Genomic DNA, 55,795 nt, shown 5'->3' with positions numbered 1-55,795 from the left:
GGGTGGATATCGAACTGCGCCGTTCGATGTGGACGTTCCTCACCGAACTGAACCAGAAAGGCATCACCATCATCCTCACCACCCACTACCTGGAAGAGGCTGAGCAGTTGTGCCGCAACATCGGGATCATCGACCACGGCACCATCGTCGAGAACACCAGCATGCGTCAGCTACTCGGTCAGCTGCATGTGGAAACCTTCCTGCTGGACCTGAAGAACGGTCTGAGTGTCGCGCCGCAAGTGGCGGGTTATCCGGCGCGTTTGCTGGACGGCCATACCCTGGAAGTCCAGGTCGACAAGTCCATGGGCATCACTGCGCTGTTCGGCCAACTGGCCCTGCAGAACATCGAAGTGCTGAGCCTGCGCAATAAAACCAATCGCCTTGAGGAGCTGTTCGTGTCCCTGGTGGAGAAAAATCTGTCGAAGGTGGCGGTATGAGTTCCGAGCTGCGCCCCAACCTCGTTGCCCTCAACACCATCGTTTACCGGGAAGTCAGACGCTTCACCCGGATCTGGCCGCAGACCCTGCTGCCACCGGCGATCACCATGGTTCTGTACTTCGTGATCTTCGGTAACCTGATCGGCCGGCAGATCGGCGACATGGGTGGCTTCACCTACATGGAGTACATCGTGCCGGGGCTGATCATGATGTCGGTGATCACCAACTCCTACGGCAACGTGGTGTCGAGCTTCTTCGGCAGCAAGTTCCAGCGCTCCATCGAAGAGCTGATGGTGTCGCCGGTGTCGCCGCACACGATCCTGATCGGTTACACCATTGGTGGCGTCCTGCGCGGCCTGATGGTGGGTGTGATTGTGACGATCCTGTCGCTGTTCTTCACCCATTTGCAGGTACACCATCTTGGTGTGACGGTGCTGGTGGTGGTGCTGACGGCGACGATCTTCTCGCTGCTGGGCTTCATCAACGCGGTGTTTGCGCGCAACTTCGATGACATCTCGATCATCCCGACCTTTGTGCTGACCCCGCTGACCTACCTGGGCGGCGTGTTCTATTCGATCACCTTGCTGCCGCCGTTCTGGCAGACCGTGTCGCTGGCCAACCCGGTGCTGCACATGGTCAACGCCTTCCGTTACGGCATCCTCGGTGTGTCGGACATTCGCATCGGCATCGCGATCACCTTCATGCTGGTGGCGACGGTGGTGCTGTATATCGGTTGTTCGCGGTTGCTGGTGAGCGGGCGCGGCATGCGCACCTGATCCCTTCAATGCTGCAATGAAAAACGGCCTCCCACATTGGAGGCCGTTTTGCATTCACGCCTGACGTCTTTTCTTGCGCCGCGCCCATTGCCGGGCCACCCACCAGCGCCAGTACATCATCACCAGACAATAGGCGAGGGCACCCAGTGCCAGCCCGACCACCACCGAACCCAGCAGAAACGGTTGCCACAAGGTCGAGAGCTCACCGCTGATCCATTCCCAGGTCAATTCGTCGGGTAGTGTGCGGGCGGGCACGTCCATCAGCCACGCACCAGCCTGATACGTGCAAAAGAATACCGCCGGCATGGTGATCGGATTGGTCAGCCAGACCAGACTGACGGCAATCGGCATGTTGCCGCGCACCATGATCGCGAGGACGGCGGCCACCAGCATCTGCGCGGGAATCGGCAGGAACGCGGCGAACAGGCCAACGGCCATGGCCCGGGCCACCGAGTGTCGGTTGAGGTGCCAGAGGTTCGGGTCATGCAGCAACGTTCCGAGAAAGCGTAAGGATTTGTGTTCCCTGATGCTCGTCGGGTCGGGCATGTAACGTTTGAATAAGCGCCGGGGCATAAGGCTTCTCGGTCGGTTAAGGCGGCAAGTATGTCTGGATTCTATGAACCGCCCATTCAGACTTTGTGACAATTGATAACGACGCGCGTGCCCCGCAACCGCTATGCCTGAAGGTGGGACTCTCAAGGACGGGCTTATGCGCACAGGGATGATGGCGCTGGCGGTCGGTCTGCTGGCACCGGTTTTTTTGCCGGCCTTGCCGCCGGTCGGGTTATTGCTGGTGTTGCCGTGGGTGGCGCTAATGCTGCTGCCGTTTCGCAGCTATCCACTGGCGTTTTTGCTGCTTGGATTTACATGGGCGGGTTTCAACGCGCAGATGGCGTTGAATGACCGGCTGCCTTCCCGGCTGGATGGCGAAACGCGCTGGGTGGAAGGACGGGTCGTCGGCTTGCCGCAGAATGCCGAGGGCGTCGTGCGCTTCGAACTGGCCGATGCGCGCTCGCGTCACGAGAAACTGCCGTCGCTGATGCGTCTGGCGTGGTACGCCGGGCCGGAGGTCAAAAGTGGCGAACGCTGGCGACTGGCGGTCAAGCTCAAGCGTCCCGGCGGCCTGCTCAATCCGGATGCGTTCGATTATGAAGCCTGGCTGCTGGCGCAGCGCATCGGCGCCACCGGGACGGTGAAGGATGGCGAGCGCCTGGCGCCGGCGCAGTGGGCCTGGCGTGACAGCATTCGCCAGCGCCTGCTTGCAGTGGATGCTCAGGGGCGTAACGGAGCCTTGGCCGCGTTGGTACTCGGCGATGGTTCGGGGCTCAGTCGCGAAGACTGGCAGACTTTGCAGGACACCGGCACCGTGCACTTGCTGGTGATTTCCGGTCAGCATATCGGGCTGTTGGCGGCGTTGATGTATGCGCTGGTCGCCGGACTGGCAAGGGTCGGGATCTGGCCGTTGTGTTGGCCTTGGCTGCCCTGGGCGTGCGGTCTGGCATTCACGACGGCGCTGGGTTACGGCCTGCTGGCCGGATTCGACGTGCCGGTGCGGCGGGCCTGCGTGATGGTTGCGCTGGTGCTGTTGTGGCGTTTGCGCTTTCGGCACCTCGGTGCGTGGTGGCCGTTGCTGCTGGCCTTCAATGGTGTGCTGTTGATGGATCCGCTGGCCAGTCTGCGTCCGGGGTTGTGGCTGTCCTTTATCGCGGTCGCCGTGCTGATCTTCACCTTCGGCAGCCGTCTGGGCCCGTGGCGCTGGTGGCAGACCTGGACGCGTGCGCAGTGGCTGATCGCAATCGGCTTGTGCCCGGTGCTGGTGGCGTTGAGTCTGCCGATCAGTTTCAGCGGGCCACTGGCCAATCTGCTGGCGGTGCCGTGGGTCAGTTTCGCGGTGCTGCCGCCGGCGTTGCTGGGGACATTGCTGTTGCCGATTCCCTATGTCGGGGAAGGGCTGCTGTGGCTGGCCGGCGGACTGATCGATGGATTGTTCCGGGCGCTGGCCCTGATTGCCGGGCGCTGGCCGGCGTGGGTTGCACAATCGATGCCGGGCTGGATCGTGGCGCTGGGTTGCATCGGTGCAGTTCTGTTATTGCTGCCCCGAGGCGTTCCCCTGCGTCCCTTGGGCTGGCCGTTGCTGCTGGTGCTGGCATTTTCGCCTCGAGAACGCCTGACCGAAGGCGTAGCGGATGTGTGGCAACTGGATGTCGGCCAGGGTCTGGCAATTCTGATCCGCACCCGGCATCACACCTTGCTGTACGACAGCGGCCCGCGTTTCGGCGACTTCGACCTCGGCGAGCGAGTGGTGCTGCCGGCCTTGCGCAAACTGGGGGTGGAACACCTCGACCTGATGCTGCTCAGCCATGCCGATGCCGATCACGCGGGTGGCGCACTCGCCGTAGCGAAAGGATTGCCGGTCAGCCGGGTCATCAGCGGCGATCCGCCGGGGCTGGCCGAAGAGCTGAATGCGGAGGCCTGTGAAAGTGGTCGGCAATGGCAGTGGGACGGCGTTGCCTTTCATCTATGGCAATGGGCCGACGCCCACGACAGTAATCAGCGTTCCTGCGTGTTGCAGATCGAAGCCAACGGCGAACGATTGCTGCTGACCGGCGACATCGACAGCGCTGCCGAACGGGACCTGCTCAACAGCGCGCTGGCAGTTCATACCCAGTGGCTGCAAGCTCCGCACCATGGCAGCCGCAGTTCCTCATCGATGGCCTTGCTCAAGGCTTTGCAGCCCCACGCCGTGCTGATTTCCCGAGGGCAGGGCAATTCGTTCGGTCATCCACACCCGACGGTCATCGCCCGTTACCGCAAACAGGGCATACACATCCATGACAGCGCCGAGCAGGGCGCCATTCATCTGCAACTGGGGCGGTTTCAGCCGGCCCGGTCGTTGCGTCAACAACGTCGCTTCTGGCGCGACCCGCCGTTGCCGGGGGCGGAGTACCGTTGAGCACGGTCGTCGGGGCGACGGGTCTTTATCGCGAACCGGTATGGTAAAGTGGCGCACTTTTTCGAGGGGGCTGTCACTGTGTGGGAATTGGTCAAATCCGGCGGCTGGATGATGTTGCCGATCATTCTGAGTTCCATCGCCGCCATGGCGATCGTAGCCGAGCGCCTGTGGACCCTGCGCGCCAGTCGCGTCACCCCTGAGCATCTGCTGGGTCAGGTCTGGGTCTGGATCAAGGACAAGCAGCTCAACAAGGAAAAACTCAAGGAATTGCGCGCCAACTCGCCGCTGGGTGAAATCCTCGCCGCGGGCCTGGCCAACTCCAAGCATGGTCGCGAGATCATGAAGGAGTGCATTGAAGAAGCGGCCGCCCGGGTCATCCACGAGCTGGAACGCTACGTCAACGCGCTGGGCACCATCGCCGCCATGTCGCCGCTGCTCGGTCTGCTGGGCACGGTGCTGGGCATGATCGATATTTTCAGCGCCTTCACCGGCTCGGGAATGACCACCAATGCTGCGGTGCTGGCCGGCGGTATTTCCAAGGCGCTGATCACCACCGCTGCGGGCCTGATGGTCGGTATTCCGGCAGTGTTCTTCCACCGTTTCCTGCAACGCCGCATCGATGAACTGGTGGTGGGCATGGAACAGGAAGCGATCAAACTGGTGGAAGTGGTGCAGGGCGACCGTGACGTCGATCTGGCCGGGGAAAAAGCGTGAAATTCCGTCGCAAACCCCGGGAAACCATCGACATCAACCTCGCGTCGCTGATCGACGTGGTGTTCATCCTGTTGCTGTTTTTCGTCGTGACCACCACCTTCACCCGCGAAACCCAGCTGCGCGTCGATCTGCCGGAAGCGGTCAGCGGCTCGCCGGCGGAGGATCAGCAGGTCAAGCAACTGGACGTGGCCATCAGCGCCGAAGGCGTGTTCTCGGTGAACAACAAGATTCTGCCGAAAAACGATCTGGCGACCCTGATGGAAGCCATGCAGAAAGAAGCCAACGGCGACACCAACATGCCGTTGTCGATCAGTGCTGACGGCAAGACTCAGCACCAATCCGTGATCACCGCCATGGACGCGGCCGGCAAGCTCGGTTTCAGCCATCTGCGCATGACCACGGTCGAGGCGGCGCCCAAATCCTGATGGCCATGTCCGATCGTCTGCTCGCCGCGTGGTATCAGGGGCACCCGGCCCTGACGCTGTTGCGGCCGCTGGAGTGGCTGTACCGCCGCGTCGTGGCCGGCAAGCGTCAGCGTTTTCTCGACGGCGAGGGTGAGATCTATCAATCCCCGGTGCCGGTGATCGTGGTCGGCAACATCACCGTCGGCGGCACCGGCAAGACGCCGATGATCCTGTGGCTGATCGAGCATTGCCGACGCCACGGGCTGCGGGTCGGCGTGGTCAGTCGCGGTTACGGCGCCAAACCGGCGCAACTGCCATGGCGGGTCGAAGCTGACCAGACTGCCGACATCGCCGGTGACGAACCCTTGCTGATCGTGCAGCGCACCGGCGTACCGCTGATGATCGACCCCGATCGCAGCGCCGCCGTCAGAGCCCTGCTGGACAGCGAGCCGCTGGACCTGATCCTGTCCGATGACGGCATGCAGCATTACCGCCTCGCGCGGGATCTGGAACTGGTGCTGATCGACGCCGCCCGTGGCCTTGGCAATCAGCGCTGCCTGCCCGCCGGCCCCCTGCGCGAGCCGGCCGAGCGCCTGCAAAGCGTTGACGGTGTGCTGTTCAATGGCGCCCTTGAGGATCGCGACGGCGGATTCGCTTTCCGTCTCAAACCGTCGGCGCTGGTCAATTTGCGCAGCGGCGAACGCCGGTCGCTCGATCATTTCCCGCCCGGTCAGGCCGTGCATGCGGTGGCCGGGATCGGCAACCCGCAACGTTTCTTCAATACCCTCGAAGCGCTAGACTGGCGGCCTGTGCCCCACGCGTTTGCCGATCACGCCGAATACAGCGTGCAGGCCTTGAGTTTCACGCCGTCATTGCCAGTGGTGATGACTGAAAAGGACGCGGTGAAGTGCCGTGCCTTCGCTGCCGACGACTGGTGGTACCTGGCGGTCGATGCCGTGCCGTCACCGGCCTTCGTGGCCTGGTTCGACACACAGTTGATGCGCCTGTTGCCGGATCGTCTTTTGCCTTAATCCGTTTTTATCCAGGGAATGTTCATGGACACCAAACTGCTCGACATCCTCGCCTGCCCGATCTGCAAAGGCCCGCTCAAGCTCAGCGCCGACAAGACCGAACTGATCAGCAAGGGCGCCGGCCTGGCGTACCCGATCCGCGACGGCATCCCGGTCATGCTGGAAAGCGAAGCCCGCACCCTGACCACCGACGAGCGTCTGGATAAATGACCACCGCCTTCACCGTTGTCATCCCGTCGCGATATGCCTCGACTCGCTTGCCGGGCAAGCCGCTGCTGGATATCGCCGGCAAGCCGATGATCCAGCACGTCTGGGAACAGGCGAGCAAAAGCAGCGCCAGCCGTGTGGTCGTGGCCACCGACGATGCGCGCATTGTCGAGGCCTGCAAGGCCTTCGGCGCCGAAGTGGTGCTGACCCGTGAAGATCACAACTCCGGCACTGATCGTCTGGCCGAAGTGGCCGCGAAGTTGGGTCTGGAGCCGGATGCCATCGTGGTCAACGTGCAGGGTGACGAACCGCTGATCCCGCCGAGCGTGATCGATCAGGTCGCCGACAACCTCGCGGCCCACACCGAAGCGCGCATGGCCACCCTGGCCGAGCCGATCGAGGACGTCGAAACCCTGTTCAACCCGAACGTGGTCAAGGTCGTCAGCGACCTCAACGGTCTGGCGCTGACCTTCAGTCGAGCGACCCTGCCATGGGCCCGCGATGCGTTCGCCAAGAGCCGCGACGTGCTGCCGGAAGGCGTGCCGTATCGTCGCCACATCGGCATTTATGCCTACCGCGCAGGCTTCCTTCAGGATTTCGTGAGCTGGGGGCCGTGCTGGCTGGAAAACACCGAATCCCTCGAACAACTGCGTGCCCTGTGGCACGGCGTGCGGATTCACGTGGCTGACGCGTTGATCGCGCCGCCGACCGGGGTCGACACCGCCGAAGATCTCGAGCGCGTCCGTCGCCTGCTGGAGGCCTGATGCGCGTTCTGTTCGTGTGCCTGGGCAATATCTGCCGTTCGCCCACCGCCGAAGGTGTGTTGCGCCACAAGTTGCGTGAAGCGGGACTGGCGGATCAGGTCGAAGTGGCCTCCGCCGGCACCGGCGACTGGCACGTCGGCAATCCGCCGGACAAGCGCAGCCAGGCTGCGGCCAAACTGCGTGGTTATGACCTGTCGGCGCAACGCGCCCAGCAGGTCAGCCGCGCCGATTTCGCCAGCTACGACCTGATCCTCGCCATGGACAACAGCAACCTGCGCAACCTCAAGGCCTTGCAACCGTCCACCGGCAAGGCCGAGCTGGATCTGTTCCTGCGCCGCTATGAAGGCGAAGTCGATGAAGTACCGGATCCGTATTACGACGGCGATCAGGGTTTCGAGCAGGTGCTGGATCTGATCGAACGTGCCTGCGATCAGCTGTTGATCGAAGTGAAGGGGCGGTTATGAGTTTGCAGGTGCAACCGCAGGTTTCCCTGAAACCCTTCAATACCTTCGGCGTCGACGTTCGCGCGCAGCTGTTTGCCGAAGCCCACAGTGACGCCGATGTGCGCGAAGCCCTGGCTTACGCGACTTCCCACGATGTGCCGTTGCTGGTGATCGGTGGCGGCAGCAACCTGTTGCTCACGGCGGACATCCCGGCGCTGGTGCTGCGCATGGCCACTCGTGGCATCCGCGTCATCAGCGACGACGGCAACCGCGTGGTGATCGAAGCCGAAGCTGGGGAGCCATGGCACCCGTTCGTGCAGCACACGCTGGCGCAGGGTTTTTCCGGGCTGGAGAATCTCAGTCTGATCCCCGGCACCGTTGGCGCCGCACCGATGCAGAACATCGGTGCCTACGGTGTCGAGATCAAGGATGTGTTCGCCGGCCTGACGGCGCTGGATCGCCAGACCGGCGAGCTGCGCGACTTCAGTCTGGAAGAGTGCAACTTCGCCTACCGCGACAGCGTGTTCAAGCAGCAGCCGGGTCGTTGGCTGATCCTGCGGGTGCGAGTTGCACTGGATCGAGTCGCGCATCTGCACCTGGAATACGGCCCGGTGCGTCAGCGCCTGTCCGAGCAGGGTATCGAGCAGCCGACGCCGACGGATGTCAGCCGGGCCATTTGCAGCATTCGCAGCGAAAAACTGCCGGACCCGGCGGTGCTCGGCAATGCCGGCAGCTTCTTCAAGAACCCGCTGGTGTCGGCGGCCGTGGTCGCACAGATCAAGGCGCAGCATCCAGATCTGGTGGCCTACGCGCAACCGGACGGGCAGATGAAACTGGCGGCCGGCTGGTTGATCGAGCGTGCCGGCTGGAAAGGTTTCCGTGAGGCCGATGCCGGCGTGCATAAATTGCAGGCGCTGGTGCTGGTCAACTACGGCACGGCGACCGGGCTGCAATTACTCGATCTGGCCCAGCGCATCCAGAAAGACATTGCAGAACGTTTCAATGTCGAGCTGGAAATGGAGCCCAACAGGTATTGAGGCTACGCTTTCAAGGCTGAACCCAAAGCCCTGCACTTATTTAAAAAGTGCAGGGCTTTTTTGTTAATCGCGGGTTAACGTAGCCAGCTAACGATACCAGTCATTTGCTCCACCAAAGGCCCGGTGCAGACGTTCCCGTCCGTACAAGAGAGCCTGATTAGCCTGAGCCGATCTGCGCGAACCACTACCGTCCCTGCGGTGGCAGATGGCTCGACCCCATAACCTCCAAGAATATGCGGGCGTGCCCATGATTACCCTGAAACTCAATGGTCAAGATCATCCACTCGATGTCACCGAGGACATGCCGCTGCTGTGGGCGATCCGCGACGTCGCCGGTTACAACGGCACCAAGTTCGGCTGCGGCATGGGCCTGTGCGGTGCGTGCACCATTCATATCGACGGCGCGCCGGCGCGCAGTTGCATCACCCCGATCGGTTCGGTGGTCGGGCAGAGCGTGACCACCATCGACAACCTTCACGCCGATCCGGTCGGTCAGATCGTCCAGCAAGCCTGGCTCGACACGGCTGTGGCCCAATGCGGTTACTGCCAGGGCGGGCAGATCATGTCCGCCACCGCGTTGCTCAAGACCAACCCGAACCCGAGCGATGAGCAGATTGAAGAGGCGATGGTCGGCAACATCTGCCGCTGCGGCACCTACAACCGGATCAAGACCGCGATCCGTCAGGCCTCCACTCACCTGAAGGAGGCCAAGGCATGAGCCGTCTACCGAACGATTTCGCCCTGAGCAACCTGAGTCGCCGGGGCTTCCTCAAGGGCGTCGGCGCCACGGGTGCGCTGGTGCTGGCGGCGAGCTGGGGCTGGCAGGATGCGCTGGCCGAAGACAAGCCAAAGCAGTTTGGCGCCGACGGCATGCCGAACGGCTGGATCGATGATCCGAAGGTCTACGTCAGCATTGCCGCTGACGGCACGGTGACCGTGGTCTGCAACCGTTCGGAAATGGGCCAGGGTGTGCGCACCAGCCTGACCATGGTGGTCGCCGATGAGCTGGAAGCCGACTGGGCGCACGTCAAGGTTCAGCAGGCGCCGGGTGATGAGGTGCGCTTCGGCAACCAGGACACCGACGGCTCGCGCAGCATGCGTCACTGGTACGAACCGATGCGCCGTTGCGGCGCTGCCGCGCGGACCATGCTGGAGCAGGCCGCCGCCGCGCAGTGGAAGGTGCCGGTCGGCGAATGCCGCGCACAACTGCATAAAGTCATTCACACGCCGTCCGGGCGCGAGTTGGGTTACGGTGAGCTGGCCGCTGCGGCGAGTGCGCTGACAGTGCCGGCCCGTGACAGTCTGCGGCTCAAGCAGCCGTCGGAATTCCGCTACATCGGCAAGGAAGGCACCAAAGCCATCGACGGTGCCGACATCGTCAATGGTAGGGCGGTTTACGGGGCCGACGTGCATTTCGACGGCATGCTGTTCGCGGTCATTGCGCGTCCGGCGGTGTACGGCGGCAAGGTCAAGTCGGTCGACGACAGCGCCGCGCTGAAAGTGCCGGGCGTGCTCAAAGTCATCCAGATCGAACCCCGACCATTGCCTTCGGAATTCCAGCCGTTGGGTGGTGTGGCCGTGGTGGCCAGCAACACCTGGGCGGCATTGAAAGGTCGTGAAGCGCTGAAGATCGAGTGGGACGATGGCCCGAACGCCACTTATGACTCGGTCGCCTATCGCAAGGAGATCGAAGCCGCTTCGCTGAAACCGGGCAAAGTGGTACGCAATACCGGCGACATCGACAAGGCCATCGGCAGTGCCGCCAGCACTCTGGAAGCCTCCTATTACTTGCCGCATCTGGCCCAGGCACCGATGGAGCCGATGGTTGCCATCGCCCGTTACAAGGATGGCACCTGCGAGGCGTGGGCACCGAGCCAGGCGCCGCAGGTTACCCGCGAGCGGATCGCCGAACGCCTGGGGCTGCCATTCGATAACGTCACCTTTAACGTGACACTGCTCGGCGGTGGTTTCGGCCGCAAGTCCAAACCGGACTTCGTCGTTGAGGCTGCCGTGCTCGCCAAGGAATTTCCTGGCAAAGCAGTGCGCGTGCAATGGACCCGGGAAGACGACATCCACAACTCGTATTTCCACACTGTGTCCGCCGAATACCTCAAGGCCGGTGTGGGCAAGGACGGCTTGCCGTCCGCCTGGCTGCACCGCACGGTAGCGCCGAGCATCACTGCGCTGTTTGCGCCGGGCATGAATCACGAAGCTGCGTTCGAGCTGGGCATGGGCTTTACCAACATGGCCTACGCAATTCCCAACGTGCGCCTGGAAAACCCTGAGGCCACGGTGCACACGCGGGTGGGCTGGTATCGCTCGGTGTCGAACATTCCCCATGGTTTTGCGATTCAGAGCTTCGTCGACGAACTGGCGCACAAGGCCAAGGAAGATCCGCTCAAGTATCAGATCAAGTTGCTCTGCCCGGATCGGCAGATCGACCCGCGTACGCTCAGTGAAGAATGGAACTACGGCGAATCTCCCGAGCGTTATCCGATCGACACCGGGCGCATGCGCACCGTGCTCGAAACCGCGGCCAAGGCGGCGGGTTGGGGGCGTCAATTGCCCAAGGGTCGTGGTCTCGGATTGGCGGTGCATTACAGCTTCGTCACCTACGTGGCGGCGGTGATCGAAGTCGAGGTCAAGGACGACGGCACGCTGATCGTGCACAAGGCCGATATCGCTGTGGATTGCGGCCCGCAGATCAACCCCGAGCGGATCCGTTCGCAGTTCGAAGGCGCCTGCGTGATGGGCCTGGGCAATGCCGTGTGGGGTGAAATCAGCTTCAAGGACGGCAAGGTGCAACAGGACAACTTCCATATGTATGAGGTGGCGCGCATGTCGCTGGCGCCGAAGGAAGTCGCGGTGCATCTGGTGACGCCGCCGGGTGAGGTGCCATTGGGCGGTGTCGGTGAGCCGGGCGTGCCGCCGATTGCGCCGGCGCTGTGCAACGCGATCTTCGCCGCCACCGGTCAGCGCATCCGTAACCTGCCGGTGCGTTACCAGTTGCAGGGCTGGCAGAAGGCGCAAGCGTGATGGACAGCGCCGATCTGAATGTCCTGCGCAGTGTGCTCGAATGGCGTCGCGCCGGGCAGCGAGTGATGTTGTTCAGCGTGGTGCAGACCTGGGGCACCGCTCCCCGGGCGCCCGGCGCAATGCTCGCGTTGCGCGAAGATGGCGTGGTGATCGGTTCGGTGTCCGGAGGTTGCGTCGAGGACGATCTGATCGCCCGGCTGCACGACGGACGGATTCCCGCCGACGGGCCGCCGGTGCATTTGATCACCTACGGCGTGACGCAGGAAGAGGCGGCGCGTTTCGGCCTGCCGTGCGGCGGCACTCTGCGCCTGACCGAGGAGCGAGTCGGCGATCCGGCGTGGGTCGCCGAGTTGCTGGATCGCTGCGAAGCCCACGAAATCGTCGCGCGCGAGCTGAACATCGGCACTGGCGAGGTGGTGCTGCGACCGGCCGGCAAGACTGACACCTTGAGCTTCGACGGCCAGACCCTGCGCGCCATCTATGGCCCACGCTGGCGCCTGCTGTTGATCGGCGCCGGGCAGTTGTCGCGGTATGTGGCCGAGATGGCGCGGTTGCTGGATTTCGAAGTGCTGATCTGTGATCCGCGCACCGAATTCGTCTACGGCTGGGAAGAACAGCATGGGCGCTTTGTGTCCGGTATGCCGGATGAAGCGGTGCTGAACATCCAGACCGATGAACGCACGGCGATTGTCGCGCTGACTCATGATCCACGGCTGGACGACATGGCGCTGCTCACGGCGCTCGATTCCAAAGCGTTCTATGTCGGTGCGCTCGGCTCGCGGGTCAATAGCCGCAAACGTCGGGAAAATCTGGCTGAGCTAGGCTTGTCGGAAGCGGCCATCGCCCGTTTGCACGGGCCGATCGGTTTGCATATTGGCAGCCATTCCCCGGCGGAAATCGCCTTGTCGCTGTTGGCCGAAATCGTCGCGATCAAGAATGGTGTCGAGCTCAAGCAGAAGAAAACAGTGGAGAGTGTATGAGCCGATCCATCGGAGTGATTGTGCTGGCGGCGGGCGAGGGCAGCCGCTTTCGCGAAGTGGCGGGTGCCGACAAGGACAAGCTGCTGGCCGATTGCACCGGGCGTGATGGCGCGGTGCGTTCGGTGATCGAGCAGGTGCTGGTGAGCCTGCCGGCGAGCCTCGACCAGCGAGTGCTGGTGACGACCGAGGCGCGCCCGCAGGCAATGCGCATGGCGCAGGCTTATGGGTGTGACATTGTCTCGATCGAATCCACGGGAATGGGCGACAGCATCGCGGCGGGTGTGGCGGCTTGCCCGGATGCCGATGGCTGGCTGATTGTGCTGGGCGACATGCCGTTCATCCTGCCGTCGAGCATGGAACGGGTCGTGGCGGCGATTGCCGAGGATGCGGTCAGCGTACCGACGTTGAACGGTGACTATGGGCATCCGGTCGGGTTTGGTCGATCTTTCGCAGCGGGACTGATGTCTTTGTCCGGTGACCGCGGCGCCAGACCGCTGTTTGCCCAAGGACGAGTGATTGAAGTCGCGGTGGATGATCCGGGTGTGTTGTGGGATATCGACGTGCCGGATGCGCTGGTTTTCCCGCCATCCTGATAAAACCTTGAGGCATAAAAAAGCCCCGCCTGGATCACCAGGCGGGGCTTTTTATTGGCTTTTGGAATCAGACGAGAGGTTTAGGCTCGTGTTCTTTTTCCTGGGCCTCTTCGTGTTGCTCGACCGCTTCCTGAACGGAGCGTGGTGCTTCGGCAATCACGGCTTCAACGGCAGCTTCTTCAGCGACCGGGGCAGGAGCTGCCTCAACCACTTCGGCAACCACTGGCTCGGCAGCGACTGGAGCAGCAGCGGCAGCCAGTTCGGCTTCCTTCTGCAGACGCTCTTCTTCACGCTTGCGACGACGCACTTCACGCGGGTCGTTTGGTGCGCGGCCGCTTGGGGTCAGGGCGCTGACCGGCGCGACAACTGGAGACGCTTCAACTACCGGGGCAGGTGCTTCGGCGACAACTGGCGCTTCAACCACAGGGGCTTCAACGACCGGTGCCGGTTCGGCAACCACTACTGGCTCGGCAGTCTTGGCTTCTTCAACAACAGGTGCTTCAACCACTGGCGCTGGTGTTTCTGCGACAGCTGGCTCGGCGACCCAGTTGAATGCGGTCTGTTCTTCGCGAACTTCACGCACGGTTTCGGTCACGGTTTCAGCGACGGTTTCGACAACCGACTCTTCAACTACGGCTGGTGCTTGGAAGGTCACCGCTGGTTCGGCAGCCGCTTCAACCTGAGGCTGAGCTTCGCGAGCCGGAGCCACTTCGACTTCCGGAGCGGCAGCTACTTCTACCGGAGTGGTTGCTTCAACAACCGGCGCTTCTACTGGAGCAGTTTCCAGTGTTGCAGCGGTAGCGCGTTCAGCTTGCTCGTGGGCCTGAGCTTCAGCCGGAGCGCTGATCGCGGTGCTGGCAACCGCAGCGGTAACAGCCAGACCAGCAGCCAGATCGGAAGTGCTTGGCGCCTGGGCGTTTTCGCCGGACTCGGATTCTTCCGAACCTTCGATCACGTTGCCATTGGCATCACGCTGACGCTCGCGACGGTTGCTGCGACGACGCTGACCACGGGAGCGGCGGCGTGGACGATCGCCTTCGGCGTTCTCCGAACCGTCTTCCGGCAGTTGCTCTTCGTTGGTGGTGATTTCTTCTTCAGCGACGGCAGCAGCGGCCTGCTCGGCACGCGGTTGACGCTCTTCACGCGGAGGACGTGGCGCACGTTCTTCACGCGGCTGACGGGCCGGACGCTCTTCAGCGGTGGCGGCGGCAGCAACGGCCGGAGCGGCATCCAGAGGTTCGCGCAGTTCACGTACGCGTTCTTCACGCTCGCCACGCGGCTTGCGATCTTCACGTGGAGCACGTGGTGCACGTTCTTCACGAGGGGCGCGTGGTGCGCGTTCTTCGCGGGCTACCGGTGCTTCGTCACGGGATTCGCGCGGCTCGCGGACTTCACGTGGTTCGCGCGGCTGACGCTCTTCACGCGGCTCACGTGGGGCGCGCTCTTCACGCGGTGCACGTTCTTCGCGCGGCTTGCGTTCTTCATCGCGGCGACCGTTACGGTTGCGGCTTTGCTGACGACCGTTGCGACGCTCCTCGTTGCGGGCCGGACGCTCGGCGGCAGGTTTTTCAACCACGACCGGAGCAACAGGCTCTTCTTTAGTGGCGAACAGGCTGACCAGCGACTTCACCAGGCCTTTGAACAGGCTTGGCTCTGGCGCGGCAACCGGAGCAGGTGCCGGGGCCGGAGCGGCGACTTCGGTCGGAACCGGAGCGTTGGCGCGGGCCGGAGCGGTCTTGACGGCGGCTTCCTGGCGCACCAGGGTGCGGGTCGCGGCGGCTGGCTGAACGTCTTCGACGTCGGCGGCAGCGGCAGCGATTTCGTAGCTGGACTGGTTGGTCGCGGCTTCCGGGCTGTCGTCACGCAGACGCTGAACTTCGAAATGCGGGGTTTCGAGGTGATCGTTCGGCAGAATGACGATGCGGGCGCGGGTGCGCAGTTCGATCTTGGTGATCGAGTTGCGTTTTTCGTTGAGCAGGAACGCGGCCACCGGGATCGGCACTTGAGCGCGAACTTCGGCGGTGCGATCTTTCAGGGCTTCTTCTTCGATCAGGCGCAGGATCGCCAGGGACAGCGATTCGACGTCACGGATGATGCCGGTGCCGCTGCAGCGCGGGCAGACGATGCCGCTGCTTTCGCCGAGCGAAGGACGCAGGCGCTGACGGGACATTTCCAGCAGGCCGAAGCGCGAGATGCGACCGATCTGCACGCGGGCGCGGTCGGCTTCCAGGCATTCGCGGACTTTCTCTTCCACGGCGCGCTGGTTCTTGGCAGGGGTCATGTCGATGAAGTCGATGACGATCAGGCCGCCGATGTCGCGCAGGCGCAACTGACGGGCGATTTCTTCGGCGGCTTCAAGGTTGGTCTGCAGGGCGGTTTCTTCGATGTCGCTGCCTTTGGTGGCGCGCGCCGAGTTGATGTCGATGGACACCAGGGCTTCGGTCGGATCGATGACGATGGAGCCGCCGGACGGCAGTTCAACGACGCGCTGGAAAGCGGTCTCGATCTGGCTTTCGATCTGGAAACGGTTGAACAGCGGAACGCTGTCTTCGTACAGCTTGATCTTGCTGGCGTACTGCGGCATCACCTGGCGAATGAAGGTCAGGGCTTCGTCCTGGGCTTCAACGCTGTCGATCAGCACTTCGCCGATGTCCTGGCGCAGGTAATCGCGGATGGCGCGGATGATCACGTTGCTTTCCTGGTAAATCAGGAATGGCGCGGAACGATCCAGCGAGGCTTCTTTGATGGCGGTCCAGAGTTGCAGCAGGTAATCGAGGTCCCACTGCATTTCTTCGCTGCTGCGGCCCAGGCCTGCAGTGCGCACGATCAGACCCATGTCGGCTGGAGCGACCAGACCGTTCAGCGCTTCACGCAGTTCGTTGCGCTCTTCGCCTTCGATGCGACGGGAGATGCCGCCGGCACGCGGGTTGTTCGGCATCAGAACGAGGTAACGACCGGCCAGGCTGATGAAGGTGGTCAGGGCTGCGCCCTTGTTGCCACGCTCTTCTTTTTCGACCTGAACGATGACTTCCTGGCCTTCGCTCAGGACGTCCTTGATGTTGACGCGGCCTTCAGGGGCTTTCTTGAAGTATTCGCGGGAGATTTCTTTGAGGGGCAGGAAGCCGTGGCGCTCGGAGCCGAAATCGACAAAGGCAGCCTCAAGGCTTGGTTCGATGCGAGTGATGCGGCCTTTATAGATGTTGGCCTTTTTCTGCTCGCGTGCACCGGATTCGATGTCCAGGTCGTAGAGGCGCTGGCCATCTACCAGTGCAACACGCAACTCTTCGGGTTGAGTTGCGTTAATCAGCATTCTTTTCATGTAGTACCGTCGGTTTCCGGGCTGCCGGAAACGGCGTTCGGCACACACGACTTCTCACGGTCGGTGTCAGGTGCGTCGGGAGTGGTTGGCCATTCCCGTGTCCAGCGATGTCCGGCCAATTGGGCCGTTATCGCGACGTACGCGTCCTGCTTGCTGTGGCTACTTAAGCACTCAGTCAGGAGGAGGAATCAACCGGTGGCTGTGGACGAGATGAAGCGTCTTGATAAAACCTGTTGCTACACAGTCCAGCGGTTGTGCATCTCCACCCTACACGTATCCCTGATAATTCGGGTGCTGCCGCGCGCAGAATCCGCAGCGGGTTGGCATTTACCGTGAGCTCCGAAAGGGGAGGTCACGCATCATGGCTAATTCAGGCGGTGTTTCCGGAGTCTTCGCTCGGGGTCATCCGCGGCTGACTGCACTTTGTGAACTGGCCGTGAATATGGCTCGCGTGGCGAGTCAAAACTCTGCTTTGCGGCGTGATTCAGGCCTCATGTCACCTGCGCTTGTTACAGCTGCAAACTCCACCGTTACGTAGCAAAAGCCCCGTAGGACGGCCTCGCGTCCTGGTGAATTGCGTTGGTCAGGGCCGGTTTTTGACCGTGGTTCCGCTGTCCAGGCCGCTTTTGGCGGCGTTCGCGACTATAGCAGCAATGATTAAGTGCTTCAATTCCATAAAAATTGTTATCATCGGCGCCATGACGACTACTGCCCCTTCGACTCCAGGCGTTCAATTGCTTGAGGTCTCGCCGGAATATGCCGGCCAACGAATCGACAATTTCCTCCTCGCCCGGCTCAAAGGCGTGCCCAAGACCTTGATTTACCGCATTTTGCGCAAAGGCGAAGTGCGTGTGAACAAAGGTCGGATCAAGCCCGAATACAAGCTGCAGGCCGGCGACATCGTGCGCGTGCCGCCTGTTCGTGTGCCTGAGCGTGACGAGCCGGTGCCTTTGGCCCAAGGCCTGTTGCAGCGCCTGGAAGCCTCGATTGTCTACGAAGACAAGGCCCTGATCGTGATCAACAAGCCCGCCGGCATTGCGGTTCACGGTGGCAGCGGCCTGAATTACGGCGTTATCGAAGCCTTTCGTCAGTTGCGCCCCGATGCCAAGGAGCTGGAACTGGTTCACCGTCTCGATCGCGACACCTCCGGCCTGCTGATGATCGCCAAGAAGCGCAGCATGTTGCGCCACTTGCATGCCGCGTTGCGCGGTGACGGTGTCGACAAGCGTTACATGGCACTGGTTCGCGGCAATTGGGCGACCTCGATCAAGCAAGTCCGTGCGGCGCTCGGCAAGAGCAATCTGCGCTCCGGGGAGCGCATGGTCGAGGTCGACGAGGAGGAGGGCAAGGAGTCTGTGACCGTGTTCAAGGTCCTGCGTCGCTTTGGCGATTTTGCCACTTTGATCGAAGCCAAGCCGATCACCGGTCGCACGCACCAGATCCGCGTCCATACGTTGCACGCCGGGCACTGCATTGCTGGTGACACCAAATACGGCGATGACGGTTTCAGTAAGGAAATTCGTGATCTGGGCGGCAAGCGCCTGTTTCTGCACGCCTACATGCTGACCGTGCCGCTGCCCGATGGCGGTGAACTCAAGTTGCAGGCGCCGGTCGATGAAATGTGGGCCAAGACTGTGGAGCGATTGAGTGCGCCCATCTGATTACAAACTGCTGATTTTCGATTGGGACGGCACCCTGGCCGATTCCATTCATCGGATTGTCGAGGCAATGCACTCGGCGTCCGGGCGTTCAGGTTTCGAGCTGCGTGATGACTTTGCCGTCAAGGGCATCATCGGTCTGGGTTTGCCCGAGGCGATCCGCACCTTGTATCCGGAAATCAGCGATGCCGAGATGACCTTGTTCCGCGAGTATTACGCCGATCACTACATCGCTGCAGAAGCCGTGCCTTCGCCGTTGTTCGAAGGTGTAGTCGAGTCGATGGCGTCCTTTCGCGAGCAGGGCTATCACCTGGCTGTCGCGACCGGCAAGAATCGTCGCGGTCTGGATCGGGTGCTCAAGGCCAATGGCTGGGAAGATTATTTCGATATCACCCGCGCTGCCGATGAAACTGCGAGCAAGCCGCACCCTCTGATGCTGGAGCAGATACTCGCTCACTGCGGTGTGCGTGCCGAACAGGCGTTGATGGTCGGCGATTCGTCCTTCGACCTGCTGATGGCGCGCAATGCGGGGATGGATTCGGTGGCGGTCAGTTATGGCGCGCAATCGATCGAATCACTGCAGCAGTTCGAGCCGCGACTGTCGATCGACCATTTTTCCGAATTGCACGCCTGGCTGGGGAAGCAGGCTTAATACGTTTTTGCTGGGGTGGATGGCATGACCGACGAATGGAAAGCACCGGCCAAGGCAACTGCCGACGACGGTGACGCGAAAAGCTGGAAGCTGCTGGAAAAGACCCTGCTGGCCGGTGTGCAAGAGCAGCGTCGTTCACGACGCTGGGGTATCTTCTTCAAACTGCTGACGTTTGTTTATCTGTTTGTTGCGCTGATCCTGTTCACGCCGTTGATGGACATGGAAAAAAGCGCAACTCGTGGCCCGAACTACACCGCGCTGATCGACGTCACCGGCATGATTGCCGACAAAGAGCCGGCCAGTGCCGACAACATTGTCGGCAGTCTGCGGGCGGCGTTCGAAGACAAGAAGGTCAAAGGCGTAATCCTGCGCATCAACAGCCCGGGCGGCAGTCCGGTGCAGTCGGGTTATGTGTATGACGAGATCAAGCGTTTGCGCGGCCTGCATCCTGACACCAAGCTGTACGCGGTGATTTCCGATCTTGGCGCTTCCGGTGCCTATTATATTGCCAGTGCGGCGGATCAGATCTATGCCGACAAGGCCAGTCTGGTGGGCTCTATTGGTGTGACGGCGGCCGGTTACGGGTTTGTCGGCACGATGGAGAAGCTTGGCGTCGAGCGTCGCACCTACACCTCCGGCGAGCACAAGGCGTTCCTCGATCCGTTCCAGCCGCAGAAGCCGGAAGAGACGGCGTTCTGGCAAAGTGTGCTGGATACCACGCACAAGCAGTTCATCAATAGCGTCAAGCAGGGGCGTGGCGATCGCTTGAAAGACAAAGAGCATCCGGAGCTGTTCTCCGGGCTGGTCTGGTCTGGCGAGCAGGCGCTGCCATTGGGGCTGATCGATGGTCTGGGCAATGCCAGTTCGGTGGCGCGTGACGTGATTGGCGAAAAGGAACTGGTGGACTTCACCGTTCAGGAATCGCCGTTCGACCGCTTCTCGAAGAAGCTCGGTGCCAGCGTTGCCGAGAAACTGGCAATGTGGATGGGTTTTAACGGCCCGTCGTTACGCTGATCGAATGCTGCAAGAAAAACCGGCCTGAGGGCCGGTTTTTTGTGGTTCAGGGAATCTGTACGCCTTCCGTCAATAGCATGTCGATCAGGCGAATCAGTGGCAGGCCGATCAGGCTGGTGGCGTCTGGGCCTTCGGTAGATTGAAACAGGCTCACGCCCAGTCCCTCGGCCTTGAAGCTGCCGGCGCAGTCGTAGGGCTGCTCGGCGCGCAGATAGCGCTCGACGCGGGCCTGATCCAGTACGCGCATGTGCACGGTGAAAGGCACGCAGTCGACTTGGCAGTGGCCCGTCTGGCTGTTGAGCAGGGCCAGGCCGGTGAGGAAGGTCACGCTGGCGCCGCTGGCGGCCATCAGTTGTTCGCGGGCGTTTTCGAAGGTGTGCGGCTTGCCGATGATGCGCTCGCCGAGTACCGCAACCTGATCGGAGCCGATGATCAAGTGAGCGGGGTGGCTGTCGGCCAGGGCGCGGGCTTTCTGTTCGGCGAGGCGTTTGACCAGCTCGATTGCCGACTCGTCCGGGCGATGGCTTTCATCGATATCCGGCGAGCTGCAGACGAACGGCAGGCGCAGGCGGCTGAGCAATTCCCGACGATAGGTCGAGCTTGAAGCGAGTAATAAAGGCAGCATTCGCATCTCCAGAGGCAGGCGACAGATTCTAGCGGAGGCGCGCAAGTGACGGACAGGGCACAATTTCCTTTGACATGGGTGGGTGCATCCCTATAATGCTGCGCCTATGTTGAATGACCCGATTCCACCTCACGTTGACCCGCGCAAATTGGCTGACCGTGGCACCACCCTTCAAGGTGAACTGCTGCTGGCCGATTTGAAGAGACTCTGCGACCCGCTTTCCGACGATGTCGGTACGGTGCAGGCAAAATTCGTTTTTGAACGAGATGAACGTAAATCTGTGGTAATCCACAGCTTTATCGACACCGAAGTCAAAATGGTTTGCCAGCGTTGTCTTGAGCTGGTCACCCTGCCGATCCACAGCGAATGCAGTTACGCTGTTGTGAAGGAGGGTGCGAATACCCAGTCGTTACCGAAAGGTTATGACGTGCTGGAACTGGGCGAAGATCCATTGGATCTGCAGTCACTGATCGAGGAGGAGCTTCTGCTCGCCTTGCCCATTGTGCCTGCTCATCATCCGGAAGAATGCCAGCAGCCGGCGGGAGCAGATGAGCCCGAACCGAGCGAGGACGAGGTAACGCGGTCCAACCCGTTCAGTGTATTGGCGCAGTTAAAGCGTGACCCAAACGTTTAGGAGTTAATCAATTATGGCTGTTCAGCAGAACAAAAAATCCCGCTCTGCCCGTGACATGCGCCGTTCGCACGACGCTCTCGAGGCTAGCACCCTGTCTGTAGAAAAAACCACTGGTGAAGTTCACCTGCGTCACCACGTATCGCCAGAAGGCGTATACCGTGGCCGTAAAGTGATCGACAAGGGCGCTGACGAGTAATCACTTGTCCGCTCAAGTCATCGCGATTGACGCAATGGGCGGGGACTTCGGTCCCCGCAGCATTGTTCAGGCCAGCCTTGCTTGCCTTTCTGCTACGCCCTCGCTGCACCTGACCCTCGTCGGTCAACCCTCCCTTCTTGAAGAACTGATCACCGGCCAATCGGCTGCCGATCGCGCGCGCCTGACGATTGTTCCGGCGTCCGAAGTCATCACCATGGACGAAAAACCTGCTCAGGCCCTGCGTGGCAAGCCGGATTCGTCGATGCGTGTCGCTCTCGAATTGCTGCGTGACGGCAAGGTTCAGGCCTGTGTCAGTGCCGGCAATACCGGTGCCTTGATGGCGCTGTCGCGATTTGTGCTCAAGACCCTGCCGGGGATTGATCGTCCGGCCATGGTCGCCGCGATCCCTACTCAGAAGGGCTATTGCCAGTTGCTTGATCTGGGCGCCAACGTCGATTGCAGTGCCGAGCATCTGTTGCAGTTCGCCGTGATGGGTTCCGTGGCGGCGCAAACGCTGGGTATCGCTCGCCCGCGTGTCGCGCTGCTGAATATCGGCACCGAAGACATCAAGGGCAATCAGCAGGTCAAGCTTGCTGCGACGTTGCTGCAGGCTGCCCGGGGCATCAATTACATCGGCTTCATCGAAGGTGACGGTTTGTATCGCGGCGAGGCGGACGTGGTGGTTTGCGATGGTTTTGTCGGCAATATTCTGCTCAAGTCCAGCGAAGGCCTGGCGACCATGATCGCTGCGCGCATCGAGGCTTTGTTCAAGAAAAACCTCGCCTCCCGCGCTGTCGGCGCTCTGGCGTTGCCATTGATGAAGCGTCTGCAGGCTGATCTGGCACCGGCGCGACATAACGGCGCAAGCTTCCTCGGTTTGCAGGGCATTGTCGTGAAAAGTCACGGTTCGGCCGGGGTTCAGGGATTTCAGAGTGCCATTCAGCGAGCGCTGATCGAGATTCAGGAGAATCTTCCCGAACGCCTGCACGGCCGTCTGGAGGATTTGTTGTCTTAGGCGTTTTCGTCGGACAATGCTTAAATGTGACCGCCCGGTTCAAAGGGCCATCCAACTGTCAGTTTCTTGCGTCCCTCTAGCGGGATGCCATTTTTCCGACGACAAGATCATTAGGGGCTTGTTACATGTCTGCTTCCCTCGCATTCGTCTTTCCAGGACAGGGTTCGCAGTCCCTCGGCATGCTGGCCGAGCTGGGCGCGCAACATCCGTTGATCCTCGAAACTTTCAAAGAAGCATCCGATGCTCTGGGCTACGACCTGTGGGCGCTGACCCAGCAGGGCCCGGAAGAGCTGCTCAATCAAACCGATAAAACCCAACCGGCCATTCTGACCGCTTCGATCGCCCTGTGGCGTCTGTGGCTGGCGGAAGGTGGTGCGCGTCCGGCCTTCGTTGCCGGTCACAGCCTGGGTGAATACAGCGCGCTGGTCGCTGCCGGCAGCCTGAGCCTTGCCGATGCGGTAAAACTCGTTGAGCGCCGTGGCCAGCTGATGCAGGAAGCTGTTCCGGCCGGGCAGGGCGGCATGGCTGCCATCCTAGGCCTGGAAGATGCCGACGTTCTCGCTGCATGTGCCGAAGCGGCGCAAGGCGAAGTGGTCAGCGCGGTGAACTTCAACTCCCCGGGTCAGGTAGTGATCGCCGGTGCCAAGGCGGCCGTTGAGCGCGCCATTGAAGGCTGCAAGGCCCGTGGTGCCAAGCGCGCCATGCCGCTGCCGGTCAGCGTGCCTTCGCACTGCGAGCTGATGCGTCCGGCTGCCGAGCGCTTCGCCGAGTCCATCGCTGCCATCGACTGGCAGGCACCGCAGATCCCTGTGGTACAGAACGTCAGCGCTCAGGTGCCGGCGGATCTGGAAACCCTCAAGCGTGATCTGCTGGAGCAACTCTACAAGCCGGTCCGCTGGGTCGAGTCCGTACAAACCCTGGCCGCCAAAGGTGCGACCAATCTGGTCGAGTGCGGCCCTGGCAAGGTGCTGGCCGGTCTGAACAAACGTTGCGCCGAAGGCGTTTCGACTTCCAACCTCAATACCCCAGACGCTTTTGCTGCTGCTCGCGCAGCGGCTGTCTGAATCAGGAGAAGCTTGCATGAGTCTGCAAGGTAAAGTTGCACTGGTCACCGGCGCAAGCCGTGGCATCGGCCAGGCTATCGCACTGGAACTGGGTCGTCAGGGCGCCATCGTTGTTGGCACCGCGACTTCCGCTTCGGGCGCCGAGCGTATTGCTGCGACCCTGAAGGAAAACGGCATCCAGGGCGCAGGTTTCGAACTGAACGTCACCAGCGACGAATCGGTCACCAAGGTGCTGGCGAGCATCCAGGAGCAGTTCGGTGCTCCGGTAGCGATTCTGGTCAACAATGCCGGCATCACCCGCGATAACCTGATGATGCGCATGAAAGACGACGAGTGGTACGACGTGATCGATACCAACCTGAACAGTCTGTATCGCCTGTCCAAGGGCGTTCTGCGCGGCATGACCAAGGCGCGTTGGGGCCGAATTATCAGTATTGGCTCGGTGGTGGGTGCCATGGGCAACGCTGGCCAAGTAAACTATGCAGCCGCCAAGGCCGGTCTGGAAGGTTTCAGCCGTGCCATGGCGCGTGAAGTCGGTTCGCGTTCGATTACGGTCAACTCGGTAACCCCAGGGTTCATCGACACCGATATGACTCGCGAGCTGCCTGAAGCACAGCGTGAAGCCTTGCAGACGCAGATTCCGCTGGGCCGTCTGGGACAAGCTCAAGAGATCGCGTCCGTGGTCGCTTTTCTTGCATCCGACGGTGCGGCATACGTGACCGGGGCTACAATCCCGGTTAACGGCGGGATGTACATGTAATTCAAATGTGACGGATTGCTTCAAAAAAATGTCATACGAGCTGTCTAAAATCCGTTATAAAGCTGCAATCTATTTATAGGCAGAGGGCCGCAGGGTTTGAGGAGTGAAGCTTTCAGTTGAAAAGCTGAAAAGTCTTTCTATACACTTACCCACTGGCCAGCTGCCTGAATTTGTCCATTAGGAGTGAAAACAAGGTATGAGCACCATCGAAGAGCGCGTCAAGAAAATCGTTGCCGAGCAACTGGGTGTTAAAGAAGAAGAAGTGGTCAACACTGCTTCCTTCGTAGAAGACCTGGGTGCCGACTCCCTTGACACCGTTGAGCTGGTGATGGCTCTGGAAGAGGAATTCGAGACCGAAATCCCTGACGAAGAAGCTGAGAAGATCACTACTGTACAAGCTGCAATCGACTACGTTACTAGCCACCAGGCGTAATAGTTTGTAATCGTTGCTTGCTGTCATGGAAAAACCGCACTGCCATCATGGCGTGCGGTTTTTTCTTTAGGCCTGATGCAAAGTCGTCATTTGAAAAAGGAGAGTGCTGTGTCGCGTAGACGCGTCGTAGTCACCGGTATGGGTATGTTGTCGCCACTGGGCACGGATGTGCCGAGCAGTTGGCAGGGCATTCTGGCTGGCCGCAGTGGCATTGGTCTGATCGAACACACCGACCTTTCTGCCTATTCCACCCGCTTTGGCGGCTCGGTAAAGGGCTTCAATGTCGAGGAATACCTGTCGGTCAAGGAAGCGCGCAAGCTCGACCTGTTCATTCAGTACGGTCTGGCGGCCGGCTTTCAAGCCGTACGCAATGCCGGTCTGGAAGTCACCGATGCCAACCGTGAACGCATTGGCGTGGCCATGGGTTCGGGTATCGGCGGTCTGACCAACATCGAAGAAACCAGCCGCACGCTGCACGAGACTGGCCCGCGCCGGATTTCTCCGTTCTTTGTGCCTGGCTCGATCATCAATATGATTTCCGGTTTCCTGTCCATCCACCTGGGTGCACAGGGGCCTAACTACGCCATCGCCACAGCGTGTACCACCGGTACGCACTGCATCGGCATGGCGGCGCGCAACATCATGTACGACGAAGCCGACGTGATGATTGCCGGCGGTGCCGAAATGGCCGCGTGCGGTCTGGGCATGGGCGGCTTTGGTGCTTCCCGTGCGCTGTCGACCCGCAACGACGAGCCGACCCGCGCCAGCCGTCCGTGGGACAAGGGCCGTGACGGCTTCGTACTGTCCGACGGCGCCGGTGCCCTGGTGCTCGAAGAGCTCGAGCACGCCAAGGCCCGTGGCGCGACCATCTACGCCGAGCTGATCGGTTTCGGCACCAGTGGCGACGCCTTCCACATGACTTCGCCACCCGCCGACGGCGCTGGTGCCGCGCGCTGCATCACCAACGCGCTGCGCGATGCGAAGATCAACGTCGATCAAGTGCAATACATCAACGCCCACGGCACTTCGACCCCGGCCGGTGACCTCGCTGAAGCCAACGCGATCAAGTCGGTGTTCGGTGATCACGCCTACAAGCTGGCGGTCAGCTCCACCAAGTCCATGACCGGTCACCTGCTGGGTGCGGCGGGCGCGGTCGAGGCGATCTTCAGCGTGCTGGCGATCAACAGCCAGGTGGCGCCACCAACCATCAACCTCGATGAGCCGGACGAAGGCTGCGACCTCGATTTCGTGCCGCACACCGCGCGCAACATGGATATCGATGTCGTGCTGTCCAACTCGTTCGGATTTGGCGGCACCAACGGCACGTTGGCGTTCCGTCGGTTCGCCGGCTGATGGACTGCTGGGTCGACGGTCTGCCGGCTGACGCTCTGTCGCTGAAAGATCGCGGCCTGGCTTACGGCGACGGCCTGTTCGAGACCATCGCCGTGCGTAGCGGTCAGCCGTTGCTGCTGGATCGGCATCTGACGCGTCTGGCCGACGGCTGTGCGCGTCTGGCCATCGCAGCCGACATCGAGCGGGTTCGCCATGAGCTGCAATCCTATGCCGCCGCGATGGGCGAGGGCGTGCTCAAACTCATCCTCACCCGAGGCGACGGATTGCGCGGTTATGCGCCGGATCCTTCAGCGCAGGGCCGACGCATTCTGCAAGGCAATCCTCCCGCCGCTTATCCAGCGGCCCACGCCGAGCAGGGCGTTCGCCTGTTTCCGTGTAGCACGCGTTTGTCCAGACAGCCGTTGCTTGCCGGGCTCAAACACCTCAATCGACTGGAACAGGTTATTGCCCGCGCCGAATGGCAGGACAGTGAGCACGCCGAAGGTTTGATGCTCGACCAGGCCGGTCGGGTGATCGAAGGCGTGTTCAGCAATCTGTTCCTGGTGCGTGACGGTGTGCTGATCACGGCGGACCTGAAACGCTGCGGCGTGGCCGGGGTGATGCGCGCAGAAATATTGTTTCAGGCGGAGTCCCTGGGCATCCCCGTGCAAATCACCGACATCCCCCTCGAACAGCTGCAATGGGCCGATGAAGTCTTTGTCTGCAACAGCGTGTATGGCGTCTGGCCGGTACGCGCCTGTGCTGCTCTGAGCTGGCCGGTTGGCCCGCTCACCCGTAAACTGCAAACCATTGCCCGCGCGCTACTGGATGCCTGATTCGTGAGACGTAAACTTTTGCTGCTGCTGGAAACCGGACTGGTTCTGGCAGGGCTGCTGTTGGGCGCCAGCGCCTGGAAGATTCATTCGGCGCTGGAACAGCCCCTGAACATCACGCAGGAAGAACTGCTGGATGTGCCCAAGGGATCCACCCCGACCCGTACTTTTCTTGGACTCGAAGCCGATGGCGTCATCAAGGACGCGTTCTGGCTGCGGGTCTATTGGCGTTTCAACCTTGCCGGCACGCCGATTCACAGCGGTGAATACCGCATGCAGCCGGGCATGACCGTCAACGGCCTGATCGACCTGTGGAAGCGCGGCGATGTGGTTCAGTACAGCCTGACCCTGGTCGAAGGCTGGAATTTCCATCAAGTGCGCGCCGCGCTGGCCAAAGATGAAAAGATCGAGCAGACCCTCAACGGTCTGAGCGACAGTGATGTGATGGCCAAAATCGGTCACAAGGGCCTGTTCCCTGAAGGCCGCTTCTTCCCCGACACCTACCGCTTCGTGCGCGGTGTGACCGATACCGAACTGTTGAAAAAGGCCTTCGACCGCCTCGACGAAGTGCTGGCCAAGGAGTGGGAAAAACGCTCCGCCGACGTGCCTTACACCGAGCCCTATCAGGCGCTGATCATGGCGTCGCTGGTGGAGAAGGAAACCGGCGTGCCTCAGGAACGTGGCCAGATTGCCGGCGTCTTTGTACGTCGCATGGCGCTGGGCATGCAGCTGCAGACCGATCCGACGGTGATCTACGGCCTGGGTGACCGCTACAACGGCAAGCTGACTCGTGCGCATCTCAAGGAAGCCACGCCGTACAACACGTACATGATTCCCGGCCTGCCGCCGACGCCGATCGCCATGGTCGGACGTGAAGCCATTCACGCCGCACTCAACCCGGTGGATGGCACCAGCCTCTACTTTGTTGCCCGTGGCGATGGCAGTCACGTGTTCTCCGATGATCTGGACGCGCACAACAATGCGGTGCGCGAGTACCAGCTTAAGCGGCGCGCGGATTACCGCTCGAGCCCGGCGCCGACGACTGCGCCCGAAACCGCTCCGGCAGCCGAGGAGGCTATACCTGCCGCCTCTCCCGACACTGCACCGGAGTCGTTGCCGCAGCCGCCTGCTCAAGAGCCTGCGCCGACGCCGGAACCGGAAGCCTCCGCTCCCCAAAACACGCAATGACTTTGATTAAGGACTGCCTGTGACTGGCTTGTTTATTACCCTGGAAGGCCCGGAAGGCGCCGGCAAAAGCACCAACCGCGAATACCTCGCCGAGCGCCTGCGCGCCGCCGGTATTGAAGTGGTGCTGACCCGCGAGCCCGGCGGTACGCCGCTGGCCGAGCGCATTCGTGAGGTGTTGCTGGCCCCGGTCGACGAAGTGATGAATCCGGACACCGAGCTGTTGCTGGTGTTCGCCGCCCGTGCCCAGCATCTGGCTGAAGTCATTCGACCGGCACTGGCCCGTGGTGCGGTCGTGCTGTGTGACCGTTTCACCGATTCGACTTACGCCTATCAGGGTGGCGGTCGTGGCTTGTCGCTGGAGCGCATCGCGGCGCTGGAGACTTTCGTGCAGGGCGACTTGCGTCCCGACCTGACGCTGATTTTCGATCTGCCGGTGGAAATCGGTTTGGCCCGCGCCAGTGCTCGTGGACGTCTGGATCGTTTCGAGCTGGAAGGCCGTGAGTTTTTCGAGGCCGTACGCAGTGCTTTCCTCAAGCGCGCCGAAGCCGATCCGGCGCGTTACGTGCGGATCGACGCCGGTCAGCCGTTGGCCAAGGTTCAACAATCGCTGGATACCCTGATTCCGAATTTGCTGGAGCTGAGCCGTGGCTGAGGCCTATCCGTGGCAGGACAGCCTCTGGCAGCAACTGGCCGGTCGCACTCAGCATGCCCACGCGTATCTGCTGCACGGGCCGGCCGGGATCGGCAAGCGCGCGCTGGCCGAGCGACTGATGGCCAGCCTGCTGTGCCAGCGTCCGACGCCTGAAGCCTGCGGCGAGTGCAAATCCTGTCTGCTGCTCAAGGCCGGCAGCCACCCGGACAATTACATCCTCGAACCGGAGGAAGCGGACAAGGCGATCAAGGTCGATCAGGTGCGTGATCTGGTCAGTTTCGTGGTGCAGACCGCACAACTGGGCGGGCGCAAGGTGGTGCTGATCGAACCGGTGGAGTCGATGAACATCAACGCCGCCAACGCCTTGCTCAAGAGCCTTGAGGAGCCGTCCGGCGATACCGTGCTGCTGCTGGTCAGCCACCAGCCGAGCCGGTTGTTGCCGACCATCAAGAGCCGCTGCGTGCAGCAGGCCTGTCCGCTGCCGAGCGAATCCATGAGCCTGCAATGGCTGGCTCAGGCATTGCCGGAATGTTCCGAAGACGAACGGGTCGAACTGTTGACCCTGGCCGCCGGCTCGCCGTTGGCCGCCGTCACGTTGCAGGGGCAGGGCGTGCGTGAACAGCGTTCGCAGGTTGTCGAAGGCGTGAAGAAGCTGCTCAAGCAGCAGCAATCGCCGACGCAACTGGCCGAGGAGTGGAAAAACATTCCGATGCTGCGGCTGTTCGACTGGTTCTGCGACTGGTCGAGCCTGATCCTGCGCTATCAATTGACCCAGGATGAAGCAGGCCTCGGCCTGACCGATATGCGCAAGGTCGTGCAGTACCTGGCGCAGAAAAGTGCTCAGCCTAAAGTGCTGGATATTCAGGACTGGATCCTCGCCCAGCGCCAGAAAGTCCTGAGCAAGGCCAACCTCAATGCGGCGTTGCTGCTGGAAGCGTTGCTGGTGCAATGGGCGAGCTTGCCTGGCCAAAGATAAGAATGTGTACCTAGACTCTGAACATCAGCAGTGGAGGTCAACATGAATGAACCTGTCAGCCCGGGGCCGCGCAACGGCATCCTGTCCCTGACCATCAAGGACAAGTCGGTCCTTTACGCCGCCTACATGCCGTTCATCAAGAACGGTGGCCTGTTCATCCCGACCAACAAGAGCTACAAGTTGGGCGACGAGGTGTTCATGCTGCTGAACCTGATGGACGAGGCGGAGAAGATTCCGGTGGCCGGCAAAGTGGCCTGGATCACCCCCAAAGGCGCCCAGGGTAACCGCGCAGCCGGCGTCGGCGTGCAATTCAACGATGGCGACAACACCGCGCGCAGTCGCATCGAAACTCATCTGGCCGGAGCCCTGAAGTCCGACCGTCCCACTCATACGATGTAAGTTGCAGTCCTTTTTATGCTCGTAGATTCCCATTGTCACCTTGATCGCCTCGACCTCACCGTTCACGACGGTTCCCTGGATGCCGCGCTGGACGCGGCCCGTCAGCGCGGGGTCGGACACTTCCTGTGCATCGGCGTCAGCGCCGACAACGCGGCCGACGTCAAAGCCCTCGCCGAGCGCTACGATGATGTCGATTGCTCAGTCGGCGTACATCCGCTGGATGTGCAGCCGGGCGCGGCGCCGGCGCTGGACTGGCTGCTGCACGAGCTCAATCACCCGAAAGTGGTGGCGATCGGCGAAACCGGTCTGGACTATCACTACGAGCCGGAAGCGGCGGAACTGCAGCAGGAGTCGTTCCGACTGCACCTGCAAGCAGCACAGCAGACTGGCAAACCGGTGATCATCCACACCCGTGGCGCCCGTGCCGATACGCTCGAGCTGCTGCGCGAAGCCGCGCTGCCCCAGGCCGGTGTGTTGCATTGCTTCACCGAAGACTGGGACATGGCCAAGGCGGCGCTGGACATGGGTTATTACATTTCCCTGTCGGGCATCGTCACCTTCCGCAATGCCGATGCGCTGCGCGATGTGGCGAGCAAGGTTCCGGCCGATCGCCTGCTGGTGGAAACCGATTCGCCGTATCTGGCGCCGATCCCGTATCGCGGCAAACCGAACCTGCCGCAATACGTGCGGGAAGTGGCAGAGTTTCTGGCGATGCTGCGCGGCGAGAACTACGAGCGCTTTGCCGAGCAGACCACCGAGAACTTCAAGCGACTGTTTCCGCTGGCGCATGTAAAAGCCTGAATCGCAGGCAAAAAAAACCCGGGTTCTGGGGGGTGAATCCGGGTTAAGACCATTAGGAGTAAAACAAAGGCACGCGGTCCCTTGGTACCTTTACCGGCGCGACACTTGGGGGAGATGTCGCCCGACAGTTCAAGTATTGATCAGTCTGGCGCCGAGTCCAGTTGGCCGGCCGGGGTTTTTAAACAAATTTGGAATACGTTCGCTTCGGTTATGTTCTCATTCCCCCCGAAACGTTCGTGAAATGAACAAGAAACACAGATATGGTCGGATGATCCGTGCATTTTTGCGCAAGTTAGGCATAATACGCGGCTTCGAATTTTGACCCCTACAGACCTTTTCTTATGCACAAAGAACCTCGTAAGGTCCGTGAGTTTCGTCGCCGCGAGCAAGAAATTCTCGATACCGCGCTCAAGCTGTTCCTCGAACAAGGTGAAGACAGTGTCACCGTCGAGATGATTGCTGATGCCGTGGGTATCGGCAAAGGCACGATCTACAAGCACTTCAAGTCCAAGGCCGAAATCTATCTGCGCCTGATGCTCGATTACGAGCGCGACTTGAACGAGCTGTTGCACTCGGCCGATGTCGACAAGGACAAGGAAGCGCTGTCCCGTGCCTACTTTGAATTCCGCATGCGCGACCCGCAGCGCTATCGCCTGTTCGATCGCCTGGAAGAGAAGGTGGTCAAGGGCAATCAGGTGCCCGAGATGGTCGAGGAGCTGCACAAGATCCGTGCCTCGAACTTCGAACGCCTGACGCTGCTCATCAAGGGCCGCATCAGCGAAGGCAAGCTCGAAGACGTCCCGCCGTACTTCCACTACTGCGCATCCTGGGCGCTGGTGCACGGCGCGGTGGCGCTGTATCACTCGCCGTTCTGGAGCAATGTGCTGGAAGATCAGGAAGGTTTCTTCCAGTTCCTGATGGACATCGGTGTGCGCATGGGCAACAAGCGCAAGCGCGACCCTGAAACGCCAAGCAGCTGAATCATTCAGTTGCCTTATGCGCCGTGTTTTTCGCTACATGGCGCAGTACCGCAGGAATATACTCAGGCATAGGGCTTGCTAAAACTTGAATTGTGAGTCAAGTTTTAGTCGCTCGATTTTCCATCGCCGGAGTGCTTCATGATCGTTGACCGTCAAGGCAGGCGTTTTCGCAATTTGCGGATCAGTCTGACTTCAGCCTGCAATTACGCCTGTACCTACTGCGTGCCCAACGGCAAGCGGCTGGTGGCTGCGCAGGATGAACTGTCGGCCGAGGCCATGGCACGTGGCGTGGCTTATCTGATCGAAGCCGCCGGCATCGAGCGCCTGCGCATTACCGGCGGCGAGCCGCTGGTCAGCCCCAAACTCGAATCTTTCATGAGCGCCGTCGGCAAGATGGGTCTGGAAGACATCAGCCTGACCACCAACGGTCAGCTCCTTGCGAAAAAGCTCCCGCTGCTGGTCGATGCCGGCCTGCGACGCCTCAACGTTTCCCTCGATACCCTGGACGCCGGCGCGTTCCGCAGCATTGCCCGTGGCGGCGATCTGGCCACCGTGCTGGATGGCATGGATCAGGCGGCCGCGGCGGGGATGAAGATCAAGGTCAACATGGTGCCGTTGCGCGGGCAGAACCTCGACCAGGTGATGCCGCTGCTCGATTACTGCCTCGAGCGCGGCTTCGAGCTGCGATTCATCGAGCTGATGCGCATGGGCCACCTGGCCACTGATTCCAACGCCTTCCTGCAACAGTTCGTCAGCCTGCAACAGCTGCTGAGCCTGATCGGCGAACATTACGAGTACGCGCAAACAGACGCGCCAGTGGACGCGACGGCGGTTCGCTATGCGATTCCCGGTCGGGGCAACTTCGGCGTGATTGCCAACGAAAGTGTGCCGTTCTGCCGAACCTGCTCGCGACTGCGTCTGTCGTCCACCGGATGGCTGCATGGCTGCCTGTCGTCGAGCAACCGCCACTACGTCGGTGACCTGCTCGACAAGCCGCGTCATGAGGCGCTGCCAGCGTTGCAGCGGCTGCTGGTCAAGGCGCTGGGCGACAAACAGGAAGTCGCGTTCTCCGGCGGCGCGACCGTCATGAAAATCATCGGCGGCTAAGCCCGGTTTAACCACAACGCCTTATTTCAAAGCGGACACCTGCACATTTCCAAGGACTGGCGCAAAAGCTGCATCCTACGGCCATTCGCCGGTTTTCCGTCACCGGCTTCTGGAGGATTAGGATGCGTAGCCTGGTTTTGCTGCTGGCCGTTTTGGCGCTGGGCGGCTGTATGACTGTCAGTGACATGGCCGAAGGGACTCGCTACCAGATGAGCGACGCGGGGCTGCTGGACCACAGCGACAGCCGTCGCGTAAACAACTTCCGCATTCAGCCGGATTCGTTCATCTACATTGCGCAAGGCTCGTTCGCGCCGCCGGGTGGTTCTTACCCGCGGCCCAACGTAGTGGCTGAAGAGGCCTTCAAAGGCTTCGTCGAGTACTTCCCGATGGTCCGCCGCGCCCGTGCGCCGGAAGGCCTCGATCAGGCGATGGGCGAAGCCCGCGACGCCGGTGCCCACTACCTGCTGTACACCCGTTTCGCCAAGGCCGACGACCGCATCGGCAACTCCGATGAGTGGCTGGATCAGGAAGCCGTGGATCGCCTCGGTATCGACGGCGGCGTGATTCAGATCATGTTGATCGAGACCAGCACCCAGTATTTGATTGATACTGCACGGATCAAGAGTCGTGGCGGTTTACTGACGTTCCACGACAACAAGCCCGAAGACCTGATCGGCCCACCGCTTGCGCAGTACGCGCGCAGCCTGCTGGGCGTCGGGGACCAGTAATTCAAGGAGTACGCCATGAGTGGCCCGCAAAAAGCCAATGACCTGCTGGGGCAAATCCCCAAAACCAAAGGCTTGCCGCCGGTGCACTTGTGGAACCCGGATTTCTGCGGCGACATCGACATGCGCATCGCCCGCGACGGCACCTGGTACTACCTGGGCACGCCGATCGGGCGCAAGCCGATGGTCAAGCTGTTCTCCACCATCATCCGCCGCGACGGCGATGATTATTTCCTGATTACTCCGGTTGAGAAGGTCGGGATCAAGGTCGATGACGCGCCATTTGTGGCGATTGCCGTCGAGGTGGAAGGCGAGGGGGAGGCGCAACTGCTGCGCTTTACCACCAACGTCGATGAAACCACCGAGGCCGGTCCCGAACATCCGATCCGGGTCGAAATCGATCCGACGACGCAAGAACCTGCCCCTTACGTGCATGTGCGCACCAACCTCGAAGCGCTGATCCACCGCAACGTGTTCTATCAGTTAGTGGAGCTGGCTGTCAGCCGTGAGATCGACGATCAGCGATGGTTGGGTATTTGGAGTGGCGGTGAGTTTTTCCCGATAGGTCTTGAACCTTGAGATGTTGTCCGCCTGGCGCCACTGCGCAGATCGAGCCCGCTTGAATCCTTTCCGGCAGCTGCTATAGCTGTAGTGTGGCAAGATGCCACTCGCCAGAAGGGGCATGGAAATGAACAGACATCAAGTCGGTGCGCTGACGTTGATCGTTTTGCAGACGGGATGCAGCTCATGGGTACAGAAACCGGACACCGTACTGATTCGAGAGCATGATCAGAGCAGTTACACGATTCATCATGACGTTGAAACAGTCGCGAAGAATTATTGGGTTTATACAGCCCTCGCGGCGAATGCCTATCACTTGAAATGGCCTGATTACAAGCAACAACTGGTGCAGGCCAATATCAAACAAGTGACCGAGCCCTTATCCAAGCAGTTCGAGCGATCGTGTAAACCTCACAGTGATGTGACGATCCCCACGCCCGGCTGGTACGCATGGACTCAGTTCCCTGGACCCAATCTGGCCAAAAAGGCTGAGAAAGCGAAGTTGTTTTTCAGTGTATGGGAGCATCGAACGGGCAAGGGAAGCAGTGACGTTTCCGAGGTCGCTATCGTTTTTCGTGGTACCGAGGGTGATCAGCGTCAGGACTGGGAATCCAATGCTCGCTGGTTCATCCCGACAAAACTGCGTGGCGAAGACCAATACGATATAACGCGAGATATTGTGGCTCGGGTCTTCGAGGATGAAATACAGACCCGCATTCGCCAGCATCGACTGCCGCCTGATGTGAAGGTCGTTGCTTTGGGGCATTCCCTTGGAGGCGGTCTGGCGCAGCAGTTGGCCTATGCAATGCCCAGATCCAGCGAGCACCTGATCAAAGTTTCAAAAGTCGTGGCATTCAACTCCTCCCCTGTCACTGGTTGGCTCAGTACCCAGAATCCCCCCCGCGATGAAAATACTCATGGATTGGAAATTGACCGCGTTTTCGAACATGGCGAAGCGCTCGCTTACGTGCGGTTGGTCATCAATATGATTGTCCCGCCGCAAAAAAGGGATTCGCACGTCAGGGATCTGCGGTTCAACTTCTTGACCAGCGCTGGGGGTGTTTCCAATCATGGAAGCCAGTTCTTTGCCTGTCGCTTCGCGGAAGTGGCGGGGGCAACCAAGGACGTCGTTTATACCGAAAGTTTTGCTGACCAGGCAGTGCCATTGATCTCACCTCCGGCCCCCTGAGGTCGGTCGCTTCGGGGGGGATGAGTTGTACCCCTGAGGCCTTGTGTCCGCCAGCCTAAAAATCCCGATTGACGTTTAATCATATGATGATTAGCTTGGGCATCCACAGCGAACGGCTTCGGAGTGTCCATGTCGAGCAGTTTCCACGCATCAACGGTTGACTGGCTGGGTGCCTGGATTGCCGCCGGCCAGGTCAAGCCGGGGCAGGCGATCAAGGTCGAGGCCGATCTGGGCGAGCAGCTCGGTGTCAGCCGCACGGTGATCCGCGAAGCCATCAAGACCCTCGTCGCCAAAGGCATGCTCGAAGTCGGGCCGAAAGTCGGCACGCGGGTGTTGCCGATCAAACGCTGGAACCTTTTCGATCCGCAAGTCGTGGGCTGGCTGTCGCGCAGCGGCCTGCCGGAAAACTTCGTCGATGACCTGCTCGACCTGCGCCGCACCATCGAACCGATGGCGGTGCGCTGGGCCTGCGAGCGGGCGACCGTGGAACAGGTGCAAGCGGTGCAGCAGGCTTACAACGCGCTGGAACGGGCAGTGGACAGCGGTATCGATTACAACCGTGCTGACCAGTTCTTCCACGAATGCATTCTCGCCGCCAGCCACAATCAATTCATCGAGCAAATGGTGCCGGCCCTCGGCGCATTGCTCGCCGTGTCCTTCGAAGTTTCTGCGGCCGATCCCGATGAATTGCGCCGCACTCTGCCCATCCACAAAGACATGGCCGACGCCATCGCCGCCCGGGATGCCGCGCGCGGGGTGTGGGCCTGCATGACCCTGATCGACAATGCCGACCTGGCCATCAAGCGGTTCTACCCGCAGGTGATGGCTGACAAAAAAGCCAGCTGACAAAAACAACAAGACAGGAGGTTGCATGACGTGGACTGCGGTGACAGAGCATCGGGCGCAACTGGGCGAAGGCCCGTTCTGGGATGCGCCTACCCAGGCGCTGTACTGGGTGGACATTGCTGGCAAGCAGGCGCTGCGGCTGATCGGGCAGAACGTGCAGATCTGGCAGATGCCGGAGCACGTCTCGGCGTTCATTCCCTGCGCCAGCGGCGACGCGCTGGTGACCCTGAGCAGCGGCGTCTACCGGCTCGATCTCGATTCCCCCGGACTTGAGCCGCGACTGACGCTGTTCTGCATAGCCGATCCGCAACCGGGCAACCGCGCCAACGAGGCACGTTGCGATGGCCAGGGCCGCTTGTGGCTCGGCACCATGCAAAACAACATCGGCGAGCAGGGCGAGGATCTGCCGATCACGCGTCGGTCCGGCGGGCTGTTCCGCGTTGATCCGGATAAAAGGGTCACGCCATTGCTGCGCGGCCTGGGCATTCCCAATACGCTGCTCTGGAGCGACGACGGCACGACTTTGTTGTTCGGTGACAGCCTCGACAGCACCTTGTATCGCTATTTCATTCACACCGACGGCAACCTCGACACCGCCCAGCCTTGGTACAGCGCCGATCAGCACGGCGGCCCGGACGGTTCGGCGATGGACGCCGAAGGCTACGTGTGGAACGCCCGCTGGGACGGCAGCTGCCTGCTGCGCCTGACACCGGATGGCCAGATCGACCGCAAGATCGACCTGCCGATCAGCCGTCCGACCAGTTGCGTATTCGGCGGTGTAGACCTGAAAACCCTGTACATCACCAGCGCCAAAAGTCCGCTGAACCATCCGCTGGATGGCGCCGTGCTGTCGCTGAAGGTGGATGTGGCCGGAAAACTCTGTACGCGTTTTTCTGGTTAGATCCCAAAATATGGGATGCAAAATTATATATTGAGATTATTCGGCGGTCGGGTTTATAGTCGGCTCCAGCAGTAACACGCACTCACACTTAAAAAGAACAAAACAGGTGAAGTGATGCAGCGAATTTCCATCGCACTCCATAGCGGAGTCAGCGCTTCGGGCCGTTTCGGTGCCGCGGCGTGCGCTCGCCTGTCTTGTTCCACAAGCCTTCCAGACCGGACATCGTCAGATGCCCGGTTTTTTTAAGCTTTCGAACAGGAGTCCTGATTCATGGCTGAACCACTATCCTTGCCACCGGTGCCCGAGCCACCGAAAGGTGAGCGCCTGAAAAACAAGGTCGTGCTGCTGACCGGCGCCGCCCAAGGCATCGGCGAAGCAATCGTCGCGACCTTCGCCTCGCAGCAGGCCAAACTAGTGATCAGCGATATCCAGGCTGAAAAGGTCGAGAAAGTCGCCGCGCACTGGCGCGAGCAGGGCGCCGATGTGCAAGCGATCAAGGCCGACGTCTCGCGTCAGCAGGATCTGCATGCCATGGCCAAACTGGCCATCGAGCTGCACGGTCGCATCGACGTGCTGGTCAACTGCGCCGGGGTCAATGTGTTCCGCGATCCGCTGGAAATGACCGAAGAAGACTGGAAACGCTGCTTCGCCATCGACCTCGACGGCGCCTGGTATGGCTGCAAAGCCGTATTGCCGCAGATGATCGAGCAGGGCATCGGCAGCATCATCAACATTGCCTCGACCCATTCCACCAACATTATTCCCGGCTGCTTCCCGTACCCGGTGGCGAAGCACGGCTTGCTCGGGCTGACCCGCGCGCTAGGCATCGAGTACGCGCCGAAAGGCATTCGCGTCAACGCCATCGCCCCGGGCTACATCGAAACCCAGCTCAACGTCGATTACTGGAACGGCTTCGCCGACCCACACGCCGAACGTCAGCGCGCCTTCGATCTGCACCCACCGAAACGCATCGGCCAACCGATCGAAGTGGCAATGACTGCTGTATTCCTGGCCAGTGATGAAGCGCCGTTCATCAACGCCTCGTGCATCACCATCGATGGTGGCCGCTCGGTGATGTACCACGACTGAAAATCCGGATTTCAGGTGGAAAGGTCCGCCTGAAATTCAATCATCATACGATATGACTATTGTCGTCATGATTAGCAGGAAACGCTTCGACCGCTTTAACGTTTTTCAAATAACGCTCAAGAAAAATAACAAGGAGTCTGCTTATGAAACGTCGTTTCGGGATTCGTACCCTGTGCAGTACCGCGCTGGCGGTCACTGCGTTCAGCCTGAGCAGTGCGCTGCTGGCCGCCGATCCGGTGAAGATCGGGTTTCTGGTCAAGCAGGCCGAAGAACCGTGGTTCCAGACTGAATGGGCCTTCGCCGAGAAAGCTGCCAAAGACAAAGGCTTCGAGCTGATCAAGATCGCCGTGCCGGACGGCGAGAAAACCCTCTCGGCCATCGACAGCCTTGCGGCCAACGGCGCCAAGGGCTTCGTCATCTGCCCGCCGGACGTGTCCCTCGGCCCTGCGATCATGGCCAAGGCCAAGCTCAATGACCTGAAAGTGATCGCCGTCGACGACCGTTTCGTCGACGCCAATGGCAAGTTCATGGAAGACGTGCCGTACCTCGGCATGGCCGCGTTCGAAGTCGGCCAGAAGCAGGGCGCCGCCATGGCCGCCGAGGCGAAAAAGCGTAACTGGGACTGGAAAGACACCTACGCGGTGGTCAACACCTACAACGAACTCGACACCGGCAAGAAGCGCACCGATGGCTCAATGAAGGCCCTCGAAGACGCGGGCATGCCGAAAGATCACATTCTGACCGCCGCCCTGAAAACCCTCGACGTACCGGGCAGCATGGACGCCACCAACTCGGCGCTGGTCAAGCTGCCGAGTGCGGCGAAGAACCTGATCATCGGCGGCATGAACGACAACACCGTGCTCGGCGGCGTGCGCGCCACTGAAGCCGCCGGGTTTGCCGCGGCCAATGTGATCGGCATCGGCATCAACGGCACCGACGCCATCGGCGAACTGAAAAAGCCCAACAGCGGCTTCTACGGTTCAATGCTGCCGAGCCCGCACATCGAAGGCTACAAGACCGCCGAGATGATGCACGAGTGGGTCACCACCGGCAAAGAACCACCGAAGTACACCGCGATGGACGACGTCACCCTGATCACCCGCGACAACTTCAAGCAGGAGCTGGAGAAGATCGGCCTGTGGAACTGACGGCAGCGGCGGCCCGGGCAGCCGGGCCGCTTGAACGGTGTGATGAGGTGGCTTAAATGCACGCGCAAGTACAGACACAAGAACACAGCGCCAGCGGCAGCCTGCGTTTCAACGGGATCGGCAAGACCTTCCCGGGCGTGAAGGCGCTGGACGGCATCAGTTTCGTCGCTCACCCCGGGCAGGTTCACGCCTTGATGGGCGAGAACGGCGCTGGCAAATCGACCCTGCTGAAGATCCTCGGCGGTGCCTACATTCCGAGCAGCGGCGAGCTGCAGATCGGCGAGCGGACGATGGCGTTCAAGTCCACCGCCGACAGCATCGGCAGCGGCGTGGCGGTGATTCACCAGGAGTTGCATCTGGTGCCGGAAATGACCGTGGCCGAGAACCTGTTTCTCGGTCACCTGCCGGCCAGTTTCGGCCTGATCAATCGCGGCGCGCTGCGCCAGCAAGCCTTGGCTTGCCTCAAAGGCCTGGCCGATGAAATCGACCCGCAGACCAAGGTCGGACGCCTGTCCCTCGGTCAGCGGCAACTGGTTGAAATCGCCAAGGCGCTGTCCCGTGGCGCGCATGTGATTGCCTTTGACGAACCGACCAGCAGCCTTTCGGCGCGGGAAATCGACCGGTTGATGGCGATCATCGGCCGACTGCGCGACGAAGGCAAAGTCGTGCTCTACGTCTCCCATCGCATGGAAGAAGTGTTCCGCATCTGCGACGCGGTGACGGTGTTCAAGGACGGCCGCTACGTGCGCACCTTCGACGACATGAGCCAGTTGACCCATGATCAACTGGTGACTTGCATGGTCGGGCGCGACATTCAGGACATCTACGATTATCGCGGTCGCCCGCGCGGTGCCGTGGCGCTGAGAGTCGATGGATTGCTCGGCCCGGGCCTGCGCGAGCCGATCAGTTTCGATGCGCACAAAGGCGAGATTCTGGGGCTGTTCGGACTGGTCGGGGCAGGGCGCACCGAGTTGTTCCGGCTGCTCAGCGGTCTGGAGCGCAACACCGCCGGACGTCTGGAATTGCGCGGTCATGAACTGAAACTGCGTTCGCCCCGCGATGCGATTGCCGCCGGGATTCTGTTGTGCCCGGAAGACCGCAAGAAGGAAGGCATCATCCCGCTCGCCAGCGTCGCCGAGAACATCAACATCAGTGCACGGGGCGCGAATTCCGGGCTCGGTTGCCTGCTGCGCGGGATCTGGGAAAAGGGCAATGCCGAGAAACAGATCAAGGCCCTGAAAGTGAAAACGCCCCATGCCGGGCAACAGATCAAGTTCCTGTCCGGCGGCAATCAGCAGAAGGCGATTCTCGGCCGCTGGCTGTCGATGCCGATGAAAGTCCTGCTGCTCGACGAACCGACCCGGGGCATCGACATCGGCGCCAAGGCCGAGATCTACCAGATCATCCATAACCTGGCCGCGGACGGCATTTCGGTGATCGTGGTGTCCAGCGATCTGATGGAAGTGATGGGCATTTCCGACCGCATTCTGGTGCTGTGCGAGGGCGCCCTGCGTGGCGAAGTCAGCCGCGACCAGGCCAACGAATCCAACCTGCTGCAACTGGCTTTGCCGCGCCACCGCGCTGACGGCGTGGCGAACTGAGAGGTGACTATGATGACAACCCAAAACGAAACCCTGCCGACCGAGCGCAAACCTCTGGATATGCGGCGCTTCCTCGACGACTGGGTGATGCTGCTGGCGGCGGTGGGTATTTTTGTCGCCTGCACCTTGCTGATCGACAACTTCCTCTCGCCACTGAACATGCGTGGCCTGGGCCTGGCGATTTCCACCACCGGGATCGCCGCGTGCACCATGTTGTATTGCCTGGCATCGGGACATTTCGACTTGTCGGTGGGTTCGGTGATTGCCTGCGCCGGTGTGGTGGCGGCGGTGGTGATGCGCGACACCAACAGCGTATTTCTCGGCGTCAGCGCGGCGCTGGTGATGGGTCTGATCGTCGGCTTGATCAACGGCATCGTGATCGCCAAGTTGCGGGTCAATGCGCTGATCACGACGCTGGCGACCATGCAGATCGTCCGTGGCCTGGCTTACATTTTTGCCAACGGCAAAGCGGTGGGCGTGTCCCAGGAATCGTTCTTCGTGTTCGGCAACGGCCAGTTGTTCGGCGTGCCGGTGCCGATCCTGATCACCATCGTCTGCTTCCTGTTTTTCGGCTGGCTGCTGAATTACACGACCTACGGGCGCAACACCATGGCCATTGGTGGCAACCAGGAAGCGGCGTTGCTGGCGGGGGTGAATGTTGACCGTACGAAGATCATCATCTTTGCGGTGCACGGGGTTATTGGTGCGTTGGCGGGGGTGATTCTGGCTTCGCGGATGACTTCAGGGCAGCCGATGATCGGGCAGGGGTTTGAGCTGACGGTGATTTCGGCTTGCGTACTGGGCGGGGTTTCGTTGAGCGGCGGGATCGGGATGATTCGGCATGTGATTGCCGGGGTGCTGATTCTGGCGATTATCGAGAATGCGATGAACCTGAAGAATATCGACACGTTTTATCAGTATGTGATTCGTGGGTCGATTTTGTTGTTGGCTGTTGTCATTGACCGTCTGAAACAGCGCTGAAATCAAAAGCTCCCTCACCCCAGCCCTCTCCTGGAGGGAGAGGGAGCCGACCGGGTGTCTTGCGCTCTACATTGACCTGAAGAATCCAATCGATTATGGATTCGGCAAAGCCTTTTCAGGTCGACGTACCTCCCGAATATCCCCCATTCAGTTCCCTCTCCCTCCGGGAGAGGGCTAGGCGGGCGGCGTTCCGATGAGGGCGCTCTTGATCTTCCCGCCTTCCGTCACCCCACCCAAAATTTCCCTTGCCCGTCTCAACCCGTTTCGGTTATCAATTTGTACATGATTAGACAGGTACGATTTGACAAGAAACAACGGGTGGTCAACGAGCTCGTCCGACGCATCGAAAGCGGCCTCATGGAGGACGGCTTTCTGTTGCCCGGCGAGCATCAGTTGGCTCAGGAATTCAACGTCAGCCGTGGCACGTTGCGCGAAGCGCTGGCCGAACTGAAGCGGCGCAATTACATCGCCACGCAGAGCGGGGTCGGCTCCATCGTCACGTTTGACGGTGTGGTGCTCGACCAGCGCAGCGGCTGGGCCCAGGCCCTGGCCGACAGCGGGGCGATAATCAATACCGACGTGCTGCGTCTGGAGGCCGTGACTCGTGCGGATCTGCTTGCGCGTTTCGGCTCCGATCAATTCATTCTTCTCGAACGTCGCCGCCGTTCCAACGATGGTACGGCGGTGTCCCTTGAACGCTCTCTGATGCCCGCCAGCGGAGGCCTGGAAAGCCTGCCGCGAGTGGGCCTGATCGATAACTCCCTGACCATCACCCTGGCCGCCTACGGTTACATCGGCGAGCGCGGCGATCAGTGGATCGGTGCCGAACCGCTCAACGCCGTGGATGCCGAACTGCTCGGTCGTCCCGAAGGCACGGTGTTCCTCAAGGCGCTGCGCACCACCTACGATCGGCAAAACCGCTTCATGGAGCAGGTCGAAAGCCTGCTCGACCCGGTGCATTTCCGTCTGCACCTGCAATTTGGAGAATCGAAATGACCGCCCTCGACCGTGCCTTGGGCGCGTTTTACGGCCTGGCCCTGGGCGACGCGCTGGGCATGCCGACCCAATCCCTGAACCGCGAAACCATCAAGCAGCGCTTCGGCCAGATCACTGATCTGCAAGACGCCGGCCCCTTGCAGCCGATTGCCGCGAACATGCCCAAAGGCTCGATCACCGATGACACCGAACAGGCGATTCTGGTCGGCGAGTTGCTGGTCGAAGGCAAAGGCGGGATCGAACCGGCAGTGCTCGCGCAACGGCTGATCGAATGGGAAGCCGAGATGCAGGCCAAGGGCTCGCAGGACTTGCTCGGCCCGTCGACCAAACGTGCGATCGAAATGATCCTTGCCGGCCATTCGCCGGAAGAGGCTGGCCGTTATGGCACTACCAACGGCGCAGCGATGCGCATCACCCCGGTGGGAATCGCGGCGGATGTCGCCGATCCCGAGCGCTTTATCGCGGCGGTGGTGCAGGCCTGTCAGGTCACTCACAACACCACCCTGGGGATTTCCAGCGCGGCGGCGGTGGCTGCGGAGGTCTCGGCCGGCATCAACGGCCTGGATCTGGGCGAGGCGCTGAACCTCGGCCAGCAGATCGCCCAGCAAGCGGAGTCTCATGGGCACTGGGTGGCCGGCGGGCGCATTGCGTCGCGGATCAGTTGGGCGCGCAGCATCAGTGTCGAGAGCGACCCGGTGTTGCTCGCGGATCTGCTGTACGACGTGATCGGAACCTCGGTTGCGTCGCAGGAATCGGTGGTGGTGTCGTTCGCCCTCGCGCAGCAAGTCGCGGTCGGTGAAATGATGCCGTTCGATGCGCTGTGCATGGCCGCGAGCCTGGGTGGCGACACCGACACCATCGCCGCGATTCTCGGCGCCATGCTCGGGGCCTGCCTGGGCCTGCAGAGCTGGCCGGCGCCGATGATCGAGACGGTGAAGGCCGTCAATGGTCTGGAGCTTGAACCGTTGGTGCAGGGACTTTTGGCCTTGCGCTGATTGAACTGACGCCATCGCTGGCTTGCCAGCGATGGCCGCACCACAAGTCTTGAATATTCACCCGCAATGGATCGCGCAGACAGGCCCAGGAAGGGGCGGGATGTCTTGTCGTTCTGCGTCATTGCCACAACCACAATAAAGGCAAACAGGAGCATTTTTCATGAGTTCATCGACCGCCGGGCAAAGCGCCGGGCAACTGGAAACCCGGGGCATCGAACCGGTGCCGGAAGGCGAGTGCAACGGCCATCCGCTGCAACTGTTCTGGGTCTGGTTCGCGGCCAACATTTCCATCCTCGGCCTGCCGCTGGGCGCCACGCTGGTTGCGTTTCGCGGCCTGGCGATCTGGCAGGCGATCATCGTCGCCATCCTCGGCGCTGCCGGTTCGTTCGCGGTGGTGGGGATCATCTCGATTGCCGGCCGTCGCGGTCGTGCGCCGAGCCTGACCCTGTCGCGGGCGATCTTCGGTGTGCGCGGCAATATCGGCCCGACGCTGGTGTCGCTGATGTCGCGTCTGGGTTGGGAAACCGTCAACACCACCACCGCCGCGTTCGTGCTGCTGTCGTTGTGCTCGATCCTGTTCGGCTCGCCGGTGGAAGCCAAAAGCGCGCCGGTGCTGACCCTGATCTTTATCGCGATTTTCGTGCTGCTGACCTTGTCTGTATCCGGCCTCGGCCACGCCACCTTGCTGGTGATCCAGAAGTGGGCGACCTACGTGTTCGGTGCGCTGAACATTCTGGTCGGCGGCTTCCTCTGCGCGACCATCGACTGGAGCGCGGTGTTCAACGCCACGCCGGCGCCGATGAGCGCGATGATCATCGGTATCGGCACCATGGCGGCCGGCACCGGGATCGGCTGGGCGAATGCCGGCGCCGACATGTCGCGCTATCAGCATCGCAGCGTCAAGGCCGTGCGCCTGGTGGCTTCGGCGGCGTTCGGCGCGGGGATTCCGCTTGTGCTGCTGATCACCCTCGGCGGTCTGCTGTCCGTGGGCAACAACGACCTCGCTTCGGCCACTGACCCGATCGTGGCGATCCGCGACATGCTGCCAACGTGGATGGCCGTGCCGTACCTGATCACCGCATTCGGAGGCCTGCTGCTGTCGAACAACCTGTCGGTGTACTCCGCCGGTCTGACCACGCTGACCCTCGGCCTGAAGGTCAAACGCGTGTACGCGGTGGTGGTCGACATCGTTGCGATCTTCGCCGGTTCGATCTACTTCATGCTGATCGCCGACAGCTTCTACGGCCCGTTCATTACCTTCATTTCGCTGTTGGCGGTGCCGATCACCGCGTGGGTCGGGATCTTCGTGGTCGACCTGATTCACCGTCACTACTACAGCCCCAAAGACCTGCTCGACGTCAGCCCGAGCAGCGCCTACTGGTACAGCGGCGGCATCGAGTGGCGCGCGTTCGGCGCGTGGGCGATCGCGATCGTGCTGGGCTTCAGTTTCACCACCATCGGCACCACCGCCGAGAACGTCTGGTTCAAGGGCTTCCTGTCCGACTCCTGGCTGGGCCACAACGGCCTCGGCTGGATCGTGACGTTCGTGGTCGCCGGCGGCATTTACTTCGTACTCGGCGGGGCGAGAGATCGCCGCGCTGCGCAATCCGAGAATGCTCATGCCTAAGATGTTGCACACCGGCCAGGTCATCATCGACCTGGTCATGGCCGTGGAGGCGCTGCCGCAAATCGGCGGTGACGTGCTGGCGCAGTCCGCCAGTTTCGAAGCCGGCGGCGGCTTCAATGTGATGGCTGCCGCTGCGCGCAACGGCTTGCCGGTGGTCTATCTAGGTCGTCATGGCAATGGGCGTTTCGGTGATCTGGCACGGCAGGCGATGAACGCCGAAGGCATCCGCATCGGCATCGAACAACCTGCAGAACGTGACACCGGGATCTGCGTGGCGCTGACCGATGCGTCGGCCGAGCGCAGTTTCATTTCCTACATCGGTGCGGAAGGCGAGGTCACGACGGCGGAGCTGAACAGCGTCGCCGCCGAGACGGGGGACTACGTCTACGTCAGCGGCTACAGCCTGCTGCACAGCGGCAAGGCCCAGGCGTTGCTGGACTGGACGCTGGCGCTGCCGAAGACGATCAACGTGGTGTTCGATCCTGGCCCGCTGGTGGAATCGCCGGACTCACCGATGATGCAGGCATTGCTGCCGCGCATCGATGTGTGGACCAGCAACAGTGTCGAGGCGCTGCGTTTCACGGGCGCGGCGGACATCGAAACCGCGCTGGACCGATTGACCGTGCACCTGCCACGAAATGTGCTGATGGTAGTGCGCGACGGCCCGCAGGGTTGCTGGATTCATCAGCGCGGTGAACGTCAGCATGTGCCAGGTTTCAAGGTGCAGGCGGTGGACAGCAATGGCGCGGGCGATGCGCACGCCGGGGTATTTGTGGCCGGGCTGGCGCAAGGGCTGGCAGCTCACGAAGCCGCAAGGCGCGCCAACGCTGCGGCTGCGTTAGCGGTCACTCGCTGGGGCCCGGCGACCGCTCCTGGCACGGCCGAGGTTGATGTGCTGATCAGCAAAAAATGCACTGACTGAACGATCGCAATCGCTGGCTTGCCATCGATAAGGCCTTCAGCCGTTACATCCAGTCTGGACCTAGCCGGCTCTGCGCAACGCCGCAATCAACTCATCCTTTCGCATCGACGAACGCCCGGGGATTTTCCGCTCCCGGGCCTCCTTGCGCAGGCTGTCGACCGTCTGCACTTCGCGTGAAGCCTTGCTGTCGCGCGAATGTCCCTCACGACTCACCGCCGCGCGCCGCGCTGATTCCTTGCGATCCTCGGCCTTGGCGCTGGCAGGTTTCCGGCGCCCGGAACCTCCGGCCTTCTCGCCGCCGCCGGACTGTTTGTTCACAGTCGCCCAAGCGCGGGCTTCAGCTTCGTCCTTGGACATCCCTTTGTTTTGATAGCTGTCTTCGATGTGTTCGGCTTTGCGCTTCTGTTCTTCAGTGTATTTGGCTTTGCTTCCACGAGGCATGGCGAGTCTCCTGGTGGCTGGATAAATCTCGGAATGACCGGCGCAGGCAATGCATTCGAACACTGCATGCGCCAGTGACCGCAAGCGTCAGGTATCGAGTTTACGCGCCGCTTCCACACCCGCAGCGCTGAGCTTGATCGGCAGATTCAGCGAATGTTCTCCCGCTTCATTGCAAGTGATGTGTCCGTGATGAATCAGTCCACGCTCCTGCAGGGCGGCGAGGGCACTGGCCACGACTTTCTCGCCGCGATAATTGTCCAGCACCTCTTTGCCGAGGCCGCTTGGGTGAGCATGCAACAGGCGGGTGAGGACTTCTTTTTCCAGGTTTTTATCGACGTTCATGGTTACCTCTTCAGGGAAGTGGATAAGACACGTTGCGTGGATGCAGCACGGATTACTGACCTGCGCCTTCAGAGCCCGAACCACCCGTGGTGGTTTTCGAGCCGACGCCGGGGCCTGCGTTGTCGGGGGCGGCCGGAGCGTCGGGGGTGTTCATCCCGCCCTGACGACCGGGATCGCTGCCCTGGGTGCGAGGATCGGTTCCCGTCGCGGGTGGCTGATTGATCAGCGGAACACCCGAGCCGTCGGTATTCATACCGGGGGCGCTGTTGATGGCGGGGGCTCTTGGCTGGGTAACCGGATCGGTCGGCCCGGTACCGGCAGCGGTAGTCGAGGCGGCGAATACCGCCGGGCTGAGGAGGGTAGCGAATACGAGCGCAGTCAACCTTGACGAGATCATAGAGTGTCTCCAGTGATTGAAATCCTTACCTCCTTTTGGTCTGCCCTCGTGAAAGATTGGTGCCTGATGATCGACGAACGGTTCAGAAAGGCTGAGCGCTTTCGAGGCCGATCTCTTCCTTGAATTGCTCCATGAAACCCTTCAGGCGTTGATGACGGATTTGCGCCAGACGCTGGCCGGCGTCGGTCTGGAAACCGTCGGCGAGGTGCAGCAGTTTGGTCTGGAAATGATCGAGGCAGAATCGCTTGTCGTCGTAGTCCCTTTCCCGGGCCTCGGGATCGTGCGGGTCGTACAGCGCGCTGCCCATGCGCCCGGCGGTGTAGAAGGTGCGGGCGACGCCGAGCATGCCGAGGGAGTCGAGACGGTCGGCGTCCTGCATCAGCCGCGCCTCGAGGGTGATCGGGGTGATGTTGGCGGAAAAGCTGTGGGCTTCGATGGCGTGGGTGACAGCGTCGATTTTGGCGTCGGGCCAATGCATGTTCGCCAGCACCTTCGAAGCTTTTTCCGCAGCCAGACGCGATGCCTGTGAGCGCAGCGGCGAGTTCTTTTCCACCGCGACGCAATCGTGCAGCAGCACGGCCGCGAGCAGCACTTCAAGGTCGCCGCCTTCGTCGGCCTGCAAGGTGCGCGCGTTGTGCCAGACCCGTTGCAGATGCGACAGATCATGAGCGCCGTCTTCCGACGGTTCCAGCGCGTGGGGCAGCAGTTCTGTGGCGAGTTCCACAAGGGGCGAGAAAGCGAAGTTGTTCATGGGCATCCTTTCGAGTGTTCGGCGGCGCTAGCCTAATCTGTGGATTGCCATGTGACGAGCGCCGCGCGGCGCCTTAGTATGGCGTTTTCCTTTTTCCGACAAGGCCCGTCCATGACGATCGAAATCCGCCCGGCGACCCCCAGCGATGCACCGCAAATCCTCGCGTTCATCACCGAATTGGCAGACTTCGAAAAGGCCCGTCACGAAGTCATCGCCAGCGTCGCCGACATCGAGCGCAGCCTGTTCAGCGAAGGCGCCACGGCCCACGGTCTGATCTGCCTGCGCGATGGCGTACCGATCGGTTTCGCGGTGTTCTTCTTCAGCTATTCGACCTGGCTGGGCAGCAACTGCCTGTACCTCGAAGACCTGTACATCACTCCGGAACAACGGGGCGGCGGCGCCGGCAAAACCCTGCTGCGCCACCTCGCGAAAATCGCCTGCGCCAACGACTGTGGCCGGTTCGAATGGAGCGTGCTGGACTGGAACACCCCGGCCATCGAATTCTACAAATCCCTCGGCGCCCAGCCGCAGGAAGAGTGGGTGCGTTATCGCATGGATGGCAAGGTATTGCGCGAATTTGCCGAGGGCTGAACAAATAGTGGCAATCTGATTGCTGATTCGATTGTCCAAACCGCTCTGATCCGGCATTCTACGCGCCATTTTTGCGCGCTCACGGACGACACCTGCAATGCCTCTGGCACTCTTTCTCCACGCCCGTGGAGCCTTCGCTGCGTCAACGAGTGACCGGCGATGAGCGGACTACGGGCGTCGATCCGTCTGTACGGCCTGGTCAAAAACCTCGGCTCAAGCGACAACCCGAACCGCCAACCGGTGGACATCCTCTGCACCCTCAACCGCCTGGGGGGCAAGGCCATCCGTGCGTTTGTCTCGCGCCTCGATGCCGAGCTGATGTCACGCAGTGCGGGCTTCGACGACTACCGCGTGATACCGCTGCGCACGTTCGATCCGAACGGATTCATCGATGCACATCAAGGCTGGCTGACCCTGCACGTGTGCTGCGGTTTTGTCGCGCCTGCGGGACAATCGATTTTCCACCAAAGCGTGCTGTCGCCGATGGGCTGGTATGTCTACTCGCAAACCGGCCGCTGGACAGCCGAGCGTTATCTGGAACTCGGCCCGCAGATGGCCGAGCTGCTGCAAACCACCTACGACCAGCATCGACTGACCGGCTACAACACCTGGCTCAACCAACTCGACGACGCTACATCCGCCGAGTTGAACTGGTTTGCCGATGAAGCCTGGCAACAACTGCAAACCCTTACACCTCCGAACAGCCGCGAGCATTGTCACGCGCTGTTTGATTCCGTCGACAACCGCTGGCGTTTCGCCGCGACCGACGTCGATCTCTATCAGCCTCACCCGGAACCTCTGAAGCAAGGAGCTTTGAATTGAGTGGCAAACCCGCTGCACGCGTCACCGACCCAACCGCCTGCCCACTGCCGGGCCACGGCAACAACCCGATCGTCTCCGGTTCGCCGGACGTGTTCTTCGACGGACTCCCCGCTGCGCGAATGACCGATAAATCGGCGTGCGGCAGCCCGATCACCGGCGGTGTTTCCGCCACGGTCTTCATCAACGGCCTGAATGCCGCGATGCTCGACAGCACCGGCGGGCATGGCAATGTCGTAGTCGGTGGGTCGGGGACGGTGATTATTGGACAGAGCGGGGGAGGGGCGGCGTTTAGTGGGTTGTTGCCGATGCCGGTGCATTTCAATGATCGGATGCAGGTGATTAACGAAATTACTGGTGAGCCCATGCCAAATCACCCTTACGCGATTCAACGCGCTGATGGGAGCGTGGAGCACGGCGTAACCAATGACGCGGGCTTCACCCATACGGTGAGTTCGCATTTGCCTGAGTCGATCAAGCTGTTCGTGGAGTAGGAAACGTATGACAGCTGAAAATCCTGCTCTGAAAGGGTGTAAAAGACTGGTCGTGACCCACGACCTGACCTGCAAAACGGACGGAACAGTCAAGCAGGCCACGATCACTCCCAAAAAGATTGTTCTGTTTTTTGTGGGTGGTGCGGGTGATAAAGAAAGTTATTACGGCACAGGCCCCAATAATAACGTTGCTGACGTCATGAAGGTGTTCGTTAGGGATATGGAGGCTGAGGGTATTTGTTCTGATAATTATGATGCCCACCATATTGGTTATAACTATTTTATTAGTGATGATGATCTAAAAAAGAATGTGCTGGAGAAGATTGCTGATGTGACCACGCCTGTATATATAATTGGGCATAGCTTGGGCGGTTGGAATGGTGCGCACCTGTCAGCTGTATTGACTGATAAGGGGTATCGAATTCCGTGTCTGGTTACACTCGATCCGGTTGGCGAAGGAAAAATCGTGTGGGGGGTTTCTAGCATCTACCGTCAGGAACCGAAGCCGAAGGCGGAATATTGGGTTAACGTCAGAGCCGATGCCAAAGACTGGAATTTTTCCGATCTCGTAGCCGATTTTGGAGAGCAATGGGATATGAAAAGTGGGCCCAATATGAACGGGCGAGTGAATGTGAATCACGCCGATGCCTGGGTTATCTACACATCAGTCCTGCAAAGTGGCATCTCGGCCAGAGACGCTTTGATGCAGGTTGTTGTTACTCATTTTAAAGGACGGAAATGTGCGTAATATAATTTTATGCATGGCTTTCTTGCTTTGCACTTCCTGTGCGATAAATCATGGCAAGCCCATTGCTCATTTACAATACGTTGGTGTTGAACGTTATTTGGATAGGGCCATTTATCAGGTGCGTTTCTCGTCCGATGTTGATGTTGTCAATCTTTTCAAATCAAAAATAAGCCAGACGCTGATGTGTTCTTTTGAGGGCGATTTTGATTTTTCGGCAACTCACTCTGCGGGTCGATATGGTGAGGGTTTTATCGAGCCTGAAATTTCGAGTGCCGGGCCGGTTTTCAGGGCGGATGTTTTATTTTTCGAAAGAAAAAACGATACCAGTGAAAAAATCATTGAAGGTGAGGCGTTGAGGTCTTTATTAGTGGGCCGAGAGTCTATTGTCTGTAAGGTCAGAATTAATTCCTACTCCTATAAAATATATTTGTCGGAGGACATGAAGGTTCCAACGGCAGATCTGTTAAGAGAGATCGATAAGTTTTAAACGGGCTGCGATTGCTGCTCAGCTAGCTGTCCGATTTTTTAGGAATTCGAATCCCAAAATATGGGATGCAAAATTACATATTGAGATTTTCCATCTGGGAGGTCTATAGTCCAGCTCACTCACTGCCAATAACAAAACAGGTGAAGCGATGCTGGCGCAATTGATCGCGCTCGATTGGGGGACGACCTCACTACGTGCTTACAAACTCGCGGCGGGCGGGCAGGTGCTGGCGCAGCGGTCGCTGTCGTTCGGGATCATGCAGTTGCCGAAGACGCCGCGGGTCATCAACGGTCGTGAATGCGCCGAGGGTTTTGAACTGGCGTTCGACGAGGCGTGCGGCGACTGGCTCGACGCGCAACCCGGCTTGCCGGTGATCGCTTGTGGCATGGTCGGCAGCGCTCAGGGCTGGCGCGAAGCGTCCTACCGCGATACGCCGGCCAACGTCGCCGATCTCGGAAAATCCCTGCAAACCGTTCGCAGTCTTCGCGGTGTCGATGTGCACATCGTGCCGGGTGTGATTCAGCGCTCGACGCTGCCGAACGTGATGCGCGGCGAAGAAACCCAGGTCCTCGGCGTCCTGCAGAATCTGCCGGTCGAGGCGGGCAACGATCTGCTGATCGGCCTGCCGGGCAGTCATTCGAAATGGGTGGAAGTGGCCGACGGCTGCATCACCCGCTTCGACACCTTCATGACCGGCGAAGTGTTCGCCGTGCTCAGCGAACACAGCATTCTCGGCCGTACCCAACAGCACAGCGCGACGTTCGACGCCGAGGCCTCCGATCGCGGCGTGCAGGTGGCGTTGTCGGCTGAGGGCGACATCGGCGTGCTGTCGACCCTGTTCAGCGCCCGCAGCCTGGGCCTGACCGGTGAACTCAGCGCCACCGCTCAACCGGACTATCTGTCCGGCCTGCTGATCGGCCATGAACTGACGGCGCTGGCCGCCGTGCAACGGCGCCGACGCAACAGCACACATCTTCCTTCGATCATCCTCATCGGCAACGCGCAGTTGTGCGCCCGCTACAGCCGGGCCCTCGACGCCTGCGGTTTTGCCCGGGTGACCCTGGCCGAGCAAGCCACCGAGCGTGGTCTGTGGCAACTGGCGCTCGCCGCCGGACTGATCGATTCCTCATCCCGTTAACCCTGACTGGAGGCCTGACATGCTCAAGCAAGCACTGGCGCAAAACGGTCTGATCGCGATCCTGCGCGGCCTGCATCCGCAGGAAGCCGCTGCTGTCGGAGAAGTCCTGTATGCGGCCGGATTTCGCGTCATCGAAGTACCGCTCAATTCCCCTGCGCCGTACGAAAGCATTCGCATCCTGCGTAAGACCCTGCCCGCCGATTGCCTGATCGGTGCCGGCACGGTGCTGACCCCGGAACAGGTCGAACGGGTGAAGGAGGCTGGCGGCCAAGTCATCGTCATGCCCCACAGCGATGCCAAGGTGTTGCGGGCAGCGAAAGCGGCGGGGCTGTACCTGTCGCCGGGCGTTGCCACACCGACCGAAGCCTTCGCGGCGCTGGAGGAGGGCGCGGACATTCTCAAGCTGTTCCCGGCCGAACAGATGGGGCCGGCAGTGGTGAAAGCCTGGCTGGCGGTGTTGCCGGTCGGGACGATTCTGGCGCCGGTCGGCGGCATCACGCCGGACAACATGCAGGCCTTCATCGACGCCGGCGTCAAAGGCTTCGGCCTCGGGTCCGGGCTGTTCAAACCGGGCATGACGACTGAGCAAGTGGCGGCCAATGCCAAGGCCTACGTGGCGGCCTGGAAAGCCCTTCGCTAAGACTTTTCCGGCGCTGTGTGCGCTGCATCTAACAAGAGAGACAAGCAGATGAAAATCACCAAACTCACCACCTTCATCGTCCCGCCGCGCTGGTGCTTCCTGAAAGTCGAAACCGACGAGGGCGTGACCGGTTGGGGCGAGCCCGTGGTCGAGGGCCGGGCCCACACGGTTGCTGCAGCGGTCGAGGAATTGTCCGACTACCTGATCGGCAAAGACCCACGCAATATCGAAGACATCTGGACCGTGCTGTACCGCGGCGGCTTCTACCGCGGCGGCGCGATCCATATGAGCGCATTGGCCGGCATCGATCAGGCGCTGTGGGATATCAAGGGCAAGGCGCTGGGCGTGTCGGTCAGCGATCTGCTCGGCGGTCAGGTGCGGGACAAGATCCGTGTGTATTCGTGGATCGGCGGCGACCGTCCGGCGGACACTGCGCGGGCGGCGAAAGAAGCGGTGGGTCGTGGTTTCACTGCGGTGAAAATGAACGGCACCGAAGAGCTGCAATTCCTCGATACCTTCGAAAAAGTCGATCTGGCACTGGCCAACGTTGCCGCCGTGCGTGATGCGGTGGGGCCGAATGTCGGTATCGGTGTCGACTTCCATGGCCGGGTGCACAAACCCATGGCCAAGGTGCTGATGAAGGAACTTGACCCGTACAAACTGATGTTCATCGAAGAGCCGGTGCTCAGCGAAAACTACGAAGCGCTGAAAGAATTGGCACCGCTGACCAGCACCCCGATTGCGCTCGGTGAGCGGCTGTTTTCGCGGTGGGACTTTAAACGGGTGTTGAGCGAAGGTTACGTCGACATCATCCAGCCGGATGCCTCCCACGCCGGCGGCATCACCGAGACCCGCAAGATCGCCAACATGGCTGAAGCCTACGACGTGGCACTGGCGCTGCATTGCCCGCTGGGGCCGATCGCGCTGGCGGCGTGTCTGCAACTGGACGCCGCTTGTTACAACGCGTTTATCCAGGAGCAGAGCCTGGGCATCCATTACAACGAGAGCAATGACCTGCTCGACTATGTGAAGGATCCACGGGTGTTCGATTACGACAAAGGCTTCGTGAAGATCCCCAACGGCCCGGGCCTGGGGATCGAGATCAACGAGGAATACGTGATCGAACGCGCGGCGGTCGGCCACCGCTGGCGCAACCCGATCTGGCGCCATGCCGATGGCAGTTTTGCCGAGTGGTGAGTCGCTGATTCTCTGCCGTGAGCTCGACGAGAACTACGAGATCGTTCCCACGCTCCGCGTGGGAATGCAGCCCGGGACGCTCTGCGTCCCAAGAGCGGACGCAGAGCGTCCATAGAGGCATTCCCACGCAGAGCGTGGGAACGATCTCGCCTGCTAAATCCGACCTCAATAAACATAAGAAGAGGCGCTCCCCATGCAACCGCAAACCCTCACCGGGCAAGCGACGTTAGTCACGCCCAGCCGCAAGCGATTTTTCATCATGGTGTTGCTGTTCATCACCGTGGTCATCAACTACCTCGACCGCAGCAACCTGTCGATTGCCGCCCCGGCGCTGACGACGGATCTGGGCATCGACCCGGTGCACGTCGGGCTGATCTTCTCGGCGTTCGGCTGGACCTACGCCGCCATGCAGATCCCCGGCGGCTGGCTGGTGGATCGGGTGCCGCCGCGCATTCTTTATAGCGTCGCGCTGCTGTTGTGGTCGCTGGCCACGGTGATGCTCGGTTTCGCGGCCAGTTTTATCGCCCTGTTCGTGCTGCGCATGGCGGTCGGTGCGCTGGAAGCACCGGCGTATCCGATCAACAGCCGTGTGGTGACGACCTGGTTCCCCGAGCGTGAACGGGCCACGGCCATCGGCTTCTATACCTCCGGGCAGTTTGTCGGGCTGGCGTTTCTGACCCCGGTGCTGGCGTGGCTGCAACATGAATTTGGCTGGCACATGGTGTTTGTCGTGACCGGCGCGGTGGGCATCGTGTGGGCGGCGATCTGGTACGCGGTGTATCGCGAACCACGTGATTTCAAAGGCGCCAACCAGGGCGAAATCGACCTGATTCGCGAGGGCGGCGGGTTGGTGGATATCGCCGCCGAAACCGCCAAAGTGAAGGCGAAATTCAGCTGGACCGATCTCGGCATCGTCCTCAGCAAACGCAAGTTGTGGGGGATCTACCTCGGCCAGTTCTGCCTGAACTCGACGCTGTGGTTTTTCCTGACGTGGTTCCCGACCTACCTGGTGAAATATCGCGGCATGGACTTCATCAAGTCCGGTCTGCTGGCGTCGCTGCCGTTTCTCGCCGCGTTCATCGGCGTGCTGTGCTCCGGGTTCTTTTCCGACTTCCTGATTCGCCGTGGCTGCACCGTCGGGTTTGCGCGCAAGTTG

61 protein-coding genes (2 of these 61 only partly in view) are annotated in these 55,795 nt (G+C 60.8%); 54 read left to right on the top strand and 7 right to left on the bottom strand.

Annotated elements, in window-relative coordinates; translation table 11 throughout:
• Positions 1–437: the 3' end of an ABC transporter ATP-binding protein gene (locus tag EIY71_RS08445; protein WP_134021332.1), read on the top strand. 496 nt of this gene lie to the left of the window's left edge; only the last 437 of its 933 coding nucleotides appear in the window; its start codon lies off the left edge, out of view; the stop codon is at positions 435–437.
• On the top strand, positions 434–1,213 hold the full coding sequence (locus tag EIY71_RS08440; protein WP_007950763.1) for an ABC transporter permease: 780 nt from the start codon (positions 434–436) through the stop codon (positions 1,211–1,213). Before EIY71_RS08445 ends, EIY71_RS08440 begins: the two co-directional genes overlap by 4 nt.
• A 54-nt stretch (positions 1,214–1,267) precedes the next feature.
• Here EIY71_RS08440 and EIY71_RS08435 read toward each other — a convergent pair whose 3' ends face one another.
• On the bottom strand, positions 1,268–1,786 hold the full coding sequence (locus EIY71_RS08435) for a DUF2062 domain-containing protein (protein ID WP_007950764.1): 519 nt from the start codon (positions 1,784–1,786) through the stop codon (positions 1,268–1,270).
• Positions 1,787–1,922: 136 nt separating this feature from the next.
• Between EIY71_RS08435 and EIY71_RS08430 the strand changes: the two genes are divergently transcribed.
• The 12 genes from EIY71_RS08430 (at position 1,923) to EIY71_RS08375 (ending at position 13,375) form a co-directional block, all read left to right on the top strand.
• Positions 1,923–4,166, top strand: coding sequence for a DNA internalization-related competence protein ComEC/Rec2 (locus tag EIY71_RS08430; protein WP_134021329.1), 2,244 nt, complete (start codon positions 1,923–1,925; stop codon positions 4,164–4,166).
• 78 nt (positions 4,167–4,244) lie between these two features.
• A complete protein-coding gene (locus EIY71_RS08425) occupies positions 4,245–4,880 on the top strand; it encodes a MotA/TolQ/ExbB proton channel family protein (protein ID WP_165369563.1) in 636 nt (211 codons plus the stop codon).
• Entirely contained in the window at positions 4,877–5,305 is a 429-nt protein-coding gene (locus tag EIY71_RS08420) for a biopolymer transporter ExbD (RefSeq protein WP_007950767.1), read from the top strand. The genes EIY71_RS08425 and EIY71_RS08420 overlap by 4 nt, the downstream gene beginning before the upstream one ends.
• A complete protein-coding gene (lpxK, locus tag EIY71_RS08415; RefSeq protein ID WP_134021326.1) occupies positions 5,305–6,315 on the top strand; it encodes a tetraacyldisaccharide 4'-kinase in 1,011 nt (336 codons plus the stop codon). Before EIY71_RS08420 ends, lpxK begins: the two co-directional genes overlap by 1 nt.
• Positions 6,316–6,339: 24 nt before the next feature.
• Positions 6,340–6,525, top strand: coding sequence for a Trm112 family protein (locus tag EIY71_RS08410; RefSeq protein ID WP_003174668.1), 186 nt, complete (start codon positions 6,340–6,342; stop codon positions 6,523–6,525).
• Positions 6,522–7,286: a 3-deoxy-manno-octulosonate cytidylyltransferase gene (gene kdsB, locus EIY71_RS08405; protein ID WP_102717072.1), complete on the top strand. Its 765-nt coding sequence runs from the start codon at positions 6,522–6,524 to the stop codon at positions 7,284–7,286. Before EIY71_RS08410 ends, kdsB begins: the two co-directional genes overlap by 4 nt.
• Positions 7,286–7,750, top strand: a complete 465-nt coding sequence (locus EIY71_RS08400) for a low molecular weight protein-tyrosine-phosphatase (RefSeq protein WP_064598568.1) — start codon at positions 7,286–7,288, stop codon at positions 7,748–7,750. The genes kdsB and EIY71_RS08400 overlap by 1 nt, the downstream gene beginning before the upstream one ends.
• Positions 7,747–8,766, top strand: coding sequence for a UDP-N-acetylmuramate dehydrogenase (gene murB / locus EIY71_RS08395; protein ID WP_129973699.1), 1,020 nt, complete (start codon positions 7,747–7,749; stop codon positions 8,764–8,766). Before EIY71_RS08400 ends, murB begins: the two co-directional genes overlap by 4 nt.
• Positions 8,767–9,013: 247 nt before the next feature.
• On the top strand, positions 9,014–9,484 hold the full coding sequence (locus tag EIY71_RS08390) for a (2Fe-2S)-binding protein (RefSeq protein WP_007950774.1): 471 nt from the start codon (positions 9,014–9,016) through the stop codon (positions 9,482–9,484).
• Positions 9,481–11,802 carry a xanthine dehydrogenase family protein molybdopterin-binding subunit gene (locus EIY71_RS08385; RefSeq protein WP_134021323.1) on the top strand — a complete coding sequence of 774 codons (2,322 nt, stop codon included), beginning with the start codon at positions 9,481–9,483 and terminating at the stop codon, positions 11,800–11,802. The genes EIY71_RS08390 and EIY71_RS08385 overlap by 4 nt, the downstream gene beginning before the upstream one ends.
• On the top strand, positions 11,802–12,782 hold the full coding sequence (locus EIY71_RS08380) for an XdhC family protein (RefSeq protein ID WP_134021320.1): 981 nt from the start codon (positions 11,802–11,804) through the stop codon (positions 12,780–12,782). Before EIY71_RS08385 ends, EIY71_RS08380 begins: the two co-directional genes overlap by 1 nt.
• Positions 12,779–13,375: a nucleotidyltransferase family protein gene (locus EIY71_RS08375; RefSeq protein WP_134021317.1), complete on the top strand. Its 597-nt coding sequence runs from the start codon at positions 12,779–12,781 to the stop codon at positions 13,373–13,375. Before EIY71_RS08380 ends, EIY71_RS08375 begins: the two co-directional genes overlap by 4 nt.
• A 67-nt stretch (positions 13,376–13,442) precedes the next feature.
• Here EIY71_RS08375 and rne read toward each other — a convergent pair whose 3' ends face one another.
• Entirely contained in the window at positions 13,443–16,694 is a 3,252-nt protein-coding gene (gene rne, locus EIY71_RS08370; RefSeq protein ID WP_134021315.1) for a ribonuclease E, read from the bottom strand.
• Positions 16,695–17,392: 698 nt separating this feature from the next.
• Here rne and rluC point away from each other — a divergent pair.
• The 3 genes from rluC to sppA are packed head-to-tail and all read left to right on the top strand — an operon-like array spanning position 17,393 to position 20,018.
• Entirely contained in the window at positions 17,393–18,355 is a 963-nt protein-coding gene (gene rluC / locus EIY71_RS08365; protein ID WP_007950779.1) for a 23S rRNA pseudouridine(955/2504/2580) synthase RluC, read from the top strand.
• On the top strand, positions 18,342–19,004 hold the full coding sequence (locus EIY71_RS08360; RefSeq protein ID WP_134021312.1) for an HAD-IA family hydrolase: 663 nt from the start codon (positions 18,342–18,344) through the stop codon (positions 19,002–19,004). The genes rluC and EIY71_RS08360 overlap by 14 nt, the downstream gene beginning before the upstream one ends.
• A gap of 24 nt (positions 19,005–19,028) precedes the next feature.
• Positions 19,029–20,018 (top strand): signal peptide peptidase SppA, encoded by a 990-nt coding sequence (gene sppA / locus EIY71_RS08355; protein ID WP_085745059.1) that lies wholly within the window; start codon positions 19,029–19,031, stop codon positions 20,016–20,018.
• Between the two features lie 46 nt (positions 20,019–20,064).
• Here sppA and EIY71_RS08350 read toward each other — a convergent pair whose 3' ends face one another.
• Positions 20,065–20,643, bottom strand: coding sequence for a nucleoside triphosphate pyrophosphatase (locus EIY71_RS08350; RefSeq protein ID WP_134021309.1), 579 nt, complete (start codon positions 20,641–20,643; stop codon positions 20,065–20,067).
• Positions 20,644–20,749: 106 nt separating this feature from the next.
• Between EIY71_RS08350 and EIY71_RS08345 the strand changes: the two genes are divergently transcribed.
• From EIY71_RS08345 to EIY71_RS08210, 28 genes are all read left to right on the top strand, one after another.
• Positions 20,750–21,277: a YceD family protein gene (locus EIY71_RS08345; protein WP_003204262.1), complete on the top strand. Its 528-nt coding sequence runs from the start codon at positions 20,750–20,752 to the stop codon at positions 21,275–21,277.
• A 13-nt stretch (positions 21,278–21,290) separates the two neighbouring features.
• Positions 21,291–21,473, top strand: a complete 183-nt coding sequence (gene rpmF / locus EIY71_RS08340; RefSeq protein WP_003179396.1) for a 50S ribosomal protein L32 — start codon at positions 21,291–21,293, stop codon at positions 21,471–21,473.
• 4 nt (positions 21,474–21,477) lie between these two features.
• Positions 21,478–22,488 carry a phosphate acyltransferase PlsX gene (plsX, locus tag EIY71_RS08335; RefSeq protein WP_074688106.1) on the top strand — a complete coding sequence of 337 codons (1,011 nt, stop codon included), beginning with the start codon at positions 21,478–21,480 and terminating at the stop codon, positions 22,486–22,488.
• A 125-nt stretch (positions 22,489–22,613) separates the two neighbouring features.
• Entirely contained in the window at positions 22,614–23,552 is a 939-nt protein-coding gene (gene fabD / locus EIY71_RS08330; protein WP_007950787.1) for an ACP S-malonyltransferase, read from the top strand.
• 16 nt (positions 23,553–23,568) lie between these two features.
• Positions 23,569–24,312 (top strand): 3-oxoacyl-ACP reductase FabG, encoded by a 744-nt coding sequence (gene fabG, locus EIY71_RS08325; protein ID WP_007950790.1) that lies wholly within the window; start codon positions 23,569–23,571, stop codon positions 24,310–24,312.
• A gap of 196 nt (positions 24,313–24,508) precedes the next feature.
• Positions 24,509–24,745 carry an acyl carrier protein gene (gene acpP, locus EIY71_RS08320; protein ID WP_003175607.1) on the top strand — a complete coding sequence of 79 codons (237 nt, stop codon included), beginning with the start codon at positions 24,509–24,511 and terminating at the stop codon, positions 24,743–24,745.
• A 108-nt stretch (positions 24,746–24,853) separates the two neighbouring features.
• A complete protein-coding gene (fabF, locus tag EIY71_RS08315) occupies positions 24,854–26,098 on the top strand; it encodes a beta-ketoacyl-ACP synthase II (protein WP_007908259.1) in 1,245 nt (414 codons plus the stop codon).
• On the top strand, positions 26,098–26,913 hold the full coding sequence (gene pabC, locus EIY71_RS08310) for an aminodeoxychorismate lyase (RefSeq protein ID WP_129973705.1): 816 nt from the start codon (positions 26,098–26,100) through the stop codon (positions 26,911–26,913). Before fabF ends, pabC begins: the two co-directional genes overlap by 1 nt.
• A gap of 3 nt (positions 26,914–26,916) precedes the next feature.
• A complete protein-coding gene (mltG, locus tag EIY71_RS08305) occupies positions 26,917–28,098 on the top strand; it encodes an endolytic transglycosylase MltG (RefSeq protein ID WP_064383483.1) in 1,182 nt (393 codons plus the stop codon).
• A gap of 19 nt (positions 28,099–28,117) precedes the next feature.
• Positions 28,118–28,750, top strand: coding sequence for a dTMP kinase (tmk, locus tag EIY71_RS08300; RefSeq protein ID WP_007950797.1), 633 nt, complete (start codon positions 28,118–28,120; stop codon positions 28,748–28,750).
• On the top strand, positions 28,743–29,726 hold the full coding sequence (locus tag EIY71_RS08295) for a DNA polymerase III subunit delta' (RefSeq protein ID WP_085745056.1): 984 nt from the start codon (positions 28,743–28,745) through the stop codon (positions 29,724–29,726). Before tmk ends, EIY71_RS08295 begins: the two co-directional genes overlap by 8 nt.
• A gap of 42 nt (positions 29,727–29,768) precedes the next feature.
• Complete coding sequence (locus tag EIY71_RS08290; protein WP_007950801.1) at positions 29,769–30,125, top strand: PilZ domain-containing protein; 357 nt, start codon at positions 29,769–29,771, stop codon at positions 30,123–30,125.
• Between the two features lie 15 nt (positions 30,126–30,140).
• Positions 30,141–30,926, top strand: a complete 786-nt coding sequence (locus EIY71_RS08285) for a TatD family hydrolase (protein ID WP_102686507.1) — start codon at positions 30,141–30,143, stop codon at positions 30,924–30,926.
• A 341-nt stretch (positions 30,927–31,267) separates the two neighbouring features.
• Positions 31,268–31,906 (top strand): TetR/AcrR family transcriptional regulator, encoded by a 639-nt coding sequence (locus EIY71_RS08280; RefSeq protein WP_007950805.1) that lies wholly within the window; start codon positions 31,268–31,270, stop codon positions 31,904–31,906.
• 138 nt (positions 31,907–32,044) lie between these two features.
• Positions 32,045–33,013 (top strand): GTP 3',8-cyclase MoaA, encoded by a 969-nt coding sequence (locus EIY71_RS08275; RefSeq protein WP_102686506.1) that lies wholly within the window; start codon positions 32,045–32,047, stop codon positions 33,011–33,013.
• A 122-nt stretch (positions 33,014–33,135) separates the two neighbouring features.
• Positions 33,136–33,741 carry a DUF4823 domain-containing protein gene (locus EIY71_RS08270; protein ID WP_007950810.1) on the top strand — a complete coding sequence of 202 codons (606 nt, stop codon included), beginning with the start codon at positions 33,136–33,138 and terminating at the stop codon, positions 33,739–33,741.
• A 15-nt stretch (positions 33,742–33,756) separates the two neighbouring features.
• Positions 33,757–34,317, top strand: a complete 561-nt coding sequence (locus EIY71_RS08265; protein WP_085745054.1) for a DUF1285 domain-containing protein — start codon at positions 33,757–33,759, stop codon at positions 34,315–34,317.
• 109 nt (positions 34,318–34,426) lie between these two features.
• Positions 34,427–35,488 (top strand): DUF6792 domain-containing protein, encoded by a 1,062-nt coding sequence (locus EIY71_RS08260; RefSeq protein WP_158247723.1) that lies wholly within the window; start codon positions 34,427–34,429, stop codon positions 35,486–35,488.
• Positions 35,489–35,617: 129 nt separating this feature from the next.
• Entirely contained in the window at positions 35,618–36,334 is a 717-nt protein-coding gene (locus EIY71_RS08255) for a FadR/GntR family transcriptional regulator (protein WP_007950814.1), read from the top strand.
• 25 nt (positions 36,335–36,359) lie between these two features.
• Positions 36,360–37,235, top strand: coding sequence for an SMP-30/gluconolactonase/LRE family protein (locus EIY71_RS08250; protein WP_134021306.1), 876 nt, complete (start codon positions 36,360–36,362; stop codon positions 37,233–37,235).
• 270 nt (positions 37,236–37,505) lie between these two features.
• Complete coding sequence (locus tag EIY71_RS08245; protein ID WP_011335425.1) at positions 37,506–38,324, top strand: SDR family oxidoreductase; 819 nt, start codon at positions 37,506–37,508, stop codon at positions 38,322–38,324.
• Between the two features lie 143 nt (positions 38,325–38,467).
• On the top strand, positions 38,468–39,472 hold the full coding sequence (locus EIY71_RS08240) for a substrate-binding domain-containing protein (protein ID WP_129973708.1): 1,005 nt from the start codon (positions 38,468–38,470) through the stop codon (positions 39,470–39,472).
• Between the two features lie 56 nt (positions 39,473–39,528).
• Positions 39,529–41,073 carry an L-arabinose ABC transporter ATP-binding protein AraG gene (araG, locus tag EIY71_RS08235; protein ID WP_129973709.1) on the top strand — a complete coding sequence of 515 codons (1,545 nt, stop codon included), beginning with the start codon at positions 39,529–39,531 and terminating at the stop codon, positions 41,071–41,073.
• Positions 41,074–41,085: 12 nt separating this feature from the next.
• A complete protein-coding gene (araH, locus tag EIY71_RS08230) occupies positions 41,086–42,054 on the top strand; it encodes an L-arabinose ABC transporter permease AraH (protein ID WP_011335422.1) in 969 nt (322 codons plus the stop codon).
• A gap of 282 nt (positions 42,055–42,336) precedes the next feature.
• The gene (locus EIY71_RS08225) at positions 42,337–43,050 is read left to right on the top strand and encodes a GntR family transcriptional regulator (protein ID WP_134021303.1); all 714 of its coding nucleotides are present in this window, start codon (positions 42,337–42,339) and stop codon (positions 43,048–43,050) included.
• The gene (locus EIY71_RS08220) at positions 43,047–44,045 is read left to right on the top strand and encodes an ADP-ribosylglycohydrolase family protein (protein ID WP_134021300.1); all 999 of its coding nucleotides are present in this window, start codon (positions 43,047–43,049) and stop codon (positions 44,043–44,045) included. The genes EIY71_RS08225 and EIY71_RS08220 overlap by 4 nt, the downstream gene beginning before the upstream one ends.
• Positions 44,046–44,205: 160 nt before the next feature.
• Positions 44,206–45,672 (top strand): cytosine permease, encoded by a 1,467-nt coding sequence (locus EIY71_RS08215; RefSeq protein WP_085647459.1) that lies wholly within the window; start codon positions 44,206–44,208, stop codon positions 45,670–45,672.
• The gene (locus EIY71_RS08210) at positions 45,665–46,594 is read left to right on the top strand and encodes a PfkB family carbohydrate kinase (RefSeq protein ID WP_134021297.1); all 930 of its coding nucleotides are present in this window, start codon (positions 45,665–45,667) and stop codon (positions 46,592–46,594) included. The genes EIY71_RS08215 and EIY71_RS08210 overlap by 8 nt, the downstream gene beginning before the upstream one ends.
• Before the next feature lie 60 nt (positions 46,595–46,654).
• Here EIY71_RS08210 and EIY71_RS08205 read toward each other — a convergent pair whose 3' ends face one another.
• The 4 genes from EIY71_RS08205 to EIY71_RS08190 form a co-directional block, all read right to left on the bottom strand.
• Positions 46,655–47,035 carry a Rho termination factor N-terminal domain-containing protein gene (locus tag EIY71_RS08205; protein WP_074688089.1) on the bottom strand — a complete coding sequence of 127 codons (381 nt, stop codon included), beginning with the start codon at positions 47,033–47,035 and terminating at the stop codon, positions 46,655–46,657.
• Positions 47,036–47,122: 87 nt separating this feature from the next.
• Positions 47,123–47,377: a hypothetical protein gene (locus tag EIY71_RS08200; protein ID WP_011335416.1), complete on the bottom strand. Its 255-nt coding sequence runs from the start codon at positions 47,375–47,377 to the stop codon at positions 47,123–47,125.
• A 52-nt stretch (positions 47,378–47,429) separates the two neighbouring features.
• Entirely contained in the window at positions 47,430–47,774 is a 345-nt protein-coding gene (locus EIY71_RS08195) for a hypothetical protein (protein WP_039770633.1), read from the bottom strand.
• Positions 47,775–47,856: 82 nt separating this feature from the next.
• On the bottom strand, positions 47,857–48,525 hold the full coding sequence (locus EIY71_RS08190) for an HD domain-containing protein (RefSeq protein WP_134021294.1): 669 nt from the start codon (positions 48,523–48,525) through the stop codon (positions 47,857–47,859).
• Between the two features lie 111 nt (positions 48,526–48,636).
• On the opposite strand from EIY71_RS08190, the gene EIY71_RS08185 reads away from it, so the two are divergent.
• The 9 genes from EIY71_RS08185 to EIY71_RS08140 form a co-directional block, all read left to right on the top strand.
• A complete protein-coding gene (locus EIY71_RS08185; protein WP_085607298.1) occupies positions 48,637–49,116 on the top strand; it encodes a GNAT family N-acetyltransferase in 480 nt (159 codons plus the stop codon).
• A gap of 159 nt (positions 49,117–49,275) precedes the next feature.
• Positions 49,276–49,938 (top strand): hypothetical protein, encoded by a 663-nt coding sequence (locus tag EIY71_RS08180; protein ID WP_085745044.1) that lies wholly within the window; start codon positions 49,276–49,278, stop codon positions 49,936–49,938.
• Positions 49,935–50,429, top strand: coding sequence for a PAAR domain-containing protein (locus EIY71_RS08175; protein WP_074688083.1), 495 nt, complete (start codon positions 49,935–49,937; stop codon positions 50,427–50,429). The genes EIY71_RS08180 and EIY71_RS08175 overlap by 4 nt, the downstream gene beginning before the upstream one ends.
• A 7-nt stretch (positions 50,430–50,436) precedes the next feature.
• Complete coding sequence (locus EIY71_RS08170; protein ID WP_085745043.1) at positions 50,437–51,177, top strand: alpha/beta fold hydrolase; 741 nt, start codon at positions 50,437–50,439, stop codon at positions 51,175–51,177.
• Positions 51,170–51,664, top strand: coding sequence for a hypothetical protein (locus EIY71_RS08165; RefSeq protein WP_129972527.1), 495 nt, complete (start codon positions 51,170–51,172; stop codon positions 51,662–51,664). The genes EIY71_RS08170 and EIY71_RS08165 overlap by 8 nt, the downstream gene beginning before the upstream one ends.
• 148 nt (positions 51,665–51,812) lie before the next feature.
• Positions 51,813–52,802, top strand: a complete 990-nt coding sequence (locus EIY71_RS08160; protein ID WP_134021291.1) for a 2-dehydro-3-deoxygalactonokinase — start codon at positions 51,813–51,815, stop codon at positions 52,800–52,802.
• A gap of 19 nt (positions 52,803–52,821) precedes the next feature.
• Positions 52,822–53,442, top strand: coding sequence for a 2-dehydro-3-deoxy-6-phosphogalactonate aldolase (locus EIY71_RS08155; protein WP_085745040.1), 621 nt, complete (start codon positions 52,822–52,824; stop codon positions 53,440–53,442).
• Positions 53,443–53,490: 48 nt separating this feature from the next.
• The gene (gene dgoD / locus EIY71_RS08150) at positions 53,491–54,639 is read left to right on the top strand and encodes a galactonate dehydratase (RefSeq protein ID WP_007950849.1); all 1,149 of its coding nucleotides are present in this window, start codon (positions 53,491–53,493) and stop codon (positions 54,637–54,639) included.
• Between the two features lie 193 nt (positions 54,640–54,832).
• Positions 54,833–55,795, top strand: the 5' portion of a protein-coding gene (locus EIY71_RS08140; protein ID WP_085696968.1) for an MFS transporter. It continues 348 nt past the right edge of the window; the window shows 963 of its 1,311 coding nt (coding positions 1–963); it begins with the start codon at positions 54,833–54,835; its stop codon lies off the right edge, out of view.

The organism is Pseudomonas sp. CH235 (assembly GCF_004368175.1).
Classification (GTDB): domain Bacteria; phylum Pseudomonadota; class Gammaproteobacteria; order Pseudomonadales; family Pseudomonadaceae; genus Aquipseudomonas; species Aquipseudomonas paraglycinae.
This window is presented reverse-complemented; position numbering and strand designations above follow the sequence as displayed.

What these genes read in the sequence shown, in the direction of transcription:
- rpmF (WP_003179396.1), top strand. Translation starts at nt 21,291, where the DNA reads ATGGCTGTTCAGCAGAACAAAAAATCCCGCTCTGCCCGTGACATGCGC.
- fabD (WP_007950787.1), top strand. Translation starts at nt 22,614, where the DNA reads ATGTCTGCTTCCCTCGCATTCGTCTTTCCAGGACAGGGTTCGCAGTCC.
- EIY71_RS08430 (WP_134021329.1), top strand. Translation starts at nt 1,923, where the DNA reads ATGCGCACAGGGATGATGGCGCTGGCGGTCGGTCTGCTGGCACCGGTT.
- EIY71_RS08275 (WP_102686506.1), top strand. Translation starts at nt 32,045, where the DNA reads ATGATCGTTGACCGTCAAGGCAGGCGTTTTCGCAATTTGCGGATCAGT.
- EIY71_RS08410 (WP_003174668.1), top strand. Translation starts at nt 6,340, where the DNA reads ATGGACACCAAACTGCTCGACATCCTCGCCTGCCCGATCTGCAAAGGC.
- kdsB (WP_102717072.1), top strand. Translation starts at nt 6,522, where the DNA reads ATGACCACCGCCTTCACCGTTGTCATCCCGTCGCGATATGCCTCGACT.
- EIY71_RS08180 (WP_085745044.1), top strand. Translation starts at nt 49,276, where the DNA reads ATGAGCGGACTACGGGCGTCGATCCGTCTGTACGGCCTGGTCAAAAAC.
- araG (WP_129973709.1), top strand. Translation starts at nt 39,529, where the DNA reads ATGCACGCGCAAGTACAGACACAAGAACACAGCGCCAGCGGCAGCCTG.
- EIY71_RS08290 (WP_007950801.1), top strand. Translation starts at nt 29,769, where the DNA reads ATGAATGAACCTGTCAGCCCGGGGCCGCGCAACGGCATCCTGTCCCTG.
- EIY71_RS08245 (WP_011335425.1), top strand. Translation starts at nt 37,506, where the DNA reads ATGGCTGAACCACTATCCTTGCCACCGGTGCCCGAGCCACCGAAAGGT.
- EIY71_RS08350 (WP_134021309.1), bottom strand. Translation starts at nt 20,643, where the DNA reads ATGCTGCCTTTATTACTCGCTTCAAGCTCGACCTATCGTCGGGAATTG.
- EIY71_RS08160 (WP_134021291.1), top strand. Translation starts at nt 51,813, where the DNA reads ATGCTGGCGCAATTGATCGCGCTCGATTGGGGGACGACCTCACTACGT.
- pabC (WP_129973705.1), top strand. Translation starts at nt 26,098, where the DNA reads ATGGACTGCTGGGTCGACGGTCTGCCGGCTGACGCTCTGTCGCTGAAA.
- EIY71_RS08380 (WP_134021320.1), top strand. Translation starts at nt 11,802, where the DNA reads ATGGACAGCGCCGATCTGAATGTCCTGCGCAGTGTGCTCGAATGGCGT.
- EIY71_RS08385 (WP_134021323.1), top strand. Translation starts at nt 9,481, where the DNA reads ATGAGCCGTCTACCGAACGATTTCGCCCTGAGCAACCTGAGTCGCCGG.
- EIY71_RS08440 (WP_007950763.1), top strand. Translation starts at nt 434, where the DNA reads ATGAGTTCCGAGCTGCGCCCCAACCTCGTTGCCCTCAACACCATCGTT.
- EIY71_RS08185 (WP_085607298.1), top strand. Translation starts at nt 48,637, where the DNA reads ATGACGATCGAAATCCGCCCGGCGACCCCCAGCGATGCACCGCAAATC.
- EIY71_RS08400 (WP_064598568.1), top strand. Translation starts at nt 7,286, where the DNA reads ATGCGCGTTCTGTTCGTGTGCCTGGGCAATATCTGCCGTTCGCCCACC.
- lpxK (WP_134021326.1), top strand. Translation starts at nt 5,305, where the DNA reads ATGGCCATGTCCGATCGTCTGCTCGCCGCGTGGTATCAGGGGCACCCG.
- EIY71_RS08345 (WP_003204262.1), top strand. Translation starts at nt 20,750, where the DNA reads ATGTTGAATGACCCGATTCCACCTCACGTTGACCCGCGCAAATTGGCT.
- EIY71_RS08435 (WP_007950764.1), bottom strand. Translation starts at nt 1,786, where the DNA reads ATGCCCCGGCGCTTATTCAAACGTTACATGCCCGACCCGACGAGCATC.
- EIY71_RS08170 (WP_085745043.1), top strand. Translation starts at nt 50,437, where the DNA reads ATGACAGCTGAAAATCCTGCTCTGAAAGGGTGTAAAAGACTGGTCGTG.
- EIY71_RS08375 (WP_134021317.1), top strand. Translation starts at nt 12,779, where the DNA reads ATGAGCCGATCCATCGGAGTGATTGTGCTGGCGGCGGGCGAGGGCAGC.
- EIY71_RS08195 (WP_039770633.1), bottom strand. Translation starts at nt 47,774, where the DNA reads ATGATCTCGTCAAGGTTGACTGCGCTCGTATTCGCTACCCTCCTCAGC.
- EIY71_RS08265 (WP_085745054.1), top strand. Translation starts at nt 33,757, where the DNA reads ATGAGTGGCCCGCAAAAAGCCAATGACCTGCTGGGGCAAATCCCCAAA.
- EIY71_RS08250 (WP_134021306.1), top strand. Translation starts at nt 36,360, where the DNA reads ATGACGTGGACTGCGGTGACAGAGCATCGGGCGCAACTGGGCGAAGGC.
- EIY71_RS08270 (WP_007950810.1), top strand. Translation starts at nt 33,136, where the DNA reads ATGCGTAGCCTGGTTTTGCTGCTGGCCGTTTTGGCGCTGGGCGGCTGT.
- dgoD (WP_007950849.1), top strand. Translation starts at nt 53,491, where the DNA reads ATGAAAATCACCAAACTCACCACCTTCATCGTCCCGCCGCGCTGGTGC.
- rluC (WP_007950779.1), top strand. Translation starts at nt 17,393, where the DNA reads ATGACGACTACTGCCCCTTCGACTCCAGGCGTTCAATTGCTTGAGGTC.
- EIY71_RS08190 (WP_134021294.1), bottom strand. Translation starts at nt 48,525, where the DNA reads ATGAACAACTTCGCTTTCTCGCCCCTTGTGGAACTCGCCACAGAACTG.
- EIY71_RS08200 (WP_011335416.1), bottom strand. Translation starts at nt 47,377, where the DNA reads ATGAACGTCGATAAAAACCTGGAAAAAGAAGTCCTCACCCGCCTGTTG.
- acpP (WP_003175607.1), top strand. Translation starts at nt 24,509, where the DNA reads ATGAGCACCATCGAAGAGCGCGTCAAGAAAATCGTTGCCGAGCAACTG.
- fabG (WP_007950790.1), top strand. Translation starts at nt 23,569, where the DNA reads ATGAGTCTGCAAGGTAAAGTTGCACTGGTCACCGGCGCAAGCCGTGGC.
- araH (WP_011335422.1), top strand. Translation starts at nt 41,086, where the DNA reads ATGACAACCCAAAACGAAACCCTGCCGACCGAGCGCAAACCTCTGGAT.
- murB (WP_129973699.1), top strand. Translation starts at nt 7,747, where the DNA reads ATGAGTTTGCAGGTGCAACCGCAGGTTTCCCTGAAACCCTTCAATACC.
- EIY71_RS08390 (WP_007950774.1), top strand. Translation starts at nt 9,014, where the DNA reads ATGATTACCCTGAAACTCAATGGTCAAGATCATCCACTCGATGTCACC.
- EIY71_RS08240 (WP_129973708.1), top strand. Translation starts at nt 38,468, where the DNA reads ATGAAACGTCGTTTCGGGATTCGTACCCTGTGCAGTACCGCGCTGGCG.
- EIY71_RS08220 (WP_134021300.1), top strand. Translation starts at nt 43,047, where the DNA reads ATGACCGCCCTCGACCGTGCCTTGGGCGCGTTTTACGGCCTGGCCCTG.
- EIY71_RS08225 (WP_134021303.1), top strand. Translation starts at nt 42,337, where the DNA reads ATGATTAGACAGGTACGATTTGACAAGAAACAACGGGTGGTCAACGAG.
- EIY71_RS08260 (WP_158247723.1), top strand. Translation starts at nt 34,427, where the DNA reads ATGAACAGACATCAAGTCGGTGCGCTGACGTTGATCGTTTTGCAGACG.
- EIY71_RS08255 (WP_007950814.1), top strand. Translation starts at nt 35,618, where the DNA reads ATGTCGAGCAGTTTCCACGCATCAACGGTTGACTGGCTGGGTGCCTGG.
- EIY71_RS08205 (WP_074688089.1), bottom strand. Translation starts at nt 47,035, where the DNA reads ATGCCTCGTGGAAGCAAAGCCAAATACACTGAAGAACAGAAGCGCAAA.
- EIY71_RS08155 (WP_085745040.1), top strand. Translation starts at nt 52,822, where the DNA reads ATGCTCAAGCAAGCACTGGCGCAAAACGGTCTGATCGCGATCCTGCGC.
- EIY71_RS08280 (WP_007950805.1), top strand. Translation starts at nt 31,268, where the DNA reads ATGCACAAAGAACCTCGTAAGGTCCGTGAGTTTCGTCGCCGCGAGCAA.
- EIY71_RS08210 (WP_134021297.1), top strand. Translation starts at nt 45,665, where the DNA reads ATGCCTAAGATGTTGCACACCGGCCAGGTCATCATCGACCTGGTCATG.
- EIY71_RS08285 (WP_102686507.1), top strand. Translation starts at nt 30,141, where the DNA reads ATGCTCGTAGATTCCCATTGTCACCTTGATCGCCTCGACCTCACCGTT.
- EIY71_RS08215 (WP_085647459.1), top strand. Translation starts at nt 44,206, where the DNA reads ATGAGTTCATCGACCGCCGGGCAAAGCGCCGGGCAACTGGAAACCCGG.
- sppA (WP_085745059.1), top strand. Translation starts at nt 19,029, where the DNA reads ATGACCGACGAATGGAAAGCACCGGCCAAGGCAACTGCCGACGACGGT.
- rne (WP_134021315.1), bottom strand. Translation starts at nt 16,694, where the DNA reads ATGAAAAGAATGCTGATTAACGCAACTCAACCCGAAGAGTTGCGTGTT.